The organism is Pseudoalteromonas sp. SMS1, from assembly GCF_021530565.1.
Lineage (GTDB): Bacteria > Pseudomonadota > Gammaproteobacteria > Enterobacterales > Alteromonadaceae > Pseudoalteromonas.
On sequence record NZ_JAKGBI010000026.1, the window covers coordinates 1 to 57671 of the forward strand.

Sequence of the window (57671 nt, forward strand, 5' to 3'; positions counted from 1 at the left end):
ACCTTGCGCAAAAGAAGCGTGCTCACTGTGTTCGCTGTCGCTAACCTTTTGCACGATAGCCGATGATAGTGTGGGGGCGGCCAGCGGTGGCTTTCCCATGTGAAAGTAGGGTGAAGGCGGGGATAAGAAAGTGAATAGTTTCACTTTCTACCGACTGAACGCGAGGCCTCTGGCCGTCGGCCGGACCATCGCCAGGGCCAATAAAAGAAACCCGTTGCAGCAATGCGACGGGTTTTTTGCGTTTAAGATGCTAACACGAGCTTTATGGCGAGGGCAGTGGATCGCATTCACGGTTGTGATTCTTTATGCCTTTTAAATACATTCTCTTAGCTGCGGTTAAACCAGCGCATTTCACCTTGCGTGAAAAGAGCGTGCTCACAGTGCTCGCTGTCGCTAACCTATTGTACTTAATTCATCCCTGAAGCTGGGTTCCATCGCGCATCCATGCGCTCATCTCTTCGAGCTGAGAAGCTGCGCTTCGGTCTCATTTCGTCCATATGAAAGTAGGACATTGCCAAGCGCCAAATAAAAGAAACCCAGCGCAGCAATGCGACGGGGTTTTTGCGTTTAAAGTGCTAAATTGTGCTTTAGGGCGAGGTGCAGTGAATTGCTTTCACGGTTGTCACCCTTTATGCCTTTTAAATTCATTCCCTTGGCTGCGGTTAAATCAGCTCACTTCACCTTACGCGAAAAGAGCGTACTCACTGTATTCGCTGTCGCTAACCTTTTGCACTTAATTCATCCCTGAAGCTGGGTTCCGTCGTGCATCCATTCGTGCGGTGTTTATCGCTATTATTTTATATCTTGGCTGTTTTCAATGTCTCTCGATATCCGAATGCAAGAAAATCCCGCAAAAGATGTCAAAATTTCCAGCTGATGATTTGGCAATCTTGAAATATTGTCATGTATTCATATATTGAAAAAACTAGATTTTTGGCCTTGTTTATTCCTTTTTTCACTATTGCTTAATTTTTCAAAGTATAGATTTCAACAGTACATTCTCTTTGAATTGAAATAACTATATGAAAAGTTTACTTAAAGTGCGTATTTAGAAAAAGTAATTATAATTTTTTCTCAAAATAATGACTCAACTTGAATTAAGTTTGTTTAAGGATTGAAATTAATGAATAAAACTTTCTATTGTAAATTTTTGCTTACAAAAAGAGGTGAATCAAGTTAAATTTAAGTTAAATTTGTTGTGTATTAATTCTACAATTGCGCTACATTTTGATTGGAAATTAACCAAATGACATAATAAAGGAACAAGTATGCGTAAATTAAACACACTCGCTTTTGCGGTATTGGCAGGCATGTCAGGTAGCTGTTTAGCTCAAGCTGAAATGATGTCAGTTGACCAAAGTAAAGCGATTGAAGATCAATACATCGTTGTATTTAAAACACCTGCAGTATTAAATGCTGCAAGTAGCATGGCTGTGTCTAGCTATGCAACTAGCCAAGCGCAAGCACTGACGACTCAGCACAATGTACAAGTTACTAAGAGCTTTAACGGTGTTTTAAATGGTGTGGTTGTAAATGCTTCTAAACAACAAGTAAAAGAATTACTTAACAACCCAAGCATTGACTACATCGAACAAGATCAGATTGTAACTATTACGCCTATGGTAGATGCAAGCGCTGACCAAGGAAATGCAATTTGGGGCTTAGATAGGGTTGATCAAAGAGACCTACCATTAAACAGCAATTATCACTACGACTTTGACGGCTCAGGTGTGACAGCATATGTAATTGATACAGGTGTGCGTATTTCACATGCGGAGTTTGGCGGTCGTGCTAGCCACGGTTATGACTTTGTCGACAATGATGCAGATTCAAGTGACTGTAATGGTCACGGTACTCACGTTGCTGGTACGATTGGCGGTGGTGAATACGGTGTGGCTAAGAACGTAAATGTAGTTGGTGTTCGTGTACTAGGATGTACTGGTTCTGGTTCATACTCGGGTGTTATTTCGGGCATTAACTGGGTGAAAGATAATGCGTCAGGTCCTTCTGTGGCGAACATGAGTTTAGGTGGTGGTGTTTCTCAAGCTGTTGATGATGCTGTAAACACTGCTGTTGCATCGGGTGTAACATTTGTTGTAGCAGCTGGTAACGATAACAGCAATGCATGTAACTACTCACCAGCAAGAGCTGCAGATGCTGTGACAGTTGGTTCAACAACGAGTTCAGATGCACGCTCTAGCTTCTCAAACTATGGTAACTGTCTTGATATTTATGCACCTGGTTCGAGCATCAAATCGGCTTGGTATAATTCTGACTCAGCGACAAATACAATTAGTGGTACTTCAATGGCTGCGCCTCACGTGGCGGGTGTTGTTGCATTGTATCTGGATGAAAACCCTAGTTTGACTCCTAGTCAAATTGACGCTCTATTGAGTTCACGTAGCTCAAAAGATAAAGTCAGTGATGCAAAATCAGGTTCGCCGAATGAACTACTATTCTCACTTGCTGATAGTACGCCTCCACCACCACCACCAACGCTACCTGAGCTAGATGACGGTGTTTCAGTTGGTGCAAGCGGTGCATCTGGTAGCGAAACACACTATCTGTTTAAAGTACCAGCAGGCAAAGATACATTGACTGTCACCCTGTCAGGTGGCACAGGTGATGCCGATCTTTATGTTCAGCAGGGTCAGAAAGCAACTCAAAGCAGCTATACGTGCCGCCCTTATAAGAGTGGTAACGAAGAAGTTTGTACTATCAACAACCCTGCAGCAGGTGATTGGTACATCATGTTACACGGTTACTCTGCATACTCTGGCGCGAGCTTAGTGGCAGCGACTTCAACAGGCGGTGGCGGCTGTGGTGCGAATTGTCTAGAAAACGGTGTACCGGTAACTGGCTTATCTGGCGCATCAGGTAGTGAAGTTGCTTACACAATTGACGTACCAGCAAACTCAACGCTTAGCGTAGAAATCTCAGGCGGTTCAGGTGATGCTGACTTATATGTAAGAAAGGACCAAGCGCCAACAACGACAACATATGACTGTAGACCATACCGTAACGGCAATAGTGAAACATGTACACTGACTAATAATGGCGGAGCAGCAACGTACCACATTATGCTACGCGGTTATAACACTTACTCTGGTGTTACTCTAAAAGGTAGCTACTAAGAGTAAGAAAAAAGGGAGCGTCATGCTCCCTTTTTCATGTCTTAATATACTTTACAAATGAGCCCTTTGAGGTAAAACCCTTCTGGGTAAAAACCGGCAATAGGGTGGTCAGGTGCTTGGTTCAACCTTTCCATGATGACAAGGTCACGCTTAGCGTCTAGCGCAGCATCAGCGACAACTTTTTGGAAGAGGTTTTGATCCATTAGTCCTGAACACGAGAATGTTAACAGTGTTCCGCCTGGCTTAAGTAATTGCATTGCAAGCATATTTATGTCTTTGTAGCCTCGACATGCACCCGTTAGCTGGGCTTTGCTTTCTGCAAATTTTGGCGGGTCCATGACAATAGTATCAAATTGCTTACCCATTTCTCGGTATTCTCTTAGCAATTTAAATACATCCTTTTTGACAAAGTCGACCTTGCTAAGGTCAAGGTTGTTATGCTCAACATTTCTTTTGGCGGTATCGAGGGCTGGCTGAGAAACATCAACATTGATAACTTCATCACATCCCCCCCTGAGTGCATACAAACTAAATGTGCCTGTGTAGCAAAAGCAATTTAATACCGTTTTACCTTTGGAGAACCTTTCCAGTGCCGCACGGCTATCTCGTTGGTCTAAATAAAAACCGGTTTTATGGCCGTTAATAATATCAACTTCCAATTTTAAGCCATTCTCTTCAATTAGAACGGTTTCTTTTGGTGCATCACCATGAAGAGGGCCTGTGATTTTTTCAAGGCCTTCTTTCTTTCTGACATCCACATCAGAACGTTCGTAGACTGCACATTCAGGGAACAACTCTCTCAGTGCAGCAACGATTTCTCCTTTGTGTCTTTCGGCACCTGCACTTAAGAGTTGGCAAACCAAGTAGTTGTCGAATTTATCGATTGTGATGCCCGGTAGCCCATCTGATTCTGCTGCACAGAGCCTGTAACCAGTTAGTCCGCCTTCGTCGATAACATACTCTCTCACTTGTCGTGCACGGCTTAAACGGCGCTTAAAGAAGCTTTGGTCAATTTGCTCTGACTCATCAAAAGTCCAGATCCGTGCTCTGATTTGAGAACTAGGACTATATGCCGCAGTGGCCAAGTATTGTCCATCATGGCTGTATACTTTTACTAAGTCACCAAGTCCAGGTTTACCTTTGATCTTTTTAATCGCTTTGGAGAATATCCAAGGATGTTTTCTTTTAAGAGATTTTTCTCGGCCGGGTTGTAAATACAGCGCACAAGACATATAAATTCCTTACTAAGTAGAATCCTGTCATTTTAGTGAAGGGGGTTCCAACATACAATGTGAAGGATAAGGTTTAGGTAAAAATGATGGTGAATATGAACGATTTTGAGCAAGTATTTAAGGAATTTATGCTTGGGACCCCTTTTGCCGACACGGCACATGATCTTTCTCATGTCCAAAGAGTGGTAAAAACAGCAAAGCAGTTGGCCATAGAAGAAGACGCTGATTTGGAGGTGGTGGTGCCCGCAGCATGGTTACATGATTGTGTTGCCGTTGCGAAGAATCACCCTGATAGAGCAAAAGCATCTAAATTGGCTGCGGACAAGGCTGAGCGATTCCTCATTGAAATTGGTTACCCTCAAGAAAAATTGGAAGGGATACATCATGCAATCGTTGCACACAGCTTTAGCGCCAATGTGCCACCGACAACGTTAGAAGCGCAAATAGTCCAAGATGCAGATCGGATGGATGCATTGGGGGCAATCGGCGTTAGCCGCTGCATGAAGGTGGGTGGCGCAATAGCGAGGCACTTGTACCACACCGCAGACCCTTTTTGTGCTGATAGGGATCCTGATGACAAAAACTATACACTCGATCACTTCTTTATTAAGTTGTTGCACATTGAGTCTCAAATGCACACACTGGCAGCTAAAAAGGAAGCACAACGTCGTACTGAGTTTATGCGCAGGTTTCTCGATGAACTTGCAAGAGAAATCAAAGAATAAAGCCGCTTGCTTAACGTGTCATTCGTTTTACGAACACGACGACAAAAAGTGCTAAAGAGAAGCTACCAATAAAAGCTTCTATCGTCGCAATAAGGCGAGTGATCCCAACAGGGGTTATATCGCCATAGCCCAAAGTTGTAAAAGTAACCACGCTGAAATAAAAGCAATTTAACATGGCGTGAAGGTTATCCTCTAAGGAAGCGGATGTATCAATACGGATAGTTTCATCATTATAATTAATGCCGAGTACAAAGTAGCATAGCGCACACAAAAGGATCATACCCAAACTGAACCTGATGACATTTTCAGGTTTTTCACCATAGCCGCAAAGCATATCAATAAAGCTAGAGACGAGGCGCTTTTTAGAGTATTTAGGGTATTGCGCATGACGCATTCGTAATTCACTGTATGTATACTTACCAGCCATCTCGAATAAGCCCTGTTGCTCAGCTCCTTTTCTGAGCAGTCTATAGATTTCTTCACTTTGCAGGTACAGATCTTGCGCTTCATCGTAGTTCTTTTGTTTGGTCGCTTCTATGGCCTGACTTTCTTGGAGTAATTTGTCGCCTAGGACGAGGTTGTCTATTCTTGTCGCATTAAGTTTAATGCCTAATATATTGGTATTTTCGAGTTTGCAGCAATGTAGGTTTGCGTCCCGTAAATCAGCTTTCATCAAAGAGGCACTTTTAATGGTGCTGTTAAAAAGATGGGCGCCATGCAAATTAGCACGATAAAAATTGCTGTAAGAGAGGTCATAGCCATTATGGTCGTTAAACTTAACTAAGTTTAACCCTTCAAGGTTAGCCCTTTTTAACTCTAACCCTTGTAATAATCCTCCTTTTTTAGCATAACGCTCAAGTTTTTGTGACAATTCTAATCCACTTTTGTCAAACTTGGCATCATGCCAAAAGCAATATCCAGAGCCCATATCGATTTCTTGGCAACTATGGCCATCAGGTGAGATATACTGGCATTTAGGTTTGTTGGTCATGGTCGTTTATTTTTTCTCCTGATAACTATAAAGGTAGCAGCAATTCTCAGAATTAAATGAAAAAGCAGCAAATTTTCTATGGAATTCAATTATCAATTAAAACTAAGCAAGCGCAGAAAGACCGTTGCAATCAAAGTGCGGACTTCTGGGATCTGTGTGTATGCGCCACACAATATTTGTAAAACTTGGCTCTCTAACTGGGTGCATTCAAAACAAAAGTGGATCTTGGAGAAGCAAAAATCATTGCATGAGCAGCCACCTAACACGCTGTGGGCGTCAAATAAAATATTAGTGTATGGACATGAATATGACTTGGTAAATGACGCGTCTAAAAGTGAAATTGATCATGATAATCGACGGGTGTATTTGACTGCTGACTGGCAGGAAAATAGTGCAGCCGCCATTATGGAAGTAAAGCAATTATTCACGGAAAATTTGAATGAGTACTTACTGTCAACTTTGCCTAAATATAAAAATTTAATGCAATCTGATTACACATCGCTAAAAGTCAGGTTTTATAAAAGACGGTGGGGGAGTTTGTCGTCAACAGGTGTTATTGCTTTTAACTGTGCGTTATTGGGTGCACCTAAATGGGTAATTAACTATGTTATTGTCCATGAGCTTGCACATTTTCATGTGATGGCGCACAACCGTGCTTTTTGGGACATTGTTTCACGTTTCGATCAAAACCATGTAAAAGCTAAGCAATATCTTAAAGCGTATGGCCAAACATTATCTGAATGGTAATTAAATTTGAAATATTAAGACAATAAGATAAGAGAGTGGTGGAGGGAGCTGGATTCGAACCAGCGAAGGCTGAGCCGTCAGATTTACAGTCTGATCCCTTTGGCCGCTCGGGAACCCCTCCGAATTGTACTTTGTGTTGATGGTGGAGGGAGCTGGATTCGAACCAGCGAAGGCTGAGCCGTCAGATTTACAGTCTGATCCCTTTGGCCGCTCGGGAACCCCTCCTCAACAACGGCGCTGATAATATCAAAGTTTTTGACGAAGTAAAGAAATGTCCTAAAGTTTTTTCAAAAAATGCCGATAAATTTTCATACTTTGATTTTTTTGGCGAAAATCCATGCAGATAGATGAATTGTTACTCAAGGAAGCGCAACTAGGCGTTGCACTGAATATTAGTGTACATGAATCACGAAGAGGTGATTTTGGATTACTCTTGAGTGCACTTTCACAAGATGCTTTGGATTTTAGTCAATTTGACCTTCCTCGCTCTGCGGTTGATGAAAAAGATAGCTCAGAGGAAGCATTAAAGAAGGAGTTGCAAGTTGGCCCTAAAAAGCCGCTTGCCCCCGCGGAGTTTGACTTTCTTATTGGGCAATATAACCGCCACTTTGTAAAAGATGGCGGCTTAGAAGACATAAAGTTAAATGAGTGTTTAGATCCAGAACCTTTGCATATTCGAGATGATAAAACGCACGTACCGCTGTTTGTTGTGGAAAACTTAGAACCAGCTGTTAGAGCGAGGCTTATCAAACAGAAGCAACCAGAGGTGAAAGGGAAAGAAAATGAAATTGATGCGGCTGGATTTTATGATCAGCTTGCCAGTGGCAAAATGCAATCTCAATTACGAGTATCTGTCTAAGTATGTACTTAACTTTTGAACACGAGTCAGGTTCGTTTGCAATTGGTGGCGATACAACGTAATCGCCACCCTTTAAAGCTTAAAGTGCTTTAACCATGGCACTTTTTAAACTTTTTCCCACTTAGGCATGGGCAAGGATCGTTTCTGCTTACTTTTTTATCATTGCTAGGATACAGCTCACCATCGAGATACACCCACCGCCCTTCCTCTTTTATAAATCGTGAGCGCTCGTGAAGCATGCCCAGTTGTTGGCCTTCTAAATAAGAGGCTTTAAACTCAACATATTGGAAGTTGTCATCGTGATTTGTGTCAATGATTTCCAAATTGACAAACTCAACCTGATTGGCAAAAAGTAGTATGTCTTCTGTGGTGTGCTCATGGCGTTTTTCCTGAGCATAAGTCTGTACAATATAATTACCTTCTTTCATACAGTATGCACTATACCGAGAGCGCATTAGCAGCTCCGCAGTTTCTGGTTGTCGTTGTCCAGATATAAACTTCTGACAACACTGTTCATAGGGTTGAGCTTGGCCACAAAAACACATAGAAAACCTAAATTATTAGTGCGCAACTTTTGACATTGGCATTCTGCACACCTCTTTAAAACAAAACAGGGTTGTGTCAGATTTAGTGAGGCTGCGTCGCTGAATTTGTTGAGCAGATAAAATACCTGGCCAAGTGATTACAGCCGCGAAGTTACCATTATGTAGCGCACGGTCTAGAGTATGCTCTAAGTTTATCAGATCTTTGAGCTTCAAAACTAGCAGCTTATTGATGTCAATGTCACAGTGATCCAGCATTGCCTTATTAACGGTATGGTCTGGCGCAATTAAGAGTGTCCAACCAGCTTTCGAATTGCAAAAGCCCAAAATTTTCATAAGTTCTAAGCTGGTTGTTGTTTCATCATGCGTATTCACAATATTAAAACTCGCATGATTGATTTGGCTATCTGATCTTGCTTTTAATATGGTCGTAGTATGTAACATAGTTATATGTACTGATTGTTTATACAGTATATATACAGTATTTCATACAGGGCTAATGATCAAGGTAACACTTGATGTTTTTTTGCTCTTTTTTTCTTTGTTTTACCCCAGCACCTACTAACTTTATGTTTTGAAATGGTTTAATTGATGGATTTGTTCATATAACGTTGCGGCATAGCATTGAGCATCTAAATAACGTTTTGTAGTTAAATGAGGCCTAACTTCTTTCAGTGTGCTTTCTGCTGCCATATTGCCTTGGCTCTGTGCCAAACTGAGCCATGCAACTCCGTGAAATACACTTTTTGGTACGCCTTGGCCCTTAATAAATAATAGGCCTAAGTAAAACTGGGCTTTGCTGTCACCAGACATAGCCGCCAATCGCATCCATTTGGCTGCTAAAGGATACTGTTTTTCTTTTATATAGTAGAGGCCTTTTTTGTAGGCTTGCTCAGGACCTTGCTCTTGTGGCCAGTGATGTTTTGGGTCGGGCGCTTGCGTTACAAATTCGAGCACATTCAACAGTTGCTGCTCTAAGTCACCACTGTAAGCCTTTGTAGATTGACTGTTTTTCATACTCACTTCACTTATTACAACCTAGCCTACAGTGTAGCTGATTTTTGCCTTATTTGTCCGTTAAAGAAGTCTATTTATGATAAAATCGGCGCCCACGTTTCCATTTAAAATACAAAGACATGCTAGAAAGACTTTTTTCGCTCAAAGCGCTTCAGACGAATGCAAAAACTGAAGTTGTGGCAGGACTGACTACGTTTATCACGATGGTTTACATTGTGTTTGTAAACCCTGCAATGCTTGCGCAAGCAGGTATCGATCATGGTGCAGCGTTTGTTGCTACTTGCTTAGCAGCCGCTATTGGCTGTTTCATCATGGGATTTTGGGCTAACTACCCATTGGCATTAGCACCTGGTATGGGCCTAAATGCATTTTTCACCTATGGTGTTGTGCTCGGTATGGGTCATAGTTGGCAAACTGCGCTTGGGGCTGTTTTTCTATCTGGCTGTTTATTCCTTTTATTAAGTATTTTTAAAATAAGAGAGTGGGTGATACAAGCGATTCCTGTCGTGCTTAAACGGGCTATCGCAACAGGCATAGGTGCATTTCTGGCATTAATTGCACTGAAAAATGCAGAAATTATCGTGTCTAGTCCCGCTACATTTGTACAATTAGGTGATATCACTAGTCCGGGACCTCTTTTGGCTATATTCAGTTTATTCGTGATCACTGCGCTCATGTACCGTGAGTTCAAAAGTGGTGTCTTGATCAGTATCCTATTGGTTACGTTGATTGCTTGGGCCGCCGGTTTAGTTGAGTACACCGGTATTGTGTCAGCGCCGCCCAGTATTGCGCCAACGTTTGGGCAATTGGATATTGCTGGTGCGCTAGAAGTAACAATGTTAAGTGTTGTTTTTGCGTTTTTATTCGTGGATTTATTCGATACTAGTGGCACCTTGGTTGCGGTTACTCAAAAAGCTGGCATTGCTGATGAAAAAGGAAACATGCCGCGTTTGGGCAGAGCGCTTTCTGCAGACAGTACGGCTACGGTGGCAGGCTCATTTTTAGGAACGTCCACCACTACGTCTTATATTGAATCAGTATCTGGGGTTTCCGTGGGGGGCCGCACAGGCTTAACTGCGGTTGTAGTAGGTGTGTGCTTTTTACTGATGATGTTTTTTGCGCCATTAGCACAGATGGTGCCTGCTTACGCAACGGCTGGCGCAATTCTCTATGTCGCAGTGTTAATGCTTCAGAATTTGAAATTGGTGAACTGGGATGATATGACCGATGCAATTCCCGTCAGTGTCGTCTTATTGATGACCCCACTGACATTTTCTATAGCGCACGGCATTGCGCTTGGGTTTATTTCTTATACGGCGGTCAAATTAGCCTGTAACAGAAAAGATGAAATTTCCATGAGTGTTTGGGTACTGACGGTTTTGTTTATTTTGAAATTCGCTTTTAGCTGATCACCATTTCTTTTTGGGTGCGAAAAGGACGTCCAAATCGTCCTTTTCTTTTTCTGCTTTTTTCTTTACTGCTGAGGCATTTGAGGCCTTTAATTCAACGCTAATCTCATTTAGGTAGCCTTCGAGCTGGTTCTTTTTCTCAGTGACATACTCATCGCTATACGTTACTGCCATAATCGTTGCATAGGCTTTTTCAAAATATTGCCTTGCCGAACCAACCATATTGGCAGTTTTAGCTGAGAGTCCACGCTTGATTTGGCTTTCGACGTTAATGCGCAATTGAATTTTTTCTAGTCGTCTGTCTTCTTTTACAAAAACTTGCGTGTCAACTTTCCCTTTACTGTGTTCAGAGCGTAGTAAATGTCTTAGTTTCTTTATGCCTTGAACTAAGGCTATCAACTGTTTATCGTTGTCGGGTAAGGACACTTTATCGCTATCACTGAGATTGGGGACATCATTGCTCATTCTCTCTTGAGATTCATGTAGGCGATTCTTTAATTCCCGTGAGGTAGGAGACAACTCCACCATTGTCGCTAGGGCATCGTGTATACGTTTTTGAATAATTCTTAGCATATCTCCAGTCATAGGAATATTTGAACTATTCAATAACACGTCTTCGGATTCTTCAATGACCCGCTTTTGCTTTGACAACTCTTTGCGTCTTTCAGCTTCTTGTTTCTCTTTATGTTGCTGAATAGCACTGACCCACACCGCAATTACAACCAAAGCAACTATCAATAATATTATGATGGAAACAAACATACCCGAATCTCTACGTAAACTACCCAAGGCGATAATTTTTTATATTACATCAAATAATTGTATATTGGATAGTTTTAATAACAAGGTGTATGTAAATGAATTTGAATACACCATTTTTCAGTATAGACGGATCTAATACAGATTTCTTATATGATTGCTCAATTGTTACAATTACTATCAGCTACCTAATAAATATGCTAGCCTAGGGAAGGATCCGACTCGGCGCTCTGCGTAAACCGTAAACCAAGTCGCTTATTAGATAACAAATAAAAAAATAAACAATGTTATGAAATTACAACAATTGAAATACATCGTTGAAGTACTGAATCATAATTTGAATGTGTCTGCCACCGCTGAGAGCCTTTATACTTCTCAACCAGGCATTTCAAAGCAAGTACGTATGCTAGAAGACGAATTGGGTGTGCAAATTTTTGGTCGTAGTGGTAAACACTTGACGCATGTTACGAGTGCGGGCAATGAGATCATAAACATCGCGCGTGAAATTTTATCGAAGGTGGAAGGCATAAAGGCTGTTGCCAATGAACATACGTTACCTGATCAAGGCAAGTTGAATATTGCAACGACGCATACACAAGCTCGTTACGCGTTGCCGCCGGTCATTCAGGGGTTCATGCAAAAATATCCCGCAGTGTCACTACATATGCACCAAGGTACACCTCAACAGATCTCTGACGCAGCTGCGCGTGGTGATGCGGACTTTGCGATTGCAACAGAAGCGCTGCATTTATATGGCGATTTAATTATGTTGCCATGCTATCACTGGAATCGCAGTATCGTAGTTACAAAAGACCATCCGCTTGCGCAACTTGGTAAAAACATCACTGTTCAAGATGTTGCAAAATACTCTCTTATTACTTACGTATTTGGGTTTACAGGTCGGTCTGAATTAGACAAGGCGTTTAATGCACATGGACTGGAGCCACATATCGTGTTTACGGCAACAGATGCGGATGTGATTAAAACTTATGTTCGTCTGGGGCTGGGTGTCGGTGTTTTGGCGACAATGGCTGTGGATGATATCGCCGATAAAGATTTAGTGTGTATAGACGCTAGTCATTTATTCGAAGCCAGTACGACGAAGATTGGCTTTAGAAAAGGCAGTTTTTTGCGTGGCTATATGTATGATTTTATAGAGCGTTTTGCACCACATTTAACGAAAGATGTTGTTGAGAAAGCAAGCTTAATGCGAAACCAAGATGATGTTGATGCGCTATTTGAGAATGTCACCTTACCAATAAAATAAAGCCGCAAAGTGCGGCTTTATTTTATTGCTGGTATAAAAGTTTGGGGTTAACACTCGATAATGTTAACCGCAAGCCCACCACGTGCAGTCTCTTTGTACTTAGTTTTCATATCATTACCGGTATCTAGCATCGTTTTAATGACTTTGTCTAAAGAAACTTTTTGCTCACCAGTGCCACGCAAAGCTAAACGAGAGGCATTGATTGCTTTGACAGCGCCCATGGCGTTTCTTTCAATACAAGGGACTTGTACGAGGCCGCCGACCGGATCGCAGGTAAGTCCAAGATTGTGTTCCATGCCAATTTCTGCTGCATTTTCTACATGGACAACGTTGCCGCCCATAATCTCTGTAAGCGCGCCCGCAGCCATAGAGCAAGCGACGCCCACTTCACCTTGGCAGCCAACTTCCGCACCAGAAATAGATGCATTTTTCTTATAGAGAATACCAATTGCAGCAGCGGTAAGAAGATAACGTGTGGCTATTTCAACGTCTACCTCTTTGATGAATGTATGATAATACATTAACACGGCTGGCAGAATGCCCGCAGCGCCATTTGTGGGAGCTGTGACTACACGACCACCAGCGGCGTTTTCTTCATTGACTGCAAGCGCAAATAGATCAACCCAGTCCATTGCTCTGAGAGGATCATTACTATTCTCTACATTCAGTTTAAGATAAAGGCTTGGCGCACGGCGTTTAACTTTTAATCCACCTGGCAAAATACCTTCAGTGCGCATACCACGTTCAGTACAAGCTTTCATCACTTCCCAAATATTGAAAAGCTCTTGCTTAATTTCAGCTTCACTGCGCAATGTTTTTTCATTGGCCATCATTAATGCCGACACACTTAAGCCTGTTTCTTTGCAGATACTCAATAATTCTTCGGCCGTGTCGAAAAGGTATGGCGCAGGGTTTTGCTCTCGAACATCTAATGCAGCTTGTTTTTCTGCCTCAAAATCTTCGTCAGTAACGATAAAGCCGCCACCAATCGAATAGTAAATTTGACTGTGAAGCAGCTCATCACCTTTATAAGCTTGGATCTCCATAGCATTGGAGTGTTTTGGCAGCGTTTTTCGGCGATGGAAAACAACGGCACCTTGTTTTGGAAAGTCCGCTTTATGTTGTTGATCTAAGTAGATCACTTGCTCTTGTTCTATTTTTTCTAGTATTTGAGGAACAAGGTCGGCGTCAATGGTTTCTGGATCATATCCGGCGAGACCTAGAATGACAGCCTTACCTGAGCCGTGACCAATACCTGTTTGACCAAGAGAGCCAAATAGCTCTACTTTAACCGCAGTAACGTCGCCAATTAATTTACTGTTCTGTAGATCTTTGACGAACAGACGCGAAGCGCGCATCGGTCCGACCGTATGGGACGAGGAGGGTCCAATACCGATACTGAACATATCAAATGCACTAATCATAAATTTTACTCATCATTGCCTCTGAACGGGCGCACATAATAACGTTAATTATTGCAGAAGTAACCCGTTATCGGATGGAAAATAACGTTTTACTAGATGATTAAATAAGGGTCTTGGTAAATTTCGTTATAATGCTTGCTGTTGCGCCCCACAAAAGCCCATGAGGTGTCATGAACCCTTTGATGCTTATGGCTTTCCCTCGAAAGTTAGTAGGGTAGGTTTGCCATTGATCGGTGTCCATCAAATCTCGTAATGAGAGCGTAAAAACGTTATCAACTTCGTCACTTGTTGACGTCCAAGTCGCACTGTTTTCGACTTTTGCTAAGATGGGGGTAATATGAAATCCGCTCAAGGAGCTATGTGTTTCAAGTTGGCCTAATGGCGTAACAAAGCGCCTTGGCAGGTTTATTTCTTCAAAGGTTTCCCGCAGTGCAGCATCTTGTACAGAGTTGTCTTGGGCTTCTATTTTTCCTCCCGGAAAACAAATTTGACTCGGATGTGCTCTTAAGTTCGCATTGCGCTTACATAGCAGTAAATGTGCCTGCCCATCTAATTCAATCAATGGTACAAGCACCGCGCTTTGCACGCCGACAAACGTTTTGCTGGGAGGTAAAGTCGTCGACAAGGTATATTTGCTGATTATGTGTGCGAGCTTCATTTAAGTATAGGCAGTATTTTGTTTACCTTATGATAAGTTTCTTGATACTCCGCGTCTACTTTTGAATCGGCGACAATACCACCTCCTGCCCAGCAATAAATCGTATTATTCTCACAGACGAGTGTACGTATGGTGATGGATGTATCCATATCGCCACTAGCACTGATGTAACCGATAGAACCACAATAAGCACTGCGACGATGTGGTTCGAGCTCTTCAATGATTTCCATGGCTCTAATTTTAGGGGCGCCAGTAATTGAACCTCCAGGAAAGGCAGCTTCGAGCTGATCGACAGCACTTCGACCGTCCGCCAATTCACTTGTTACTGTACTGACGAGATGATGAACGGCTGGAAAACTCTCTATCTCAAACAATTTGGGTACATTTACTGAGCCAGGCTTGGCCACTTTACTTAAATCATTGCGCAGCAAATCGACAATCATGACATTTTCAGCTCTGTCTTTGCTTGAATTACGTAAAATCTCCGCCTGTGCTTTATCTTTAACGGGATCTGATAAACGAGGTAAAGTCCCTTTTATTGGTTTTGTTTCTACGTGGTTTGATCTAACAGAAATAAATCGTTCTGGAGAAACGGATACAATGGCCTTATCGTCACCAAGATTATAGAAAGCGCTAAAAGGAGCCTTATTGTTGGCCCTGAGTTTAGTATATGCCAGCCATGGTGTACCGGCGTACTGCGCACTAAAACGTTGGGCTAAATTTATTTGGTAACAGTCACCACTTAAAAGGTATTGATGTATCTTGTCAAACTTTGCTGTGTATTGAGGTTGGGTCATGTTTGACCGCCAATCGGTGAGCAACTCAAAAGGGGCAGACTGCGCGACTGGGCCATGTATAATGCTTAAGTACAGGTCAAGTCGATTGACATGAGGTTGCGAAACATAAAACCACTGCTGCTTTTTATTATCGAAGATAAGCGCATCAAGGTACAATCCTGCCGTCATATCCGGCAAAGAGATATCAACACTTGCCTGTTCTGGTAATTTTTCAATATATCGGCCTAAATCATATCCAAAGTATCCTAACCAACCGCCGATAAAAGGCACGCCGTCGATCTGTGTGGTGCACAGGTTAGACAATTTCTTTTTTAGTACGTCAAAGACACTAGATTGCTGCTGTGTACCATCAAGAAATGTTTTTCCATTTTTCGCTTCAAGGATATGTTCTGGATTGAAGCTAATAATGTCGAAATGACTATTTTCGTGTTTTGCATCGCTAGAATCTAGCAATATTGCATACTTTTTTTGTGCAAATTGCGCAAAAACTTCAACTGTAGAGAGTGAAATGTCAACTGCAATACAATTATTCTGTGCATTTATCATTTACTTGACCCTGAAAACTAGCCCGAAACGGGCGAGGAGGTTATCATAATTAGATATGAATCTATAGAGTAGAAAAGCGATAACTATTAACCATAGTAAATGTAGGGGCAAACATGGCAAACTCGGGGCATGCAGTCGGTTTGTTATGTAACTTGGATTTAATGTGGGTAGCCTGCTTTTTTGCTTTTCAAGTACACGTCATTTAGTAACCCTAAATGGCAAATAAAGGAACCGTCATGAGCACTATCCGTCAGCAAGATTTTATTGATAGCATTGAAGATGCATTACAATATATTTCTTTTTATCATCCGCTTGATTTTGTACAAGCTTTAGAAAAAGCTTATAACAACGAACAGAGTAAAGCAGCAAAAGATGCCATTGCGCAGATCTTAATAAACTCTCGTATGTCTGCAGAAGGCAAGCGCCCATTATGTCAAGATACGGGTATCGTTACATGTTTCGTGAAAGTGGGTATGGACGTTAAATGGGATAAGACCGATTTAACTGTTCAACAAATGGTGGACGAAGGCACACGTCGTGCGTACACCAACCCTGATAACCCTTTGAGAGCATCGATTGTTGCAGATCCAGCGGGTAGCCGTAAAAACACCAAAGATAATACACCTTCTGTGGTCCATGTAGACTTAGTGCCTGGTGCAGAGGTCGAAGTGATGATCGCGGCGAAAGGCGGCGGTTCAGAAAATAAAACTAAAATGGCAATGCTAAACCCTTCAGACGACGTTGCTGCTTGGGTCGAAAAAACCTTACCTACAATGGGCGCTGGTTGGTGCCCGCCGGGAATGATAGGCATTGGTATCGGTGGTACAGCTGAGAAAGCAGCTGTACTGGCGAAAGAATCACTGATGGATCCAGTTGATATCCATGACTTACAAGAGCGTGGTGCAGAGACAGCTGAGGAGAAATTACGCTTAGATATTTTTGAAAGGGCTAACAAGCTGGGTATAGGCGCACAAGGTCTTGGCGGTTTAACCACCGTTGTTGACGTTAAGATCAAAACAGCACCAACGCATGCAGCTTCAAAGCCTGTTGTGATGATCCCTAACTGTGCGGCAACACGTCATGTACACTTCACGCTGGATGGTTCTGGTCCTGCCGATCTTAAGGCGCCTAAGCTTGAAGACTGGCCAGAAGTGACTTGGGAAGTAGGTGAAGATACGCGTCGTGTGAATTTGGATACACTAACAAAAGATGATATCCAAGACTGGAAAATGGGTGAAACAGTTTTACTTTCAGGTAAAATTTTAACTGGCCGTGATGCAGCTCATAAGCGCTTACAAGAAATGATAAACTCTGGACAGGGTCTACCTGAAGGGGTCGATTTTACGAATAAGTTTATCTACTACGTCGGCCCGGTAGATGCTGTTGGTGATGAAGTGGTTGGCCCTGCTGGCCCCACCACGTCGACGCGTATGGATAAGTTCACTGATTTGATGCTAGAGAAAACAGGCTTAGTGGGTATGATTGGTAAAGCAGAGCGAGGCCCTGCAACAGTTGAATCTATTAAGCAAAATAAAGCGGTTTATTTGATGGCGGTTGGTGGTGCTGCATATCTCGTTGCTAAGGCTATTAAAAAATCACGCGTCGTGGCATTTGAAGATCTGGGTATGGAAGCTATCTACGAATTTGAAGTAGAAGATATGCCAGTAACCGTTGCAGTAGATAGTGAAGGGGCCAATGCACATACTCAAGGCCCGGCAATTTGGAAAGCTAAAATTGAAGAGCTTGATAGCAAATTAAGCTAATAACACATCATCTTAAAGGCGGTTGTATTACCGCCTTTTTTATCTTGTCGCCTCATCCCTGCAATTTTTTAGTTGTAACAACCCATCATTTTTATATCTCGCCTTCAAGACTTGGTTGTTTATTATTCAATACATTTATAGGGGAATAGAGCAGATTTTGTTAACAAACTTATTTGATTCCTTCCTGTGTAAATTTATACTTACAATGCGTCATTGCTTTACGTTTACGTAAACAGAAGCTTTGAATTTAAGAGGTATTTCTAATTAATCATATTAATTTTTGTGAGATTAATGGTTTGATTTGCCTTAATCTATTTATAAGTTGAATTATTTATGTGTGATGATGAAGTGTTGAGCTTAGATCATCTCATTTGCTGGATTGACCAGAGGGTTAATGATAGAGTCTGGCCAATTTCAGCGCTATCTGACACGTTCAGACAATAATCGGAGAATAATCAAAGTGGCTGTATTTAACCAAGTTGAATTTGATAACCATGAACAAGTTGTGTTTTGCTCAGATGAAAAGTCGGGCCTGAAGGCAATCATTGCTGTACATAGTACGAAACTAGGTCCAGCGGTTGGTGGCTGTCGTTTATGGGATTATGCAGAAGATCAAGACGCGGTATACGATGTATTACGTCTGTCAAAAGGTATGACGTACAAGAATGCAGTAGCACGCTTACCATTTGGTGGTGGTAAATCTGTGATCATTGGTGACGCGAAAAGCATCAAATCTGAAGAATTGTTCAGAGCTTTCGGTAGACACTTAGAAAGACTCGGTGGTAGTTACTATTCAGCAGAAGACGTAAATATCACAACCGGTGACGTCATGGAGATGCACAAGGAAACTAACTACGTGTTAGGTCTTGAAGGTAAGAGCGGCAACCCATCTCCTTTCACCGCTTTAGGCACATTCTTGGGCATTAAAGCAGCCTATCAGCATAAGTTTGGTCATCAGGATTTAACAGGTGTTAAAGTCGCTGTCCAAGGTTTAGGTGCTGTGGCATATGGCTTGTGTAAACATTTACACGAGGCTGGTGCAAAATTATTCGTTACTGATATTAACCAAGCATCCATTGATCGCGTTGTTACGGATTTTGGTGCCGTTGCGGTAGATGTTGACGAAATCTATGACTTAGACGTTGACGTATATGCGCCATGTGCACTTGGTGCGACAGTTAATGATGAAACAATCCCTCGTATAAAAGCCACTATTATTGCTGGATGTGCTAATAATCAGCTTGCAGAGCCTCGTCACGGTGATGTCTTGCGTGAAAAGGGGGTTTTATACGCTCCTGATTACGTCATTAATGCTGGTGGTATCATTAATGTATACTACGAAACTAAGCCAGAAGGGTATAACGAAGCACTCGCTACTCAGCATGTTGAGGGTATCTTCGACACATTAGCTGAAATTTTCAAGCGATCAGATGTAGAACAAAAATCTACGCACGTTATTGCTGATGAATTGGCACAAGAAATCATCGAGAATGGATTATAATCCAATTTCTTTGAAGCTATACTAAAGGGCGAATTCGCCCTTTTTTTATAGTTGTTATAATGAAAAAAATCGCTTTAACTTCTTGGGAGCGCAAAGAGCACTTCGAGTTTTATCAAGACTTTGCAGACCCAAACTTCAATATCACTACCAATTTAAATATCCATTCGCTTTATTTTAGCGCTTCTCAGGCTGATCTGTCCTTCACTTACTGCTATCTTTATTGTTTAGCGAGAGCAATTGAACAGTGTGATTTTATGCGATATCGCATTGTAGATAAGTGCCCCGTTGAAGCAGAATCGGTGACGATTAGCAGCACATTTTTAAAGAGTGACAATACGTTTAGATTTGTTACGTTGAGTGAAAGTAAAAATGTACATGAGTTCATCAAACAATCAGAAAACAATAAAAGCATAGCATTGGAACAGCCTTTAATGGGCGATATGTTTTTAGCAAATAGCCATTCGGTAGAGCAAGTATACGTATCAATCTTGCCTTGGTTTCAATTCAGCAGCTTTAAACATGCTAGTCATGACGGGGACAACTTGGGCATACCAAAAATAATTTTTGGTAAATTAAATGAAGATAAAAATAGTCTGCCCGTATCGATAGAGGTACACCATGGCTTAGTCGATGGGTACCATATTTCATTGTTCCTAGATGAATTTCATCGCCAAATCATTGCGTTATGCAGTTATTTAGAAGAGGAAAAAAATTTTTATCAACAATAATATTGTGTTATATGCAATTTTTTATTGTGAAAATTTCTTGCTAAGAGATTGAAAGTTATAGGCTAATCAGACAATTAAAGTACTATTTAGGTTATTTTTTGGCTGTTTTTTAACTGTAATAAATTGTTAATTAAGTTGCTTTGTGTATGAAAAGTAAGTGATTTAAGTTTTTTTTGGTTGTTTTGTTGTTAATGTGATGTTTTATTTCATTTTATTAGAAAAGCGATTACAAAATTAGTTTTAAACATGAAGTTGACATGGGCAAATGCATTTAGCATTATTGCACGGTTGATACTTCTAAAAAGGTATCCGGGGTACTCTTCACAAGTTAGAGTGCAAAAATTATAAAAGTAACATTACTTAATTGGTTGGGAACTATGTCTGTTAAAATCAGAAAGAGTCTTGTAGCTTCAGCGTTATTTGGCGCAGCAGCATTTGCAAGCAGCAATGTGATGGCAGATCCTTTGAATGACATACAGAAAGTAGGTCAGCAAACTCAAAAGGCTGCTCAAAAGTCTCAAGAAAAAGTTGATAATATTTACGGTCAGTCAATCGAAATGATTGCAGAATACCGCACTACTGTCGATGAAACAGAACTTCTAAAAGTTTACAACGACCACGTTGCACGTTTGGTTGCGGACCAAAATGCAAACATTGAGTCTCTAGAGCGTCAAATCGCGACAGTTGATAAAACTAAGCAAGACGTTGTGCCTTTGATGTATCGCATGATTGATACACTCGAGCAATTCATCAAAGCGGACGTCCCGTTCGATACTGAAAAGCGTTTAGAGCGCGTAGAAAGACTACGTGAAACACTTTCAAATGCTAAAGTAACTACTTCAGAGAAATACCGTCAGGTACTAGAAGCTTATACTGTTGAAACTGCATACGGTACAGCAATGACTGCTTCTCAAGGTTCTCTTGAAATTAACGGTAAAAACATCAACGTTGACTTCGCTCGTCTAGGTCGTATCGCTTATGTTGCTCAATCATTCGATCAAAAGAATGCCTGGGTTTGGGACAACAACGCGAAGCAGTGGCAAGCATTAGGTGAAGAATACCTTAAGCCTATCAAAGACATGATCCGTATTGCACGTGGTCAGGCTGCCCCAGAACTAGTTAAACTTCCTATTTTCGGCGCGGAGTAATAAAACATGAAGAAACTATTTAAAGGTTTTGCAGTTGCTGCAGCATTAACAGTTTCTGCTGGTGCCGCGTTGAATGCACATGCAAACACGGAAGCACTTGACAAGATCCTAGAGCAAGTTAAACAGAATCGTATTTCTGAAGGTAAAATTAACAAAGCTCGTGAGCAAGAGTTCTTGTCTGAGCGTGCTGACAAGCAAGCACTACTAAACAAAGCTAAGCGTGACCTAGCTGCTGAAAAAGCACGTGGTGAGCGTCTTAACAAAGAATTCAAGCAAAACGAAATTACACTTGCTGACAAAGAGACTGAGCTAGTAAATGCGCAAGGTACTCTTGGTGAGATGTTCGGTGTTGTACGTCGTTCATCAGCTGATGCAATCGGTTCAATCGAAGCGTCAATCGTTAGTGCTGAAAAGCCAGGACGTGCTGAAGTTCTTCGTTCACTCGCTGCTGCTAAAGAGCTACCAACGACTCGTGAACTAGAAGAGCTTTGGATTGCATTCCAAACTGAAATGACAGAATCTGCTAAGACTTCTACTTTTGAAGCTGAAGTAGCTGAGCTAAGCGGTGACATCAATGTTAAGCAAGTTACTCGTATTGGTAACTTCAACCTTGTAACTAAAGATGGTTACGTTGTATACGACGCAGAGAACAAGTCAATTGTTCCTCTAGGTAAGCAACCTGCTTCAAACGTTATTGCGACGGTTTCAGACCTTCTTAACACGTCTGCAAGCAACTATGTTCCTTTCGTAGTTGATCCAACACGTGGCGCGATTCTTCGTCTTAACACTCAAAAAGCAAGTGTTGAAGAGCGTTGGCACCAGGGTGACACAGTTGGTTACATCATCACTGCATTGTTAGCACTAGGCGCACTAATCGCATTAGTACGTTTCCTAGACCTAATGGTCGTTGGTGCTAAGATCAAGTCACAAATCAAGAACGCTAACAACCCAAGTGACAACAACCCACTTGGCCGTATCTTGAAAGTGTACCATGACAACAAGAACCAAGACGTTGAGAACCTTGAGCTTAAACTTGACGAAGCAATTCTACGTGAAACGCCTCGTATTGAAGCTGGTATCAACATCATCAAGATTCTTGCAGCTATCGCTCCGTTACTAGGTCTACTAGGTACGGTTGTTGGTATGATCTTGACGTTCGAATCAATTACTCTATTCGGTACTGGTGATCCGAAGATCATGGCAGGTAACATCTCTCTAGCACTTGTTACAACAGCACTTGGTCTAATTGCTGCGCTACCACTAATCCTACTTCACGCGATTGTTGCGGGTCGTAGTAAATCAATCCTACATATTCTTGACGAGCAAAGCGCGGGTATCGTTGCTGCGCACGCGGAGAAGGAGAAAGCATAATGCTAGTCCTGGTGGAGACGTGGGAATCTATCAGGGATTTTGTTGCTACAGGCGGCGACGTATTATTCGTTGTCGCAATGGCACTCTTTCTTATGTGGGTATTAATGATTGAGCGCTATTGGTTCCTATTAGTGGAATTCCCTAGAATGCATAAGGGGATTGTAGCTAGATGGGATGCCCGCCAAGATACTACATCTTGGTACGCACACAGAATCCGTGAAGCATGGGTTTCTGAAGCGTCTGAAAAATTAGATGAGCGTATGTTGATTATCAAAACATTGGTTGCAATGTGTCCATTAATCGGTCTACTAGGTACAGTAACAGGTATGATTTCGGTATTCGAAACCATGGCTACGCAAGGTACAGGTAATCCGCGTTTGATGGCATCAGGCATTTCAATGGCGACGATACCAACAATGGCTGGAATGGTTGCGGCACTATCAGGTGTATTCTTTAGCACTCGTCTTGAGGCGAGAGCAAAAATGGCTAAAGAAAAACTAATCGATAGCTTGCCACATCACTAGAGAGAGATATAAATATGGCACGTAAACAGCGTTTTCGTGAGGAAGAAGAAGCTGCAGTAGATATGACACCGATGCTTGACATCGTATTCATCATGTTGATCTTCTTCATCGTAACTACCTCTTTTGTTAAAGAGGCAGGCATTGAAGTTAAAAAGCCAAAAGCTGCACAGGCTCAAACTAAGAAAAATGCGAACATCTTTATCGCCATCCGTGAAAACGGTGAGATTTGGATGGATAAGCGTCAAGTAGATGTTGAGCGTGTAAGCGCTAACCTTGAGAACCTATTAGCTGAACAACAAACTGAAACAGTCATTATCCAAGCGGATAAAGGTGCTAAGCACGGTGTTGTTGTGAAGGTAATGGACCAAATCAAGGCGACTGATGACGGTCTGAAGATTTCAATAGCTGGAGCTAAGTAATGATTCGAATTCTGTTTTCACTTCTAGCAGGTGGGGCAGTAACTTTCGGCTTGTTCTTCTTTATGTCTTACCTAATCTCCGGTGGAGCTGATAGGGCAGACAACCAAAAGGAAGAGATCATAGTCGAGATTATGTCGAATCCACCTGAATCAGACGTGCAGGAGAGGAAGCGTGTACCGCCTCCACCTCCTCCACCGCCAAAGCAGCCGCCTAAGCCGCAGCCGCCACAGCCAGAGACTTCTAATCCTGCTGCAGGCGCTATCGGTTTCAACATGCCTAGCATCAATATTGGTGGTACGGCAGGTGGTCTGAGTGGCCCGGGTGATTTCGGTCGTGATGGTGAAGCAACACCGATCGTTCGTATTGAACCTAAATACCCACCGCAAGCAGCGCGTGATGGTAAAGAAGGCTGGGTACAGCTTGAATTTACAATCAACGAACTTGGTGGTGTAGAAGATATTAAAGTAATCGCAGCTGAACCGAAGCGTATTTTCAACCGTGAAGCGCAAAGAGCACTTCGTAAATGGAAATACAGACCAAAAATTGTTGACGGCAAGCCTGAAAAGCAATTTGGTATTCAAGTTCAACTTGATTTCAAACTTAACCAAGACTAAGGAGTAAGATATGAAGCAAATGTCAAAAGCAACAGCTCTTGCTCTGATGATGTCTGTCGCTGGCGGTGCTTTGAGCACCGCTGCAGTTGCGGCTCCAGATCCAGCAAAGATCGAAGAGCGTAAAAAAGCGAAGACTAAAGTCATGGGTGAGCGTGTTGGTAAAAAGGTTATCAAAGCATTTGACCTTTACAACGAAGATAAAGTAGACGAAGCAATTGCTTTACTACTTGAGATCGACGCTTCAGATGAGTTTGATAAGGCAACGGTTAATCGCTACTTAGGTAACCTATATGCTCAAAAAGAAGAGTATAAAACGGCTATCAAGTACATTCGCCAAGCGATTGCGCCTGATGTACTAAACTTCAAAGATCAAGCAGATCTAATGAAGTTGCTAGGTGACCTATTAGTAGGTACTGAGCAGTATGAAGGTGCGAAGAAGGCTTATTACGACTGGATGGACTTTACGGGTGAAGAAGACTCAAAAGTTTACGGTCGAATCGCACAAGCTAACTACGAACTTAAAAAGTTTGCTGATGTGATTAAGCCTGCTGACCAAGCTATTGCTTTAAATAAAGAAGAGCCTAACAAGTCATTCTACATGCTTAAAATTGGTTCATACTTTGAACTTAAGCAGTTTAAGAATGCAGTTAGTGTTGCTGAGGAACTTGTTAAAATCTTCCCGGAAGACAAGCAAGTTTGGACTCAACTTGGTTCTTTCTACATGCAAACCGAGCAGTACCGTAAAGGTCAAACTGTGATGGAAATTGCATATGAGAAAGGCTACTTTGAGAAAGAGAACCACTACAAGATTCTTGGTAGTTACTACTCTTTGAATGAAATCCCTTACAAAGCGGCTATTACGTTTGAAAAGGCAATCAAAGATAAGAACATTGAGCGAAATAAGCAAAATGTGACTGCAACGGCAAGTTACTTCCACCAAGCGAAGAACATTGCAAAAGCAGCTCAGTACTACGAAGAAGCAGCTAAATTTGAAGATGACGCAGAGTTGTATAGAAAAGCAGGTAGCTTGTTGTTACAAGACTTGCAATATGCAGCAGCAGTTGTTCGTTTGAATAAAGCGCTTGAGCTTGGTTCTAAGAAAAAGGGTACAATTTACTCTGACTTAGCAGAAGCTTATCTTTATCAAGAAAAGTACAAGCAAGCATATCGCGCGATTGTTAAGGCTCAAGAAGATCCGAAAACACGCAAATTTGCTCGCAGCTGGGCCTCTTTCATCAAAGAGAAAGCACAGCGTAAAGGCATCAGCCTTTAATCTAAAAGCCCCGTAAGGGGCTTTTTTGTTTCTCCATTAAAGCTTGATTTAGCGCACGACTTTTCATTTTATATTGCATAAACTACCTTGAGTCGTTACTACCACTTTCCGAAATGTGTTAGCCACGTATTGTTCAAATAAAACGTCGAATTATTATCTAGCATCGTGATGGGGATATCATGCTCAAAAGATCTGCAGAATTTATTACTCTTTTTATGTTCATTTCTCTAAGCGCATGTTCCGATCATAAGCAAACCATCTCTTTTTCAGAGTTTGAAAAGTCTTCAAAAATACTAAACTGGACTACGCAAGCACAGCTTGATGATGTACATCAAGCAGCCCTTATGATGCCTTTTGATGATATGTACTTAAAATCTCGACATGAGCTGCTCTACTCTGTTGAAACAGAGTCATTAACGAGTACAGAGTTGGCTACGTTAGACTATCTGAAAATTCAGGAGCGCTATCCTGAAAGGTTTTTGGTTTGGCCTGCGCATGTCAATGTATTGGCACGTGCACATGGCGTTGTGCCAGATAAGTTAGTGGATAGTTGGCTAAAACTGGTGACCAAGCGGTTACAGGAAGGCCAAGCAAGTAAAATAGCCTTAAATCGCTTGGAGCGAGAACAGCTTTTAAGCTTTCTGTCTACTACAGATTATGTAAGTGAGGAAAAAGCAGCCCTCACACGTTTTCTAAAAGCGTACAAAGTACGCTCAAATATCGGGTTACATCAACTACCGAATGGAGCTGAATGGTACCAAAGCAAATTGAACTTTTATCTGGGAGAAGTCATTGAGCCAAATGAGTTGCTGACGTTATTGAGAAATAAAACCGAGACGATGCCGGCACAAGTTGTCAATGTAACGGAAGTGTCTACAGATATTACCAGGCCAGTTATATTAGGTCTCGTAGCCAATTATTGTAAGGAGCGTGCTGGGTATAACTGGCGGGATGGTTACGTTGATATCAGGCGAACGTTAGCACAATGCGATCAAGAGATACCTGTTTTTGTACTGCAAAGCTTAGCTTTGATTGCCCAAGTTGATATAGGCATTCATTTGTTTGGTTGGTCTCAACAACAAGCAATGCATAAGCTTCAATCCCGGTTAGCCCTGAATGAAGTTCAAGCCTATGCAATGCTGAAAAACATTGTTTTTCATCCGGCCACAAGTGCGGCCATAATAGGGCATATCAAGGCGCTGGATGCACTTTAGATTGGCAGCTAGCACACCTTTGTGTTGTGGGGTCCTGATTCAATAGTTCCACTTCAATTTCTTTTTCACAATCGCAACAAAAGCCAAATTGGCCAATATCCATTTGGCACATTGCAGCTTCAATTTGAACCAGCCTTATGTAGTTGGGGAATTGGGTAGGGCATATTTTGTCATCTATGCTGTCTATCCAGTCAGCTGGAGACGTTTGCTCCAGCATTTCTGCAAGTTGAGACGTGACAGGATTACTGTTTGTTTTTAAGTCTTCGATGAAACTTGCTCTGATTAGCGCAAGTTCATCGGCTAATTTTGACTGACATTGGTTTAGTAGATTTTCATTCATGGGCCGCTTCTCCTCTGAATGACCATTATCTATTGCAGTCAGTTAGATGTTATGATTTGAATCAAGGGACGGGGTTTTTGCGTATTTCTCCAGCACTTCAACGACCTCTGATTTGGTTTTTAATCGCTTTATTTCCTCGAATAGGTCATCTGCTTCAGTGTATTGTAACTTAAGATATCCAAGCCATTGCTTGGTTCGAGACGAAAAGTATTTTTCGCTCACATTATCATCTTGATGCATTGAAGAGTGCACAATGTGATAGACCACTTCTTGCCAAGTCAATGGCGTATATTCAACACCTTGCATGTGCGCTTTAATTTTAGCTGCGAGGTCAGGCGTGGCCAGAGCCCCTCGTCCTAGCATTAAGTCGGTACATTGGCTTTGCTGTTGGCATCGAACAGCATCTTCGACTTGCCATATTTCCCCATTGGCGACAACTGGAATGGACAGTCGGGTTAGTAAAGGTGGAATTTTCTCCCAATAAGCTGGCGGTCTATATCCGTCTCGTTTGGTTCTGGCATGAATCGCTAAGCTTGAGGCACCGGCACTTTGCACTGCATCGACAATTTCACTGCTGTTGGCATCATCGTCAAACCCAAGCCTGATTTTGGCGCTAACCACGTGATCATCAGGAACTGCGTCTCTAACAGCTTTAATGATCTGATAAATTTGCTCAGGTTCTTTGAGCAACACCGCGCCACCTTTGCTCTTATTTACGGTTTTAGCCGGACACCCAAAATTAAGGTCAACACCATGAGAGCCCAATTTCACGGCTTTTCTAGCATTGGCAGCCAATACATGAGGAACTTGCCCAAGTAGCTGAATTCTTACTGGCGTTCCAGAGCGGGTATATCCACCATTGAGTAGCTCAGGACAATAACGCATGAATACACGTCTTGGTAGGGTTAAATCAACCACTCGAATAAACTCTGTGACACAAAGATCAAAGCCGCCTAAATCGGACAGCAATTCTCGCATTTTAAAATCGACTACGCCCTCCATCGGGGCCAATATTAGCTTCATGAGCACTGCACCAAATCAAAATTCGCGCTATTCTATATGAGAAGGAGATAATTATTAATATAAATCTTGCCTGTACTTCTAAAGAAATAGCCTATGTTGGCGCACTCAAAACTCAAAAATTAAAAAACTTTGAAATAAGTTTTAAGGAAAAAGGGTCTATTAAACGAACCCGAATTAAAGATTGAGAGATAACATTATGAACACAGTAAAGAAAAATTCACTAGCATTGACATTAAGCGCGGCAGTTGTAAGCACCGCTGCTCTGGCATCAACAGAAGCATCTGCAAATCCATTTTCTTATGAAGTAATGACAGCAGGGTACCAGCTCGATGCGGGCGAAGGTAAGTGTGGCGAAGGCAAATGTGGCGGCGATGCAAAAAATAAAGAAGGCAAGTGCGGCGAAGGTAAATGTGGCGGCGCAAAAAGCAAGTCAGAAGGCAAGTGCGGTGAAGGCAAATGTGGTGGCGATGCTAAAAGCAAAGAAGGCAAGTGCGGCGAAGGTAAATGCGGTGGCGCAAAAAGTAAATCAGAAGGCAAGTGCGGTGAAGGTAAATGTGGCGGCGCTAAAAGCAAGTCTGAAGGCAAGTGCGGTGAAGGTAAATGCGGTGGAGCAAAAAGTAAGTCTGAAGGTAAGTGTGGTGAAGGCAAATGTGGTGGTAGCCATTAATTAGCCGCTTATTTAGTTTTACCATTGTAGTAAAGTGTCTTAGCTGTGGGAGTGTTGATGAACGAGGCTATCGGTAGCGTTGGCTTAGGCTTACGAAGAGAAATGTTAGGTGAAGTTTTAACGTCACCATCTAGTCAAATTGATTTTTATGAAGTTGCCCCTGAAAACTGGATGAATCTAGGTGGGCAGTATGGTAATCAGTTTGCTAGGTTAACAGAGCAACATCACTTTGTTTGTCACGGTTTGTCGTTGTCACTGGGTGCGACGTCTTCACTCGATATTGAATTTCTCAAGGCGCTCAAGGTATTTTTTGAGCGCCATAATATTCAATGTTATAGCGAGCACTTGAGTTACTGTTCTGGTAGTGGTCATATGTATGACCTGATGCCGATTCCTTTCACCGAAGACGCTGTTAAGCATACGGCTAAACGCATACGTGAAGTGCAAGAGCGTCTAGAAAGAAGGATTGCCGTTGAAAATGTGTCTTACTATGCGGCGCCGGGACAGGAAATGTCAGAGTTAGAGTTTACGTTGGCGGTGTTACAAGAGGCCGATTGTGACTTATTGCTTGATGTTAATAACATCTATGTGAATTCGATTAATCACGGCTATGATGCAGAAGCATTTCTAACTGCAATGCCAACGGAGCGGATAGCGTATGGTCACGTTGCTGGTCATTATGTTGAAGAGGAAGATTTACTGATAGACACACATGGTGCAGATGTGTGTGATCCGGTTTGGCAGTTACTCGATAAAGCATATAAGCATCATGGTATTTTCCCCACTTTACTCGAGCGCGATTTCAATATTCCACCTATGGCGGTATTACTTGAAGAGGTTGAGCAGATACATACAGCTCAAAGCGCGTGCCATCAGTTGCAAAGAGGGATTGCTTAATGTCTTTCGCTCAAGTTCAAGCTGATTTCGTGGCACATATCAAAGATCCAGAGAATACACCTAGTCCAGAAGGGATTGAAGACAGGCGAATGAAAATATATAGGGAGCTGTTTTTCAATAACATTGAAGGCTTTATTGCGTCAGGTTTCCCAGTACTTAAAAGTTTGTATCATGCTGAAGCATGGGAGAAACTCATTCGTCAGTTTTTTATTGAGCACGACTGTAAAAGCCCATACTTTTTAGAGATCAGTCGAGAGTTTCTTGAATATCTGGCCCATAGTTATACAAAGAAGCCATGCGACCCAAGCTTTATGTTCGAACTTGCACATTATGAATGGGTGGAGCTTGACGTGTCTATCTGTGAACGAGATGAAGGTGAAACGGTTAAACACGCTGCGCTCGTTTTAGATACAGCATTGTTTTTATCATCGACTGCGCGATGCGTTCACTATGAATACCCAGTCCATCAAATTAAGTCAGATTTCCAACCTGACAGTCCTGAGGGCGGACCCTATTGTTTTGTTGTATATCGAAACTTTGAAGATGAAACTCAATTTATGTCCATCAACCCGCTCACAACTATGTTACTGGATGCAATTTCACGTTCGCCTGGCATATGTATCACAGAACTTAGCCATGTTATTTCTGAGCAAGTTCCACAGTTTACCTCGGAACAACTGGCAATTGGTGCCCAGCAAACGCTACAGCAGTTTGTTGAACTTGGTATTATTGTTGATAAATCCACCGCTCGCCCTTTATCTACATTTTAACTTCCACTAAAATTGGGCTCACACGTCGTGCATTAACCTTGCCTCATCCAAAAGGGGTTAGGTTTCAATTTAAGGGGATACCTATGTCAAATAGCGATTGCAAAGATCCATTTAACGCCAAGTATTTTTTCGCATTCTTAGCTTGCTTTGTTGTAATTGGCTGCTTAAATGCGATTTTAGGGTGGCTGACTTTGGGGGCATAACCTGCTTTTTAGCGTTACACTACTTACTTGCAGTATGGATGGGTCACAAACTAAGCAAGCTTGGCCCATTTATTGATTTAGACTTGGTTTTTTCCGCGAAATTCACTCAATCTCGTTTCAACTCGATCCATTCTTGTTATAATCATCTTCTTTCGACTTAAAATCTAAAAACGAACCATTATGACACAAGAAAATATTTCTTTGATCAAAGAGAGCATTGCAACAGTTCCTAATTACCCAAAAGAAGGGATCATGTTTAGAGACGTCACGACTTTGCTTGCAAACCCTGCTGCTTTCAAAGCGACTTTAGACGCTTTTGTTTCTGCGTATAAAGGTCAAGGCTTTGACAAAATTATCGGCACAGAGTCTCGAGGTTTTATTTTCGGTGCGCCGTTGGCGTTAGAATTAGGTATTCCATTTATCCCAGTTCGTAAACCTGGTAAGTTACCTCGTGAAGTTGTGAGCCAGTCTTATCAATTAGAATACGGTGAGGATACGTTAGAGCTTCATAAAGATGCCATTGAACAAGGTGACAAAGTACTATTGGTAGACGACTTATTAGCTACAGGTGGTACAATTGAAGCGACCGCTAAGTTAGTCGAGCGCCTAGGTGGTAAAGCGACTGATGCTGCGTTTGTAATCTCTCTACCTGAGTTAGGTGGTGAGCAGCGTGTAGCCGCATTGGGCATGAATATCTTAAAATTAGTAGAGTTTGACGGCGAGTAGTATTGATGAGCTATCAGGTCTTAGCAAGAAAGTGGCGGCCTCAATCATTTCATGAAATGATGGGCCAAGAGCATGTTAAACAAGCATTGATCAATGCATTAAATGAACAACGTTTACATCATGCGTACTTGTTTACCGGCACGCGTGGAGTCGGCAAGACCACCATTGCTAGGATCTTTGCGAAAAGCTTAAACTGTGAACAAGGGATTTCATCGACTCCTTGTGGTCAGTGCGGCACCTGTGAAGAGATTGAATCTGGTAAATTTATCGATCTCATTGAGATTGATGCTGCGTCTCGGACAAAAGTGGAAGATACCAGAGAGATTTTGGACAATGTACAGTATGCACCAACACGGGGCCGCTATAAAGTTTATCTCATCGATGAAGTGCACATGCTATCCAAGCATAGTTTTAATGCGTTATTAAAAACACTGGAAGAGCCGCCTGAACATGTTAAGTTCTTATTGGCGACAACAGATCCGCAAAAACTACCCATTACTATTTTGTCACGTTGCTTGCAGTTTAACCTCAATGCCATGGCAAAAGGTCAAATTGTAGAGCAGCTCGCTAAAATATTGCCTAGCGAGAATTTTCAGTTTGAACAAGAAGCACTTGATATTATCGCTAAAGCTGCAGATGGCAGTATGCGAGATGCATTAAGTCTCACAGATCAAGCGATTGCACAGACAAATGGCCAACTCAATGTTCAGGCTGTACAGCAAATGCTGGGGCTAATGGACAGTGCTCATGCGATGTTATTGATGAGCGCAATCTTGTGTCAAGATGGCCCCACACTGATGTCAGAAATCGAGAATATCGCGTTCAAAAATGGCAATTTCACGAGCGTGATTGATGACTTGATTTCTCTTGTTCATATTATTCAACTCACTCAACTTGTTCCTCAAGCTGCGCATATTGGGCAGTTTGACAAGGTACAGGTAAAAACACTTGCTGAGCAAATAACACCGCAAACAGCGCAGTTTTATTATCAATTGTTACTTACAGGTAAGAAAGATCTAAGCTGGGCGCCAGATGCTAAGCTAGGCTTTGAAATGGTCATGTTGCGACTTTTGGCTTTCGAAAGCACCGATTTGTCACAGCAGGCTGGCGTCACCACTGGCTCCCCGGGTGCACAAACCTCGAGCAAGTCTAGAGCAGGCGCTTTGCGTGATATATTAAACAATAATCAAAATAAAGCACAGGCTCAGACACAAGCTCAGACACAGGCTCAGACTCAGACTCAGACTCAGACTCAGACTCAGACTCAGACTCAGACTCAGACTCAGACGCAAGTGCCAACGGACCATATGGCCTCAAACGTACCACTAGGTAACCAGCACACTTCGTCGATGCCTTCTCAGGCCAGTTATCAACAAAGCCAAAATGCCTCAGTGCCCAGTCAACCTGTATCTCGTAATGCGGCTATGCCTCATATTGCACAGCAAGCGCCGGCACCGCAATCGCAACCAAGCCAATCTCCTTCAAAGCCTAGTGTTAACCAGCAAGAACAAGCCCCATCCATAGAGCAGCAGTTTAATGACGTTATGGCGCAAGCGACAGCACAAGGGTTTGATGAGCAAAGTACTTACCAGCCAAATGACGAAGCACCTGTCAACCCGAGTATGAACCAAACCGTTCAGCACCCGTCAGATGCTGCGCAGGGATCTCAAGCGTTATACTCGCAAAAGCACGGGGAAGCCCAATCAGCCATCGCTAAAATACTGCAAAATAGGCAGATCTCAGGTGCGGGAAAATTATTAGGGGGCAGTGAAACGCCAAAAAAGCCTGAGCAGGCGGATGTGGCACCATCAGCAAGCGCAGTTGATACGCGAAATATACAGCCTAGATCTAACGCGGATACACCGTCGATAAATGGTTTATCACAGTCGCAACAAAGGCCGGTTACATCCCATGATAACAGAGCCAATGCTGAACTCGCTCCATCTCCGTCAATACCCAAGCCCAGGACTAAAAAACCTGAAATCTCAGAGCGCTTTAAAAAGGATGAGAGTAAACTTGCGCCAGAATTATTAGAGCAACTGACTCCTCAGCAATCTCAACCCAGTGAAGACGACCACAAAATTGAGATTCCAATTCCAGAGAACTTTGTAAGTCCAATCAGTGAGATTAAGTTTGCGCATCAAAAAGACAGTTGGGCGAAGCTGATTGAGGAGATGGAGTTGAGCGGGCGCGTCAGGCAGTTCGCATTACATGCCATGTATCAAAAGCAAGCAAATACCTGTTTACTTACAACTGAATTGAGCCAACAGCATCTTGATTCACCGATGCTTAGAGAAAAGCTGCAAGAATCTTTTACGAAAGTACTTAAAGAGTCTGTTGATTTACAGTTAGAATTTGTAGAGCAAGTGCAATCAACCCCATTTTTAATTCAGCAGGATATTGATCAGCAGCGTTATTTGGAAGCTGTTGAAGCAGTAAATTCGGACCCGGTAATTAAAACAATGGTGGCCGAATTTGATGCATCGGTAAATGAAAAATCGGTAAAGGCATTGTAATTCGTTACAATAGACCTTATCTTTTAGCCAGTTAATTTTTGAAGTAAGAGAGCACACTATGTTTAAAGGTGGAATGGGCAATATCATGAAGCAAGCTCAGCAAATGCAAGAGCGCATGGAAAAAGCCCAAGAGGAAATTAAAAGCTTAGAAGTTACCGGCGAAGCAGGTGCTGGCTTAGTTAAAGTCACTATGCTTGGTAGCCATAACGTTCGTCGAGTTGAGATTGATGAAAGCTTGATGGAAGACGACAAAGACATGATCGAAGATCTATTAGCAGCTGCTGTTAATGATGCTGTTCGTCGCGTAGGTGAAGAGACGCAAAAGCGTATGTCTGAAGTAACCGGTGGTATGCAGATGCCTCCAGGCTTCAAAATGCCGTTCTAAGACGAGTTTGATAAAAAAGCCCGCTGCAAATGGCGGGCTTTTTTATGTCTGTAAGTTAGGTGCCATTTAATATGAAAAGCAGCATGCTGATCCCGCGCAATTTTGTGCTTCTGATATACGCTTCAGTCATGATGATTTTGGTTATGATCTTAGACTTAGCTGGTGTGCCAGTGAAGTCCTTTGGTATCGTCCCGTTAAGTGAAGTGCACTTGATTGGTATTTTTACCGCGCCATTCATACATGACGGATGGTCACATTTGAGTGGAAACTTAATTGGACTCATCATTAGCGGTTATTTAATGAGTCAACAAAGTTGCTTTAAACGAGCAACTGTATTGATAGTGATTCTAACAGGTATGGCAGTGTGGCTGTTTGCTGGTGGTGGCAATCACATTGGGGCATCGGGTGTGGTCATGGGGTACTATGGGTGCTTACTCGGCATCGCTATTTTTAGACGTAATTTAATCGGTGTGGTGAGTTTTACCGCATTGGTCGTACTAACCTACTATGCAAATATTAACTTTTTTGCGACCTTACTAGATTTTTCAGAGCAGACAAGTAGTGAGGGCCATTGGTTTGGTTTCTTTAGCGGACTGTGCGTATCTTACCTGTTTAGAAAAAGCCCCTAATTTGTGAGGAAAGTTTAAAAATAAGCCAATTGGCGGTCCGACTCACCGGAGTCCTTTCAATCATAGATTGAATCACTTATTATCGCTTTTTATCAAGTTATTTAATTTGGCATTGTTGTGCCAAAATTGAGGATATATGCAGTTATCACCTAAATTAGCGGCCTTAGTTGAAGCACTGAGATGTTTACCTGGTATTGGACCTAAGTCTGCACAGCGTATAGCTTTTCATCTACTTGAACGTGACCGAGACGGTGGAGCGCAACTGGGAAACTGTTTGACTCAAGCGATGCAGAGTATCGGGCATTGTGAGTCATGCCGTACTTTTTCTGAAACTCCTATTTGTGATATTTGTCAAAGCATTAAGCGACAAGATAGCGGTTTACTGTGTGTCGTTGAATCCCCAACGGATGTTTTAGCTATTGAACAAACTGGGCAGTACACCGGTTTGTATTTTGTCTTAATGGGGCATTTATCTCCACTTGATGGAATTGGGCCGCAAGAAATAGGGCTCGATATTTTACAAACCAAGCTACAGCAAGGAAACATCCAGGAAGTGATTCTTGCGACTAACCCAACGGTCGAAGGTGAAGCGACGGCACATTATATTGCTGAGCTCTGCAATAACCTGGATGTTAAAGCTTCACGAATTGCTCATGGAATGCCCGTAGGTGGAGAACTAGACCTAGTGGATGGCATGACTCTGATGCACGCATTTTCCGGCAGGAAAGCGCTTTGAAGATAAAAGTGACGCTTTTTGTGGCTGTCATTTCTTTCCCTTTTTATTCTTCTATTTCGGCTGACCATGCGTAATTAAGCATGAAGGCACCACTTTTTTGTTTACAAATTGTAAAGTTAGAGGTTGCAATTCTCATTAGAGGAACATATTATTTTAATGCCGAAATATTTACCGATTGATATTTTGTGTTGTCAGTAAAAAGGTGGATAGCCGCCTTATCTAGGCTTAGGTCTATTACTGCTGCTTTGCTCTCGGTACAACAATAATCACTTGTAATATATTACGTTACTAGATACAAACAAGGTAAATTTTGTGACAATGCTTATCGCTGCTATATTGCTTTATGTGTTGGCTGTTACTATTTGCTTAACAGTGATAGTAAAAGGTCATAACCTAAATAATATAGAGAAAAAGGTTAAAAAATTAATAGCAAGGGAATCTGCTGATAGCGAAGAGGTGATCACCAAAAAAGATTACTATAAGGCGTATGAAATAGTAGATGATTTGGGGACCGTGCTAGAGTGCAACAACGACATGGTTAAGTATGATGGCGTGAAAAGTGTATTTCGACGCGTAGAAGAGTTCAGAAGTCAAAAACAACCAATGAGTCATAGCGTTGTGGAGGACATTGAACAAGATTGCCAAGTCGGGAAAAAGAAAAGAGGTTTGTGGGCAGTCAAGTAGTGTTACCTATGCCTACAAGGAGTGTTTTTGTAAAATTCATGCACTATACCCTCTGCGAAGTTATTGATAATAAATTTAAGGATTAAAAATGAAAGTTGAGAAAAATACCCAAAAGAACATTAAGACAATCAAAGAGAGCGAGTTAGCAAAAGTATTTGGTGGTGGTGACTTTGGTAAACTACCTCCTGCCGCAGCGAGCAACGCATAGTAGGCACAATCGTACATTGCATTTATGAATGAATTTATAGACTTAATCAGCTGGGGGCTCAGAGCTCTCATGCTGACTATTGTCGTTTATTTGCTTTACTATTTTAAACAGTATCGATTCAGTTTACTTTTTGGTCGTAGTGGTAGCCTAAAAACACGGGCAGACCATGAGCTCCATTCATGTTTTTTAGCCGCCTTGGTGACGCTAGTATTTTACATGCTGTTTCAACAGCTACTAGATTACATAGCAACATTGCCAATTGAGAAAATGGCATTGAGGCAAATATATTATTTTATAGCTGCCTGTTCCTCTGCCTCCATTATAATCACGCTCACTCTGCTACATGCGGTGCGGGGATGCACGTTCTCGCCAGTTGCGAGGTATTGTTGTTATTTTCAATTTATCGCTATGGTAATCAAAACCGTTCAATTGATATTGGATGGTTATTTGGATATTGAGGTACTGAGACCTTTTTATCAGGTTTCGATTTTGACCCTCACCATTATGCAGTTTATTTTGGTTGCAAAGTACCCCTTTAAAATCTTCATGATACATAAGTTTGCTAAGGAGAGCTGACGTGCCGTTACTAGTTGTTTTATTATTGATATATTGTTTAGTGATTTGTTTCTTATTAGCAATCGTAATCAATGGTCATGAGTTGACCAATGCCGAAAAGAAATTGCGTTCTTTTTTGGTGAAAGGCAAAGAAGAAACGGAAGTACCTGATGAGTTGTACAACAAGGCCTACGAGATTGTCATGGACTTGGGTGAGGCTTTGGAAAATGAAAACGATATGGTAAAGCATGATGGTGTGCAAATGGCATTTAAACGGGTAGAAGATTTCCGTGATGACTCTAAAGAGTTTAACTATCACTCACAACAACCTTCGGAGTCAAAGCCTTCTCTAAAAGTCGTGAAGTAATTGCCTTGGTGCACGTGTAATGCAAGATGTTATATGTCTTAAAAGTGCATCAGAAACTCGCTTTTAGCACGCTCATCACATTGTATATGTCCTGTTAATGACACCCTACCACTTCCCTCTGATCAATAAAATTTAGGTATGCAGATACCCATAAGCTGATGATGCGCAAATTATGTCGTGTGTATAACAAGGAAATACTGACCCCTATCGCTGACATTATTACTTGCGAGTAACTTTGCGATAGGGAGGCGGCAATAATGGTGTAAAGACGCGACTACATGGGTTTTAAGTGACTAAAATGACTTTAACCCACTTTATTTGCTGGGTTAATTCCGCGCTTGTCTAAAAACGGTTGTAAATCCCTTAATAGAATCTTGCCACAGTTTTCGAAGTTGACCTCTTTTCCTCGTTTAAACCAGCCTAAGTGGCAAATGAACAGTAAGCTCTCCTTTGCTGCCTTGAGAAACTGAGATTCAAAGTCTTTGTCGTACGATTGGGGTACATTTGTGGTCTGGTTGGATTGGGTTGAAGTGGTCGCATTGGGTCTTTCTTGACCTGTAATTAACCAGCATGCATGTGCTTCGGTCAACGGGTGTGAAAAAAACTTTTCAATGACTGATAAAGTAGGCTCCCTCTCTCCCTTTTCATATTTGCGATAGGAGGCGGTAGGAATGTCTAAAATTTCAGAAAAACTAATCTGTGACTCTTCTAAGGAAACCCTTAGTTGTTTCAATCTTGTTGCAAAAGTTGTTGACATATAACCCAATCCGATCAATTATTTACTCAGTTGACCCAGATAGACTACCTTAAATGAATCGAGTTGTCTAATTGGGTTGGGGTTAATTTAATCATTTTTTCTGACCTTAAGTTGTTTTAACTGGGTTAACTAGTTAAATCTTATTGCTTGATGTTAGTGGAATGCTGAAAATAGATATGGATATGTTATGAGTGTAATCTCTAGAAATGAACGTTCGCGTAAAGCGCAAACACAAGATGCTAAACGTTATATTCAAATGACGATAAGGAGGCTGCGTCAAGATATGAATTTAACGCAAGCTCAACTGGGTAAAAGCTTAGTTACCCCAGTTGATCAGGCAACCATTTCAAATTGGGAGTCTGGGAAGACCGAATTATCAGCGTCTCAACTGCTCGATGTCATGATGTTATTCGGCAAGCCAAATTTTCTTATGCTTCTTGAACAAAGCGATGCTTCTGATATCGCCTTTGTGGAACGTAAATCAGCATAACAACCCTGACTCTGTTAGGCGCGCCGCCGTACTGCACTGAATTTTAAAGAGTACAGTACGGGAAGAACTATTTTTTCTTCCTCAGGGTGCTATTCTTGGTTCGTGCAACGTTCTATACAAAAAATTTTATTTTTCCCCTTGAAAATGCTTTTCACATCACAATATACCTAACCATAACGTTACGAACAGAATAACTGCGTCGCTTTTAGCGCGCTATAACGATTAGGGTATATCGAATGTCTGATATTAAAAATAAAGAAAACCATCAGTTTGGAACAGATGTAGGTAAACTGCTCAACCTCATGATTCACTCTTTGTATTCTAACAAAGAGATTTTTCTTCGTGAGCTTGTCTCAAATGCATCTGATGCCGCTGACAAATTACGTTACTTGGCTCTGCAAAATGGTGACCTATATGAGGGTGACGCTGAATTAAAAGTACGTGTTAGCGCTGACAAAGATGCCAAAACGGTCACTATTTCTGACAATGGTATTGGTATGTCTCGTGAGGAAGTAATTAACTCACTAGGAACGATTGCTAAATCTGGTACTGCTGAGTTTTTCCAAAACCTAACGGGTGATCAGGCTAAAGATTCTCAGCTTATCGGTCAGTTTGGTGTTGGTTTCTATTCTGCTTTCATCGTTGCTGATGAGGTGACGGTACGTACAAGAAAAGCGGGTGATACAGCTGCTGTCGAATGGCAATCTAAAGGTGAGGGCGAATACTCGCTTGCAGATATTGAAAAAGCTGAGCGCGGTACAGAGATCGTACTTCACTTGCGTGAAGATGAGGCGGAATTTTTAGATGAATTCCGTCTTCGCTCTATCATTACTAAATACTCAGATCACATTTCTATCCCAGTTGAAATGTTTAAAGCGCCTGTGCCTGAATCAGAAGGCCCTGATGGCGAAAAAATTGAAGCTCAGCCAGGCGAATGGGAAGCGATTAACCGTGCAACGGCTTTGTGGACGCGTGACAAATCGGAAATCTCTGAAGATGAATACAAAGAGTTCTACAAACATGTTGGCCATGATTGGGAAGAGCCACTAACTTGGGCACACAATAAGGTTGAAGGTAAAACGGAATACACCAGCTTATTGTATATCCCTAAAAAAGCGCCCTTCGATATGTGGAATCGCGATCGCCAGACTGGCCTGAAACTGTATGTTCAGCGCGTCTTTATTATGGATGATGCGGAACAATTCATGCCAAGTTATTTGCGCTTTGTTAAGGGGTTATTAGACTCCAATGATCTCCCATTAAACGTATCTCGCGAGATTTTGCAGGACAATAAAATAACCCAAGCTATCCGTAAAGGCTGTACTTCACGCGTCTTGAAGATGTTAGACCGTATGGGCAAGAATAAACCGGAAGAATATCAAGTATTCTGGGATGAGTTTGGCCAAGTGATTAAAGAAGGTCCTGCAGAAGATGCAGCGAATAAAGAAGCCATCGCCAAGCTGTTACGCTTTAGCTCAACAAATACGGATGAAAGCACGCAAAACGTGTCTTTAGCGCAATATGTAGAGCGTATGCAAGAAGGCCAAGATAAGATTTACTATGTTGTCGCTGATAGCTTTGCAACAGCGAAGAGTTCACCGCACTTGGAAATCTTCCGTAAGAAAGGCATTGAAGTTTTACTTATGTCAGATCGTGTTGATGAATGGATGATGGGTCATTTAAATGAGTTTGATGGCAAGCAGTTCCAGTCGATTACGCGCGGCGATTTAGACCTTGGCGATTTAGATGATGAAGAATCGAAAAAAGCGCAAGAAGAGAGCGAAAAAGAAGTTGCAGGGCTAGTCGAGCGTATTACTGAATCGTTAGGTGATAAAGTGAAGGAAGTGCGTTTTACACACCGACTTACTGATTCTCCAGCTTGTGTGGTTGTTGATGATCATGATATGAGCTCACAAATGCAAAAACTGATGGAATCAATCGGTCAATCAGCACCTGAAAGTAAGCCAATTTTTGAGTTAAACCCAGAGCATCAATTAGTGAAGCATTTAAATGATGAGCAGGATGAAGACAAGTTCACTCAATGGTCAGAAGTATTGTTGGACCAAGCATTGTTAGCAGAACGAGGTAGCTTGAAAGACCCTGTGGGCTTCGTTACACGTTTGAATAAGCTGATGCTTGATTTAAGTAAATAATCTGCACCAAGTTGAAAAGCCAGCATATGCTGGCTTTTTTCATTTTAAAGCGCTTTTAATGATTCTATCGCGGTTTGATAGTCCGGCTCAGTTGCTAAATTACTAACAAGTTGTTTATATTGGATTTTATGTGATTTATCTAACACAAAAACGGCGCGACTTAACAGCCCCATATCTTTGATAATTAAACCATATTGTTGCCCAAAATCACGCCATACAGAGTCTGAGAGGGTTTGAACCTTATCAACGCCTTCTTGCTTACAAAATCGCTTTTGAGCAAATGGTAAGTCAGTACTAATGGTGAGCATAACGACGTTAGGGAAATCCGTTGCAACTTTCTCATTAAAATATTTAGTTTGAAGACTACAGATGCCAGTATCTAAGCTAGGCACTACACTGATCAAGACGGCTTTACCTTCATATTGAGACAAGGATACCGGGGTGAAATCTGCATTCACTACTTTAAAGTTAGGGGCTTTATCCCCAACTTTTACACCTGTGCCCAGCAACGTGACAGGTTTCCCACCCGCGGTGACTTTACCTTGATCTACATGGTTTTCAGGTTGCTGAGCAGCAACCGAAAAACAGCTTGAAGCAAATAATATTGTCGCTAAAAAAGAGACTCTACGCATAACGTATTCCTTTTTAAATTTTTCGCATTTCACGACAGTGTATTATACTGATTTTATATAACCAAGCTTTGGCAGTATTTTGGATTGTAAATTGGTCATGCATTGATTAACATATTTATTCATAACGCTGCTGTGTAATAACTATAATTAGAATTCTTGGGTAAAATTCGTCCAAGTAATAGAGAGCTTTTATGTCAACACCCATCCTAATATGCGATGATTCTAAACTTGCACGCAGGCAGTTAGCCCGCTCTTTGCCTGATGACTGGGATATAAAAGTTGAGTTTGCAGAGCATGGATTGGATTGTATAGAAAAAATCAAAGAAATTTCCCCAGAAATTTTGTTTCTTGATCTCAACATGCCGCACTTGGATGGATATGGCGTATTGCAAGCTATCCAAGATCAAGGCTTGAACGTGTTAACTGTAGTCGTGTCCGGGGATATCCAACCGAGTGCTCATCAACGTGTGATGGAGCTGGGAGCGATAGATTTCATACGTAAACCCTGCGACGCACAAAAGCTTGAAGAAATCATTACTCACCATGGTATCAAAGATAAAGCGATACGCGCTAATTTGGTTCATAAGCTTGGCGAGCAATTAGAGCCAGAGATAAGAGATATTTATCAAGAAATCGCTAACGTTGCGATGGGTCAAGCTGGTGATTTACTGGCTAGGTTATTAAACGTGTTCGTTGAACTACCCATTCCCAATGTGAATGTCCTTGAAGTCAATGAACTGCATATGGCATTGCAAGCAATTGACGCGAACGCGACGACCTCAGGGGTTTGCCAAGGGTTTATTGGTGGTGGCGTGTCGGGTGAGGCCTTACTGCTACTCAATGATTCTAGCTTCAAGGAAATAGCGTCCTTAATGAAGTATCAGGGGGAGCTGAACCAAAAAGTTGAGTTAGAGCTCCTGATGGATGTGAGTAACATTTTGATAGGTGCTATTCTCACTGGGTTGTCACGTCAATTAGATATGCCATTTAGTCAGGGGCATCCAGTGGTGTTGGGTCAGCATTGCGAAGTATCAGAGCTCGTGAAAGCAAACAAATCCAGATGGCAAAGAACACTGGCAATTGAAATTAGCTATGGAATAGAACACCATAATATTAACTGCGACTTGATGCTGTTGTTTACAGAGGATTCTTTGAAAACGCTGAAATATAAAGTTGCTTACCTATTAGACGACTAGAATTATGCCTGCTTCTGATTTTGATATGAATGAAATCCATTGGCTGATGGATATGTTTAACACCGTAGATGTTGGTCTGGTTGTACTAGATAGAGACTATAGGGTGTGTATTTGGAATGGTTTTATGGAAAATCATTCTGGTCTGCTGCCCAGTGCTGTGAAGGATAAAGATGTTTTTGATCTGTTTCCTGGCATTGACGAATCGTGGTTTCGAGGAAAAGCAGAGCCCGTCTTTGTGCTAAAAAATCGCTCGTTTACCATCTGGGAACAGCAGCCATATATATTCCGTTTCAAAAACTACCGGCCCATCACTGGTAAAGCGGAGTATATGTATCAGAACGCAACCTTCATTCCGTTGACAACAGTGACTGGGGAAGTCGGTCATATCTGTGTAATTCTGTACGATGTGACTGATGAAGCAATGAATAAGCTTGAGCTCGAAAAAGCAAACAAGACATTAGAAGAAATGAGCCGCACAGATGCACTGACCAAATTGTCAAATAGGGGATTTTGGGAAGAATCTTTAAGAAAAGAGTTTAAAAGACTAAAGCGCAATCATGGCTGTAGCACTTTACTCATGTTTGATATTGATTTTTTTAAGCGTATCAATGATGAGTATGGGCATAGCGGTGGTGATGAAGCAATTAGGCATCTATCTGACTTGTTAAAAAAGACATTGCGAGAAACCGATATTGCGGGTCGTTATGGTGGTGAAGAATTTGCTGTTACTTTGGTCGATACTGACGCTGAAGGTGCCATGATATTCGCTGAAAGGTTACGCTGCATGATTGAAAATTCAGTGATTTATTATGACAAAAAAGAAATTAAATTGACGGTCAGCCTTGGTATTGCCAGTTATGATGAGTCATTTAATAAACACGAACAATGGATAGAAGCGGCGGATGCAGCCCTTTACCACTCGAAAGAAAATGGCAGAAATAAAGTGACTATCTATGACCCTTCTATGTCTCAATGAAGGTGACCCCAAAGGTACCGCGCTTGTTAAAGTTCCCGACCTAACAGACAATATGATTTTTATGGTTTAAATTGAAAGAGCCTGAAGTGAAGTCTTCAGGCTCTTCTCGTTTTATGTTTCTTCTTCAGAAGGAGTTAGTGGACATTGCCCTAATAGAGTAATCGTACCGTCGTCTTCGAGTTGCTCCAATCGCACTTCAAACCCCCAAAGCCTATATAAGTGCTTTAAGACTTCAATCTTTGACTCAGCTAACGGAATTTTATCTTGAGGCACGTATCTCAATGTTAATGAACGGTCACCTCTGACATCCACATTGTACACTTGGATATTGGGCTCATTGTTACTTAGGTTATAGTGTGCTGATAGGCTATTTCTCACCTTTAAATAACCAGTTTCATCATGAATGGCACTGACCTCTAGGTGAGAGGACGATTCTTTATCTAAGATGGTGAAAAGTTTAAAATCTCTGATGATTTTAGGCGACAGAAATTGACTGACAAAGCTCTCATCTTTAAAGTTCTCCATTGCAAAATGCAGGGTATCTAGCCAATCTTTTCCTGCAAATTCGGGAAACCAATATTTATCTTCCTCAGTTGGACTTTCACATATCCGTCTAATGTCTACCATCATATTAAACCCCAGTGCGTAAGGATTAATACCTGAATAAAACTTACTGTTGTAGGGGGGTTGGTAAACGACATTGGTATGACTTTGGAGGAACTCGAGCATAAATGCATCACTGAGTTTACCCTCATCGTATAGATGATTAAGGATGGTGTAGTGCCAAAAAGTTGCCCAGCCTTCGTTCATTACCTGCGTTTGTCGTTGAGGATAAAAATATTGTGATATTTTTCTCACAATACGTATTATCTCTCTCTGCCAGGATTCGAGTAAGGGCGCATTCTTTTCAATGAAGTAAAGTATGTTCTCTTGTGGTTCAGAAGGGAATTTGGGTAGATTTTCTATGTCTTCTTGTTTGTTTGTGGGTATCGTTTTCCATAATTCATTGACTTGTGATTGCAGATAATCCTCTCGCTCTTTTTGTCTTTTCTGCTCTTCGAATAGTGAGATTTGCTGTGGTCTTTTATAGCGGTCCACACCATAGTTCATAAGCGCATGGCAAGAATCCAGTAAGTTCTCAACTTCTTCAATCCCATACTTTTCTTCACATTGTGCGACATAATTTTTTGCAAAGACGAGATAATCGATAATAGAGGATGCGTCGGTCCAGGTTTTAAACAGATAATTGCCTTTGAAAAAAGAGTTATGTCCGTAGCAGGCATGGGCCATAACCAGTGCTTGCATGGGCAGCGTATTCTCTTCCATTAGGTACGCGATACAAGGATCTGAGTTAATGACGATTTCGTATGCCAACCCCATTTGTCCGCGTTTATAATTTTGCTCCGTTTGGATAAACTTTTTGCCATAGGACCAGTGTGCATAGCCGATCGGCATGCCGACACTCGAGTATGCATCCATCATTTGTTCTGCGGTTATTACCTCGATTTGATTTGGATAAGTATCAAGTCGATAGTGTTCGGCAACGCGTGCAATCTCGGCTTGATACATTTCAAGTCGTTCAAATGTCCAGTCAGGACCGTCATTTAAAGGGTTATAGGTCATTTGCGCTTCCCCTCTGATTATGCTGCACCTTGCTGCTTTTGGCGGTTTTTCTTAAACAATTCTCTGAAGATTGGATAAATATCTTCAACCGAGCGTATGTGCTGCATAGCAAAATTACTATAAGCTGCAGATAGGCCTTGATATTCGCGCCATAAACTTTGGTGAGCTCTTGTTGTAATTTCTATGTAGGCGTAATACCTGACCACCTTCAATAGCTTGTTAGCCAATATATCCGTACAGTGTGGTGAATCATCTGCCCAATTGTCACCATCTGATGCTTGAGCAGCGTATATGTTCCAATCACCCTGTGAATAGCGCTCCGCAACGATTTCATCCATTAGCTTTAAGGCGCTAGACACGATGGTCCCACCGGTTTCTTGCGAGTAAAAAAACTCTTGCTCATCGACCTCTTTTGCCTGTGTATGATGGCGGATATACACCACTTCAATATCTTTATAAGTGCGAGTTAAAAATTGATAGAGAAGTATATAAAAGCGTTTGGCCATATCTTTAGTGGCCTGATCCATTGAACCAGAGACATCCATCAAACAAAACATCACCGCTTTGCTGGTGGGATGTGGCCTTTTTTCATAATTTCTAAAGCGTAAATCATAATTATCAATAAAAGGTACGGCCGCGATACGCTTCTTAAGTGTGTCGATCTCTTCCTCAAGTTTTTGTATCTTTTGTTGAGGCGGCACAGGCTCCGCCAGCAGCTCAGCTAACTCCTGTTCAAGCTCTTTGAGTTTGGATCTTTTACCTGCGGTCATTGCTATTCTCCGAGCAATAGACCCTTTCAGCGAGCGTACTATATCCAGATTACTTGGCATACCATCATTACAAAACCCAGCTCGATGGGTTTTCATTTGTACGAGTTTATCGAGCTGACTTTTTTGCAAATTAGGTAATTCAAGGTCCTCGAATAGTAAGTCAAGATATTCATCTTTTGATATCGAAAAGACAAAGTCATCTTGTCCCTCACCTTGATCGCTCGCATTCCCTTCACCTGCCCCACCACCTTGTCCAGAGGGGGGCCTTTGAATTTTATCCCCCGTTGTGAACTGGTCGTTACCGGGATGGATATGATGTCTGTTGCCGCCTTTTCCTTGGTGGAACACAGGTTCACTGATATCTTTTTGTGGAATAGAAATACTCTCTCCACTACTGATATCGGTGACGCTTCTTTTATTTATCGCGTCTGAAACTGCTTCTTTTATTTGTTTTTTGTAGCGCCGAATAAACCTTTGTCTATTCGGCGTACTTTTGTTTTTCCCATTCAATCTTCGATCGATGAAATGTGCCATAGACCATCCTCCAATCGCTAAGATTACTGTGACTTTCTCACTCTCAAATACCACTCAGAAAGTAACCGAACCTGCTTCTGGGTATATCCTTTTTCCATCATTCGATTGACAAAGTCCTCGTGCTTTTTCTGATCTTCTGCTGAAGTTTTGGCATTAAATGAGATTACGGGTAGTAAGTCTTCGGTATTTGAGAACATTTTCTTTTCAATAACTGTTCTCAGCTTCTCATAGCTTGTCCAAACCGGGTTATCACCATTATGGTGGGCGCGTGCCCGCAGAACGAAGTTCACAATTTCATTTCTGAAGTCTTTGGGGTTTGAAATGCCCGCGGGCTTCTCAATTTTCTCAAGTTCTGCATTCAGTGCTGATCTATCGAAAAGCTGGCCTGTGTCAGGGTCTCTATATTCCTGATCTTGAATCCAAAAATCAGCATAGGTTACATAACGGTCAAAAATATTTTGCCCATATTCTGAATAGGACTCTAAATAAGCGGTTTGTAGCTCTTTACCGATAAATTCAACATATTGCGGAATTAAGTAGCCTTTTAAATGACTCAAGTAGCGCTCTTGTACTTCTGCACTAAACTGTTCGCGCTCAATTTGCTGTTCAAGCACATAGAATAAATGCACGGGGTTTGCAGCGACTTCAACGTGGTCAAAGTTAAAAACACGCGACAAAATTTTAAATGCAAAGCGTGTCGACAAACCGTTCATGCCTTCATCTACTCCAGCATAATCTCGGTACTCTTGATAAGATTTTGCTTTGGGATCGGTGTCTTTTAAACTTTCACCATCATACACCCGCATTTTGGAGTAAATACTTGAGTTTTCGGGTTCTTTAATTCTTGATAATGATGAAAACTTAGCCAGCGTTTCCAAAGTGCCTGGTGCGCATTGTGCATTTTTAAGCTCACTATTTTCGAGCAGTTTCTTGTAGATTTTGACTTCTTCAGACACCCGCAAACAATAAGGTACTTTCACAATAAAGACGCGGTCTAAAAATGCTTCATTGTTTTTATTGTTTTTGAATGTTTGCCATTCAGATTCGTTAGAGTGAGCAAGTATGATGCCGTTAAACGGCAAAGCTGAAATGCCTTCGGTGCCATTGTAATTGCCCTCTTGTGTTGCTGTTAGCAGGGGGTGTAGCACTTTGATGGGCGCTTTAAACATTTCAACAAATTCCATTAAACCTTGGTTGGCAAGGCATAAAGCGCCAGAATACGCGTAAGCATCAGGATCATTTTGCGCAAAATGTTCTAGTTTTCTGATATCTACCTTGCCTACTAGTGCTGAAATATCTTGGTTATTTTCATCTCCGGGCTCTGTTTTAGCAATTGCCACTTGGTCAAGAATAGACGGGTAGCGCTTGACAACTTTAAACTTACTGATGTCGCCGTTGTATTCATGGAGGCGTTTTGTCGCCCATGGAGACATCACGGTTTTCAAATAGCGCTTTGAAATACCGAACTCTTTTTCAAGCAATTCGCCATCTTCTTGCGCATTAAAAAGACTGAGGGGGTGATCATTGACGGGCGAGTCTTTAATCGCATATACAGGCACTTGTTGCATCAAGTACTTGAGTTTTTCTGCAATCGATGACTTACCACCACCGACAGGTCCAAGTAAGTAGAGGACTTGTTTACATTCCTCTAGCCCTTGAGCTGCATGCTTCAAGTAAGAAACGATTTGCTCAATGGCATCCTCCATGCCATAAAACTCTTGAAATGCTGGGTAACGTGCGATAACCCGATTCGAAAAGAGCCGGCTTAATCTAGCGTCGGTAGAAGTGTCTATCATCTCTGGCTCGCCGATGGCCATGAGCAATCTTTCAGGCGCACTGGCATAAGCTGCCTTATCCTCTTTACAAATTTCGAGAAACTCAGCGATTGTGAATTCTTCTTCTTTAGCTGCTTCGTATCGGGATTGGTAATGCTCAAATATAGTCATATCAAACTCCAATAACCTGTTTAAAAAAAAGCTGGGGTTAAAATGCAAGGCTTAATTAAAGCTTAGTCGTGTTATTGGATATTTGCTTAAAAAATATGAGAATTTAATGTGATAGCGAATTTTGACGAGGACAAAAAAAGGCGCGATTGCGCCTTATTTATTGCTTAAATTGGTACAGTTATACCGTTGTATTTAAGCTAGATTTTCGTTTGCGAAATCCCAGTTAACTAGTGACCAGAAGCCTTTTAGGTACTCAGGACGAACATTGCGGTAATCGATATAGTAAGCATGTTCCCAAAGGTCTACTGTTAAAATTGGTGTTACACCTTCTTCAGTGAAAGGCGTAGCAGCATTTGATGTGTTAACAATGTCTAAAGAACCATCAGCAAGTTGAACTAACCAAGTCCAGCTTGAACCGAAGTTGTTTACAGCTTTGTCATTAAACGCTTCTTGGAATGCCGCGAATGAGCCCCATTTCGCGTTGATTAATTCTGCAACCTTACCTTGCGCTTCACCACCACCATTTGGTGAAAGGCTATGCCAGTAGAAAGTGTGGTTCCAAATTTGCGCTGCATTATTGAAAATGCCGCCTTCAGAGCTAAGGACCACTTCATCCAATGTTTTGTTAGCGAAGTCTGTGCCTTCTACTAGGCCGTTAAGCTTAACAACATAAGTGTTGTGGTGTTTGCCGTGATGAAATTCTAAAGTTTCTTTAGAAATATGCGGCTCAAGTGCATCAATAGCGTAAGGAAGTGACGGTAGTTCGAAAGCCATTTTAATCTCCATTTTTTGTTGAATTCCCAAAACTGTTAAAAAGTTGCCTTGCTACGGGCACATTTCGGTACGTTTTGGTTGTGTATAGTGATATTATAATTCCTGAGTATTTTACTCAAGTTTTAGCAAACAGCAATGGGCGTAGCTAAGACTTGTAGTCTGAATGATTCATATGCACTATTTTTAATCAGGTCAGAGTGTATGTGAACTGATAATATCGTCATTTGAGGTATATATGGAAACCATTGAAAAGATTAAACAGCAAATTGCAGAAAACCCGATTCTTCTATATATGAAGGGCTCTCCAAAGTTACCAAACTGTGGTTTTTCTTCTCAAGCTTCACAGGCCCTTATGGCATGCGGTGAGCAGTTTGCTTATGTAGATATTCTGTTAAACCCAGATATCCGTGCTGAGCTGCCTCATTATGCTAACTGGCCAACTTTTCCTCAACTTTGGGTTGAAGGGGAACTTATTGGTGGTTGTGATATCATCATAGAAATGTTCCAAAAAGGCGAATTACAGCCACTCATCACAGAAACTGCGGCTAAATACAAAGAAGCAGCAGAATAAACTTACGCACTATTCGTGTGATTTAAACCCGGGCTAATTGCTCGGGTTTTTTTATGCCTTCCGCTTGGTCGCATTGTGACCGATTGCCCGAAATTCAATTTCATCCTTGCGTATTCTTACCATCGCACAAACATAGCTTTTCCCTATATGACTAGAAAAAATGTCAAATATTACCATTGTGAATAGTTATTCATTGTTTTGCATGTTTACGTTTACGTAAACTGTTATGTGTTTTTCGTTTGTTATGAATGATTTAACATTTGATACCGGTGTCATTGTGTTTTAAATGTCATTTTATCCTGTAATATTGCGACTTATTAAATTTTGGTTACAAAATAGGGTCGTTGAAAAATATTCAAGAGAGTGAATATTTATTCTTCTTTTTGTTGACTCAATTTTAATTCAGCGCTAATTTTGAATATCTGCCAGTAAATCGTCGAAGTCATTTTAGCTGGCAGTTGTAGCAAGGGGAGGGGTCTATGTTATATGACTCGGCATTAGAAAAAGATAACTGTGGGTTTGGCCTAATTGCACATGCGCAAGGCCAAGCAAGTCACAAATTAATTCGTACCGCGATCACGGGTCTTGATCGCATGCAGCACAGAGGTGGAATCGCAGCCGATGGGAAAACTGGTGATGGGTGTGGTTTATTACTTCAAAAGCCGGACAGTTTCTTTCGAGCAATCGCAGCAGAAAATGATTGGCATTTAGGTAAAAACTACGCGGTTGGTATGGTGTTTTTGAACTCAGACCCAACACTTGCAAGCATTGCAAAAACGGTTATTAATGAAGAATTAGAAAAAGAAACACTGTCTATTGTGGGGTGGCGAGTCGTGCCGACACAGCCATCAATGCTTGGACCAATAGCCAAAGCGCAATTGCCACAATTTGAGCAGGTTTTTGTCAGCGCACCTGAGGGGTGGCGTCCAAAAGATTTAGAACGTCGTCTGTACATTGCAAGGCGCCGTATCGAAAAACGAATTAAAAACGATGACCAGTTTTATATCTCTAGTCTGTCTGGCTTGGTAACTGTGTATAAAGGTTTAATGATGCCAGCCGATCTGCCGAATTTTTATGAAGATTTGGCAGATTTAAGAATGACCAGTGCGATATGTGTCTTTCATCAAAGATTTTCAACCAATACCCAGCCTAAATGGCCATTAGCCCAACCATTCCGTTATCTCGCTCACAATGGCGAAATAAACACGATTATGGGTAACAGGCAGTGGGCAAGCGCACGCGCCTACAAATTTTCTTCACCGTTATTACCTGACCTTCAAGCAGCGGCCCCGTTTGTAAACGAGTCTGGGTCTGACTCATCCAGCCTTGATAATATTCTTGAGCTGTTTCTCGCTGGTGGGATGGACATTTTTAGAGCGATGCGCATGCTTGTACCACCGGCATGGCAAAAAAATCGTGCTATGGATGATGATCTTCGCGCGTTTTATGACTTCAATTCGATGCATATGGAGCCTTGGGATGGCCCCGCTGGCATTGTAATGTCAGACGGTCGATTTGCTGCGTGTAACTTAGACAGAAATGGCTTAAGACCCGCTCGCTATGTTGTGACGCAGGATGGGTTTATTACTGTCGCGTCTGAAGTCGGGATTTGGGATTATCAAGCCGATGAAGTCATAGAGAAGGGCCGAGTAGGACCCGGTGAACTGCTCGTTGTGGATACATTACACGGTAAGATTTGGCAATCATCAGAAATTGACCAAGATCTTAAAGCAAGGCATCCTTATCGCGCTTGGCTTGAGCAAAATGTTCAGCAGCTGACGCCCTTCGAGGAACTTGATGAAAAAGATGCAGGTCAGCGAGATTTTAACGATGAAGTACTACTGACATATCAAAAGCAATTTGGCTATAGTAACGAAGAAGTCGAACAGGTAATTAGTGTCATGGGGGCGAATGGCCAAGAGGCTACAGGCTCAATGGGAGATGATACACCATTTGCTGTACTCTCACAGGGCGCGCGCGCGCTCTATGATTATTTTAGACAAAAGTTTGCTCAGGTAACTAATCCGCCCATCGATCCGCTGAGAGAAAACCATGTCATGTCTCTCGCCACATGTATTGGCCGTGAACAAAACGTGTTTAATGAAACAACAGGCCATGCTAAACGGCTCCAGTTTAATTCTCCAATCTTAACGTTTTCAGATGTTCAACAGCTCAAGTCTGCAGGTGATGAACACTACAAAGTGGGTGTGGTGAGTTTAAATTATAACCCGTCTGAAGGGTTAGCGCAGGCAATTCGCCGTGTGTGTGATGAAGCGCAAGAGAAAGCGGCTCAAGGCTGCGTAATGATACTTTTAAGTGACAGAGATATTTCTAAAAATCTGCTCCCTATTCCTGCAGCAATGGCTGTTGGTGCCGTGCAACAAAGGTTAGTAAATAATAACTTACGTTGCGATTCAAATATTATTGTTGAAACGGGCAGTGCGCGTGACCCACATCAATTTGCGGTTTTATTAGGCTTTGGCGCAACGGCGATTTATCCCTATTTAGCATATGAGACGTTGGTCTCGCTCGCAGATAAGGGAGTGATCAAAAAGTCCTATCGTGATGTCACGCTAGCATATCGCAATGCGATTAATAAAGGTTTGTACAAGATTATGTCCAAAATGGGGATCAGTACGATTGCATCTTATCGTTGCTCGATGCTCTTTGAGGCAGTCGGACTTGGCGATGACGTGGTTGATTTGTGTTTTAAAGGGGTTGTGAGTCGAATTAAAGGAGCTGGCTTTGACAATTTTGAATCCGAAACCAAGCTTCTTCACAAATTAGCCTATAGTAAGCGCAAACTGCTAAGTCATGGTGGACTGCTAAAATATGTCCATGGTGGCGAATATCACGCCTATAACCCTGATGTCGTTCAGTCTCTTCAGGTGGCCGTAAAATCGGGTAATTACGAGGATTATCTTAAATATGCTGAGATAGTCAATAACCGCCCAGTGACAAACTTAAGAGATTTAATGCAACTTAAGCTGCCTGAGTCAGGTATATCGGTTGATGACGTTGAGCCAGCAACAGAGCTTTACAAACGCTTTGATTCCGCTGCTATGAGTATTGGTGCCTTGTCGCCAGAAGCCCATGAAGCACTGGCAATTGCAATGAACCGTTTGGGTGGATACTCTAATTCAGGAGAGGGAGGCGAGGATAAAGCACGCTTTGGTAACGAGCGTAACTCGCGGATCAAGCAAGTTGCTTCGGGTCGGTTTGGCGTTACACCGCACTACCTGCAAAGCGCTGATGTTATTCAAATTAAAGTCGCACAGGGTGCAAAACCTGGCGAAGGTGGGCAGTTGCCAGGCGAGAAAGTCACGCCTTATATTGCCAAATTACGCTATTCAGTACCCGGTGTGACACTGATTTCACCACCGCCACATCACGATATTTATTCGATTGAGGATCTCGCGCAGTTGATATTCGACCTCAAGCAAGTAAATCCATCTGCGATGATCTCAGTTAAGCTGGTTTCTGAACCAGGTGTTGGGACTATTGCGACAGGTGTTGCAAAAGCCTACGCAGATCTGATCACAATTGCTGGGTACGATGGCGGTACAGGGGCTAGTCCACTCACGTCAGTGAAGTATGCCGGTTGTCCTTGGGAATTAGGTTTGGCGGAAACCCAGCAAGCGCTTGTTGAAAATGGATTGAGGCATCGTATTAGACTGCAAACCGATGGTGGCTTAAAGACCGGGTTGGACATCATCAAAGCAGCCATCTTAGGCGCAGAGAGCTTTGGGTTTGGTACCGGTCCTATGGTGGCATTAGGGTGTAAGTATCTCAGAATTTGTCACCTAAATAATTGTGCGACTGGCGTTGCAACGCAAGACGATACGCTCAGGCAAAAGCATTTTCATGGCTTGCCCGAAATGGCAATGAACTATTTTAAGTTCATTGCGCAAGAAGCAAGAGAAATTATGGCGTCATTAGGGGTGGCCAAACTGACAGATCTAATTGGTCGCACGGAGTTACTAGAAGCCTTGGAAGGAAATAGTGATAAGCAGCGTCAGTTAGACCTAAGTCCCATTTTGGCCAAGCCAAATAACCCAACAAATGAGACGTTGTACTGTAGCGCGGAAAATACCTCTCATTACTGTGGTGAACTAAATGAATCCTTATTGGTAAAAGCGCAGCAGGCGATTGATGAGAAGTCTGGCACTTCGCTAGTGAGCAGGATAAAAAATACGGATCGCTCTGTGGGGGCGATGTTATCTGGCTACATTGCCGGTAAGTACGGCAACCAAGGCATGGCGGCTGACCCAATTTCAATTGAGTTGCATGGTACGGCCGGGCAGTCATTTGGCGTTTGGAACGCCGGCGGGTTAGAGTTAACTTTAGTCGGTGATGCGAACGACTACGTTGGAAAGGGGATGGCCGGTGGAAAACTCGTAATAAGGCCACCGCTTGGGTCGAGCTTTAAATCTCATCAAGCTACGATAGCTGGTAATACATGTCTATATGGTGCAACTGGTGGGAAGTTGTTCGCAGCGGGTAGAGTAGGGGAGCGTTTTGCCGTTCGTAACTCCGGTGTTCAAGCTGTGGTCGAGGGACTTGGAGACAATGGTTGCGAATATATGACTGGTGGTGTGGTGTGTGTTCTTGGACACATCGGAGTTAACTTTGGCGCAGGCATGACTGGTGGCTTTGCCTATGTGCTTGACGAAGAAAATGACATTGGAAAACGTTACAATCCCGAGTTGGTTGAGGTATTGACACTTGACTCATTACCTTCTCATCAAGAGCATTTAAGAGGATTGATAGCAGAACATTTAGAGCTGACAGGTTCCGATCGTGCCGAACAAATTCTGGCGAATTTTGACTTGTACATTCCAATGTTTAGGTTAATTAAACCTAAATCGAGTGATGTAAAGAGCTTACTTGGGCACCGAGCAAGAAGTAGTGCTGAACTTAGAGTGCAGGCGCAGTAAAGGAGGAATCATGAGCGAGAATGTATATCAGTTTATCGATGTTCAACGTGTAGATCCGCGTAAAAAGCCAATATCAACACGAAAGAGCTCTTTTGTTGAAATTTACGAGCCATTTTCTGGGCAACAGGTAGGTTCACAAGCCGATCGATGCTTAGACTGTGGCAACCCATATTGTGAGTGGAAATGCCCCGTTCATAATTATATCCCTCAGTGGCTTAAGCTCATTCGAACAGGGCGCATCATTGAAGCGGCTGAGTTATCGCACAGAACAAATAGTTTACCAGAGGTGTGTGGCAGAGTTTGCCCACAAGACCGATTGTGTGAAGGGGCATGTACTTTAAGTGATGAGTTTGGTGCGGTCACAATCGGTAACATAGAAAAGTACATTACCGACACTGCTTTTGCCCAAGGGTGGAAGCCAGATATGTCCTATGTAACTTGGACGGATAAAAGAGTTGCGATTATTGGCGCTGGGCCTGCTGGGCTAGGCTGTGCAGATATCCTTGTAAGAAATGGTGTTAAAGCCGTTGTGTATGATCGCAACCCAGAAATTGGCGGCCTACTCACCTTTGGCATTCCATCATTCAAACTTGAAAAATCAGTCATGGAAAAGCGCAGAGAAGTGTTCAGTGAAATGGGCGTAGAGTTCAAGTTGAACACAGAAGTAGGTAAAGATATCAGTATGGATGAGCTGCTTGCACAATACGATGCGGTGTTTGTTGGTGTTGGCACATATCAATATATGCGTGGTGGGCTGGAGAACGAAGATGCGAAACAAGTGTATGATGCACTGCCATTCTTGATCGGTAATACTAACCGAGTTATGGGCTATGATGAGTCTCAACAACCTTACATCAGCATGACGGATAAACGCGTGGTTGTATTAGGCGGTGGTGACACCGCAATGGACTGTGTGAGAACCTCTGTGCGCCAAAATGCCAGCTCCGTTGTCTGTGCATATCGCCGGGATGAAGAAAATATGCCAGGTTCCAAGCGCGAAGTGAAAAATGCCAAGGAAGAAGGGGTTATTTTCAAATTTAATGTCCAGCCAAAGGGCATTGTTCTGAATGCGCAGGGCAATGTATGTGGTGTTAAAATGGTCAGAACAGAGCTGGGCGCACCAGATAGTAATGGTCGACGCAGAGCGCAGGAAGTGGAAGGTTCTGAGCATATTATTGAAGCCGATGCGGTTGTATTGGCCTTTGGCTTCAAACCGCACAACCTTGCATGGCTTGCCAATTACGATGTTGAAATTAACCATTGGGGTGGCATTGTCGCCCCAGAGCAAGGGTCATTTACCCACCAAACAAGTAATCCGAAAATATTTGCAGGCGGTGATGCTGTGAGAGGCTCAGATTTGGTCGTTACGGCCATATTTGAGGGTCGAAATGCCGCAGAAGGGATCCTAGATTATATAGATGTTTAGGTGTTTAGAGTAAATCATCACATGATGTGAGAATCTATATTACGTTGCAAACCCCAGTACAGGTAATGTGTTGGGGTTTTTTCTTTGCGGTGGGGCTTCTAAAATTTAAATTGAGGTCGTAGTAAACACAGCCGTTACTGGCTGGTTGGGGCTTGATATATCAAGTTTAAACTAATCACCACCATCAGAGAATTCGAAGCTCGCGTTTCTTGGAGTGAAAAATGAAGAGCGTAGGAGAGGAGGGTGTTCAAATTAGGGTAACAAGCGCCACTGCAGTATGGATCTCAATTGCAGCTTGTAAAGCAGTTTGCTATCGGTTGTGTGCACAACGCAGCGAGCCTGCATTTACAACGTGCGTGTCCTGTTACACCTGTGCTATCGGGAGCCCTGTTGCAATCTTTTAAGTATCAAGCTCGTAACAAGGCCAAATTTTCTTAAGCGGCCCCTTGGACCACCAGTAACTCTTTTGCACTTGCACGAGTTGTCTCACTGACGCTATCTCCGCCCAATAACCGTGCTATTTCGTCGATACGATGATGCTCGTTTAAAGGCACCATAGATGTGTAGGTTTGTGCATTGTCTACTTCTTTTTTGACAAAGAATTGCTGGTGGCCACTGCATGCCACTTGAGGTAAGTGGGTAACACATATTACTTGTGTTGATTTGCCAAGCAATCTCAGCTGTTTTCCTACTTGCGACGCGGTTGGGCCGGAAATGCCGACGTCGACTTCATCGAATATCAGCGTTGGCGTTGTCACTTTGTTGGCAATAATAACCTGAATGGCTAGGCTAATACGTGACAGCTCACCCCCAGATGCCACTTTGGCGAGAGGTTGCATGGGCTGACCGGGGTTGGTTGAGACGAGAAAATCAATATTGTCCATGCCTAATTCATTAGGGCGGCGATCATGCTCTTTGATTAACTCAATCGCAAAGCGGCCGTTCTCCATCGACAGCTCATGCATACTCTGTGTAATCAATTCATTTAACTTTTCTGCGGACTGTACTCTACTTTCACTGAGTTGGCTTGCCGAAATATGATAAGCATGTAGAGCTTCTGCAATTTCATGCTCCAAGTCGTCAATTCGCGCGTTGTCAGAGCAAATATTGTCTAGCGCTTGTTTTAATGCTTGGTGATGTGCAGCTAATTGGTCTGGTTGAATTTGATGTTTTCTGGAAAGCGCCATCGCTTGAGTAAGGCGTTCTTCTATTTCTTGAAGTCTAAGAGGATCTTGTTCGATATTTTCGCCATAGCTGCGGATCTCTCTGCAAGCTTCTTCAAGCTGAACTGCGGCTTCATTGAGCATAGTACTGATGCCTTCGAGTGATTTATCTAAACTGCTTAGCTCGGAAAAAGTTTGTACACTATGCTGTAACTGGCTCAGTACTGTTTGATCATCTTGTTCATACAGGCTCATTAGCTCTCTTTGACAGTTTTCCACCAATGTTTGTGAGTGACTCAAGCGGTTGTGCTCGATCTCTATTTGCTCATATTCCCCTTCTTGTAGCGCAAATTCA

At 42.2% G+C, this 57671-nt stretch carries 51 protein-coding genes and 2 tRNA genes (1 of these 53 running past the window's edge); 33 read left to right on the forward strand and 20 right to left on the reverse strand.

All coding sequences use genetic code 11. The features are described 5' to 3' along the window. Positions 1–1268 precede the first annotated feature (1268 nt). Positions 1269–3134, forward strand: a complete 1866-nt coding sequence (locus tag L1286_RS21410) for a S8 family peptidase (protein ID WP_235409090.1) — start codon at positions 1269–1271, stop codon at positions 3132–3134. A gap of 41 nt (positions 3135–3175) precedes the next feature. Here L1286_RS21410 and L1286_RS21415 read toward each other — a convergent pair whose 3' ends face one another. After that, positions 3176–4366 (reverse strand): class I SAM-dependent methyltransferase, encoded by a 1191-nt coding sequence (locus L1286_RS21415; protein ID WP_235409091.1) that lies wholly within the window; start codon positions 4364–4366, stop codon positions 3176–3178. Positions 4367–4452: 86 nt separating this feature from the next. On the opposite strand from L1286_RS21415, the gene L1286_RS21420 reads away from it, so the two are divergent. Continuing rightward, complete coding sequence (locus L1286_RS21420; RefSeq protein WP_235409148.1) at positions 4453–5091, forward strand: HD domain-containing protein; 639 nt, start codon at positions 4453–4455, stop codon at positions 5089–5091. A 10-nt stretch (positions 5092–5101) separates the two neighbouring features. On the opposite strand, the gene L1286_RS21425 is transcribed toward L1286_RS21420, so the two are convergent. Beyond that, a complete protein-coding gene (locus tag L1286_RS21425) occupies positions 5102–6082 on the reverse strand; it encodes an ion channel (RefSeq protein ID WP_235409092.1) in 981 nt (326 codons plus the stop codon). Positions 6083–6160: 78 nt separating this feature from the next. Here L1286_RS21425 and L1286_RS21430 point away from each other — a divergent pair, with 78 nt between their 5' ends. After that, positions 6161–6829 (forward strand): M48 family metallopeptidase, encoded by a 669-nt coding sequence (locus tag L1286_RS21430; protein ID WP_235409093.1) that lies wholly within the window; start codon positions 6161–6163, stop codon positions 6827–6829. Positions 6830–6865: 36 nt separating this feature from the next. On the opposite strand, the gene L1286_RS21435 is transcribed toward L1286_RS21430, so the two are convergent. Next, a tRNA-Tyr gene (locus L1286_RS21435) sits at positions 6866–6950 on the reverse strand. Positions 6951–6969: 19 nt separating this feature from the next. Next, positions 6970–7054: transfer RNA gene (locus L1286_RS21440), tRNA-Tyr, on the reverse strand. A 112-nt stretch (positions 7055–7166) separates the two neighbouring features. On the opposite strand from L1286_RS21440, the gene L1286_RS21445 reads away from it, so the two are divergent. After that, positions 7167–7688, forward strand: coding sequence for a VC2046/SO_2500 family protein (locus L1286_RS21445; protein ID WP_235409094.1), 522 nt, complete (start codon positions 7167–7169; stop codon positions 7686–7688). Positions 7689–7777: 89 nt separating this feature from the next. Here L1286_RS21445 and L1286_RS21450 read toward each other — a convergent pair whose 3' ends face one another. The 3 genes from L1286_RS21450 to L1286_RS21460 form a co-directional block, all read right to left on the reverse strand. After that, entirely contained in the window at positions 7778–8233 is a 456-nt protein-coding gene (locus tag L1286_RS21450; protein WP_235409095.1) for a YchJ family protein, read from the reverse strand. Positions 8234–8248: 15 nt separating this feature from the next. After that, positions 8249–8674: a SulA-like leucine-rich domain-containing protein gene (locus L1286_RS21455; RefSeq protein WP_235409096.1), complete on the reverse strand. Its 426-nt coding sequence runs from the start codon at positions 8672–8674 to the stop codon at positions 8249–8251. A gap of 123 nt (positions 8675–8797) precedes the next feature. Next, positions 8798–9247, reverse strand: a complete 450-nt coding sequence (locus L1286_RS21460; RefSeq protein ID WP_235409097.1) for a sel1 repeat family protein — start codon at positions 9245–9247, stop codon at positions 8798–8800. A gap of 119 nt (positions 9248–9366) precedes the next feature. Here L1286_RS21460 and L1286_RS21465 point away from each other — a divergent pair, with 119 nt between their 5' ends. Further along, positions 9367–10656 carry an NCS2 family permease gene (locus L1286_RS21465; RefSeq protein ID WP_235409098.1) on the forward strand — a complete coding sequence of 430 codons (1290 nt, stop codon included), beginning with the start codon at positions 9367–9369 and terminating at the stop codon, positions 10654–10656. Here L1286_RS21465 and L1286_RS21470 read toward each other — a convergent pair whose 3' ends face one another. After that, the gene (locus tag L1286_RS21470) at positions 10657–11418 is read right to left on the reverse strand and encodes a hypothetical protein (RefSeq protein WP_235409099.1); all 762 of its coding nucleotides are present in this window, start codon (positions 11416–11418) and stop codon (positions 10657–10659) included. A gap of 286 nt (positions 11419–11704) precedes the next feature. On the opposite strand from L1286_RS21470, the gene cysB reads away from it, so the two are divergent. Further along, complete coding sequence (gene cysB, locus L1286_RS21475) at positions 11705–12682, forward strand: HTH-type transcriptional regulator CysB (RefSeq protein ID WP_063357101.1); 978 nt, start codon at positions 11705–11707, stop codon at positions 12680–12682. A 47-nt stretch (positions 12683–12729) separates the two neighbouring features. Here cysB and L1286_RS21480 read toward each other — a convergent pair whose 3' ends face one another. The 3 genes from L1286_RS21480 to pabB all read right to left on the reverse strand — a co-directional run bounded on the left by L1286_RS21480 (position 12730) and on the right by pabB (position 16107). Next, the gene (locus L1286_RS21480) at positions 12730–14106 is read right to left on the reverse strand and encodes an L-serine ammonia-lyase (protein ID WP_235409100.1); all 1377 of its coding nucleotides are present in this window, start codon (positions 14104–14106) and stop codon (positions 12730–12732) included. 100 nt (positions 14107–14206) lie between these two features. Further along, the gene (locus L1286_RS21485) at positions 14207–14731 is read right to left on the reverse strand and encodes an NUDIX hydrolase (RefSeq protein ID WP_235409101.1); all 525 of its coding nucleotides are present in this window, start codon (positions 14729–14731) and stop codon (positions 14207–14209) included. 29 nt (positions 14732–14760) lie between these two features. After that, positions 14761–16107 (reverse strand): aminodeoxychorismate synthase component I, encoded by a 1347-nt coding sequence (pabB, locus tag L1286_RS21490; RefSeq protein ID WP_235409102.1) that lies wholly within the window; start codon positions 16105–16107, stop codon positions 14761–14763. Positions 16108–16343: 236 nt separating this feature from the next. On the opposite strand from pabB, the gene L1286_RS21495 reads away from it, so the two are divergent. The 10 genes from L1286_RS21495 (at position 16344) to L1286_RS21540 (ending at position 26662) form a co-directional block, all read left to right on the forward strand. Beyond that, positions 16344–17870, forward strand: coding sequence for a fumarate hydratase (locus tag L1286_RS21495; RefSeq protein WP_235409103.1), 1527 nt, complete (start codon positions 16344–16346; stop codon positions 17868–17870). Between the two features lie 460 nt (positions 17871–18330). Continuing rightward, the gene (locus L1286_RS21500; RefSeq protein WP_235409149.1) at positions 18331–19371 is read left to right on the forward strand and encodes a Leu/Phe/Val dehydrogenase; all 1041 of its coding nucleotides are present in this window, start codon (positions 18331–18333) and stop codon (positions 19369–19371) included. 59 nt (positions 19372–19430) lie between these two features. Beyond that, positions 19431–20099 (forward strand): CatA-like O-acetyltransferase, encoded by a 669-nt coding sequence (locus L1286_RS21505; protein ID WP_235409104.1) that lies wholly within the window; start codon positions 19431–19433, stop codon positions 20097–20099. Between the two features lie 377 nt (positions 20100–20476). Beyond that, complete coding sequence (locus tag L1286_RS21510) at positions 20477–21247, forward strand: DUF3450 domain-containing protein (RefSeq protein ID WP_235409105.1); 771 nt, start codon at positions 20477–20479, stop codon at positions 21245–21247. Between the two features lie 6 nt (positions 21248–21253). After that, the gene (locus L1286_RS21515) at positions 21254–22618 is read left to right on the forward strand and encodes a MotA/TolQ/ExbB proton channel family protein (protein ID WP_235409106.1); all 1365 of its coding nucleotides are present in this window, start codon (positions 21254–21256) and stop codon (positions 22616–22618) included. Next, positions 22618–23142, forward strand: coding sequence for a MotA/TolQ/ExbB proton channel family protein (locus tag L1286_RS21520; protein ID WP_039607761.1), 525 nt, complete (start codon positions 22618–22620; stop codon positions 23140–23142). Before L1286_RS21515 ends, L1286_RS21520 begins: the two co-directional genes overlap by 1 nt. Positions 23143–23156: 14 nt before the next feature. Then, positions 23157–23561 (forward strand): ExbD/TolR family protein, encoded by a 405-nt coding sequence (locus L1286_RS21525; RefSeq protein WP_023402250.1) that lies wholly within the window; start codon positions 23157–23159, stop codon positions 23559–23561. Beyond that, positions 23561–24175, forward strand: a complete 615-nt coding sequence (locus L1286_RS21530) for an energy transducer TonB (protein ID WP_235409107.1) — start codon at positions 23561–23563, stop codon at positions 24173–24175. Before L1286_RS21525 ends, L1286_RS21530 begins: the two co-directional genes overlap by 1 nt. Positions 24176–24185: 10 nt before the next feature. After that, the gene (locus L1286_RS21535; RefSeq protein WP_235409108.1) at positions 24186–25448 is read left to right on the forward strand and encodes a hypothetical protein; all 1263 of its coding nucleotides are present in this window, start codon (positions 24186–24188) and stop codon (positions 25446–25448) included. Positions 25449–25627: 179 nt separating this feature from the next. After that, entirely contained in the window at positions 25628–26662 is a 1035-nt protein-coding gene (locus L1286_RS21540; protein WP_235409109.1) for a hypothetical protein, read from the forward strand. Here L1286_RS21540 and L1286_RS21545 read toward each other — a convergent pair. Both L1286_RS21545 and L1286_RS21550 read right to left on the reverse strand, forming a co-directional pair. Beyond that, a complete protein-coding gene (locus L1286_RS21545) occupies positions 26640–27002 on the reverse strand; it encodes a TraR/DksA family transcriptional regulator (RefSeq protein WP_235409110.1) in 363 nt (120 codons plus the stop codon). The two genes, L1286_RS21540 and L1286_RS21545, sit on opposite strands and share 23 nt — an antisense overlap. 42 nt (positions 27003–27044) lie before the next feature. Further along, complete coding sequence (locus L1286_RS21550; protein ID WP_235409111.1) at positions 27045–28025, reverse strand: tRNA-dihydrouridine synthase; 981 nt, start codon at positions 28023–28025, stop codon at positions 27045–27047. A gap of 196 nt (positions 28026–28221) precedes the next feature. On the opposite strand from L1286_RS21550, the gene L1286_RS21555 reads away from it, so the two are divergent. The 10 genes from L1286_RS21555 (at position 28222) to L1286_RS21600 (ending at position 37368) form a co-directional block, all read left to right on the forward strand. Then, on the forward strand, positions 28222–28692 hold the full coding sequence (locus L1286_RS21555) for an HvfA family oxazolone/thioamide-modified RiPP metallophore (protein ID WP_235409112.1): 471 nt from the start codon (positions 28222–28224) through the stop codon (positions 28690–28692). 57 nt (positions 28693–28749) lie between these two features. After that, a complete protein-coding gene (locus tag L1286_RS21560) occupies positions 28750–29589 on the forward strand; it encodes an HvfB family MNIO-type RiPP peptide maturase (protein WP_235409113.1) in 840 nt (279 codons plus the stop codon). After that, entirely contained in the window at positions 29589–30359 is a 771-nt protein-coding gene (locus tag L1286_RS21565; protein ID WP_235409114.1) for an HvfC family RiPP maturation protein, read from the forward strand. Before L1286_RS21560 ends, L1286_RS21565 begins: the two co-directional genes overlap by 1 nt. A 383-nt stretch (positions 30360–30742) precedes the next feature. Further along, positions 30743–31288, forward strand: a complete 546-nt coding sequence (apt, locus tag L1286_RS21570) for an adenine phosphoribosyltransferase (RefSeq protein ID WP_235409115.1) — start codon at positions 30743–30745, stop codon at positions 31286–31288. 5 nt (positions 31289–31293) lie between these two features. Next, complete coding sequence (gene dnaX, locus L1286_RS21575) at positions 31294–33804, forward strand: DNA polymerase III subunit gamma/tau (protein WP_235409116.1); 2511 nt, start codon at positions 31294–31296, stop codon at positions 33802–33804. 58 nt (positions 33805–33862) lie between these two features. Continuing rightward, positions 33863–34189: a YbaB/EbfC family nucleoid-associated protein gene (locus L1286_RS21580; RefSeq protein WP_010368987.1), complete on the forward strand. Its 327-nt coding sequence runs from the start codon at positions 33863–33865 to the stop codon at positions 34187–34189. Between the two features lie 71 nt (positions 34190–34260). After that, entirely contained in the window at positions 34261–34818 is a 558-nt protein-coding gene (locus L1286_RS21585; RefSeq protein WP_235409117.1) for a rhomboid family intramembrane serine protease, read from the forward strand. Between the two features lie 136 nt (positions 34819–34954). Continuing rightward, positions 34955–35554, forward strand: coding sequence for a recombination mediator RecR (recR, locus tag L1286_RS21590; protein WP_235409118.1), 600 nt, complete (start codon positions 34955–34957; stop codon positions 35552–35554). Positions 35555–35866: 312 nt separating this feature from the next. Further along, the gene (locus L1286_RS21595; RefSeq protein ID WP_235409119.1) at positions 35867–36238 is read left to right on the forward strand and encodes a hypothetical protein; all 372 of its coding nucleotides are present in this window, start codon (positions 35867–35869) and stop codon (positions 36236–36238) included. 785 nt (positions 36239–37023) lie between these two features. Next, positions 37024–37368: a hypothetical protein gene (locus L1286_RS21600; protein ID WP_235409120.1), complete on the forward strand. Its 345-nt coding sequence runs from the start codon at positions 37024–37026 to the stop codon at positions 37366–37368. A gap of 304 nt (positions 37369–37672) precedes the next feature. Here the strand turns inward: L1286_RS21600 and L1286_RS21605 are convergent, their stop codons facing one another. Continuing rightward, a complete protein-coding gene (locus L1286_RS21605) occupies positions 37673–38125 on the reverse strand; it encodes a helix-turn-helix domain-containing protein (RefSeq protein WP_235409121.1) in 453 nt (150 codons plus the stop codon). 187 nt (positions 38126–38312) lie between these two features. Here L1286_RS21605 and L1286_RS21610 point away from each other — a divergent pair, with 187 nt between their 5' ends. Both L1286_RS21610 and htpG read left to right on the forward strand, forming a co-directional pair. Continuing rightward, complete coding sequence (locus L1286_RS21610; RefSeq protein ID WP_235409122.1) at positions 38313–38615, forward strand: helix-turn-helix transcriptional regulator; 303 nt, start codon at positions 38313–38315, stop codon at positions 38613–38615. Between the two features lie 236 nt (positions 38616–38851). Then, positions 38852–40768, forward strand: a complete 1917-nt coding sequence (htpG, locus tag L1286_RS21615; RefSeq protein ID WP_235409123.1) for a molecular chaperone HtpG — start codon at positions 38852–38854, stop codon at positions 40766–40768. A gap of 44 nt (positions 40769–40812) precedes the next feature. Here htpG and tpx read toward each other — a convergent pair whose 3' ends face one another. After that, positions 40813–41400: a thiol peroxidase gene (gene tpx, locus L1286_RS21620; protein WP_235409124.1), complete on the reverse strand. Its 588-nt coding sequence runs from the start codon at positions 41398–41400 to the stop codon at positions 40813–40815. A gap of 191 nt (positions 41401–41591) precedes the next feature. Here tpx and L1286_RS21625 point away from each other — a divergent pair, with 191 nt between their 5' ends. Together L1286_RS21625 and L1286_RS21630 are read left to right on the forward strand one after the other, a co-directional pair. Next, positions 41592–42596, forward strand: a complete 1005-nt coding sequence (locus L1286_RS21625; protein ID WP_235409125.1) for a response regulator — start codon at positions 41592–41594, stop codon at positions 42594–42596. Between the two features lie 4 nt (positions 42597–42600). Next, positions 42601–43572 (forward strand): sensor domain-containing diguanylate cyclase, encoded by a 972-nt coding sequence (locus L1286_RS21630; RefSeq protein WP_235409126.1) that lies wholly within the window; start codon positions 42601–42603, stop codon positions 43570–43572. A 111-nt stretch (positions 43573–43683) separates the two neighbouring features. Here the strand turns inward: L1286_RS21630 and L1286_RS21635 are convergent, their stop codons facing one another. From L1286_RS21635 to L1286_RS21650, 4 genes are all read right to left on the reverse strand, one after another. Then, on the reverse strand, positions 43684–45195 hold the full coding sequence (locus L1286_RS21635; RefSeq protein WP_235409127.1) for a SpoVR family protein: 1512 nt from the start codon (positions 45193–45195) through the stop codon (positions 43684–43686). 17 nt (positions 45196–45212) lie between these two features. Further along, positions 45213–46499 (reverse strand): YeaH/YhbH family protein, encoded by a 1287-nt coding sequence (locus L1286_RS21640; protein ID WP_235409128.1) that lies wholly within the window; start codon positions 46497–46499, stop codon positions 45213–45215. A gap of 23 nt (positions 46500–46522) precedes the next feature. Continuing rightward, a complete protein-coding gene (locus tag L1286_RS21645) occupies positions 46523–48445 on the reverse strand; it encodes a PrkA family serine protein kinase (RefSeq protein WP_235409129.1) in 1923 nt (640 codons plus the stop codon). A 192-nt stretch (positions 48446–48637) separates the two neighbouring features. Then, the gene (locus L1286_RS21650) at positions 48638–49219 is read right to left on the reverse strand and encodes a Fe-Mn family superoxide dismutase (protein ID WP_235409130.1); all 582 of its coding nucleotides are present in this window, start codon (positions 49217–49219) and stop codon (positions 48638–48640) included. 235 nt (positions 49220–49454) lie between these two features. Here L1286_RS21650 and L1286_RS21655 point away from each other — a divergent pair, with 235 nt between their 5' ends. The 3 genes from L1286_RS21655 to L1286_RS21665 all read left to right on the forward strand — a co-directional run bounded on the left by L1286_RS21655 (position 49455) and on the right by L1286_RS21665 (position 56153). Beyond that, positions 49455–49790: a Grx4 family monothiol glutaredoxin gene (locus L1286_RS21655; RefSeq protein WP_063359249.1), complete on the forward strand. Its 336-nt coding sequence runs from the start codon at positions 49455–49457 to the stop codon at positions 49788–49790. 479 nt (positions 49791–50269) lie between these two features. Further along, positions 50270–54727, forward strand: coding sequence for a glutamate synthase large subunit (gltB, locus tag L1286_RS21660; protein ID WP_235409131.1), 4458 nt, complete (start codon positions 50270–50272; stop codon positions 54725–54727). Positions 54728–54737: 10 nt separating this feature from the next. Then, positions 54738–56153 carry an FAD-dependent oxidoreductase gene (locus tag L1286_RS21665; RefSeq protein ID WP_235409132.1) on the forward strand — a complete coding sequence of 472 codons (1416 nt, stop codon included), beginning with the start codon at positions 54738–54740 and terminating at the stop codon, positions 56151–56153. 434 nt (positions 56154–56587) lie between these two features. On the opposite strand, the gene recN is transcribed toward L1286_RS21665, so the two are convergent. Continuing rightward, positions 56588–57671, reverse strand: partial view of a DNA repair protein RecN gene (gene recN / locus L1286_RS21670; RefSeq protein ID WP_235409133.1) — the 3' portion only. It continues 596 nt past the right edge of the window; only the last 1084 of its 1680 coding nucleotides appear in the window; its start codon lies off the right edge, out of view; the stop codon is at positions 56588–56590.

Coding starts and splice junctions, on each gene's coding strand:
- L1286_RS21645 (WP_235409129.1), bottom strand. CDS start 48,445: ATGACTATATTTGAGCATTACCAATCCCGATACGAAGCAGCTAAAGAA.
- L1286_RS21625 (WP_235409125.1), top strand. CDS start 41,592: ATGTCAACACCCATCCTAATATGCGATGATTCTAAACTTGCACGCAGG.
- L1286_RS21510 (WP_235409105.1), top strand. CDS start 20,477: ATGTCTGTTAAAATCAGAAAGAGTCTTGTAGCTTCAGCGTTATTTGGC.
- L1286_RS21430 (WP_235409093.1), top strand. CDS start 6,161: ATGGAATTCAATTATCAATTAAAACTAAGCAAGCGCAGAAAGACCGTT.
- L1286_RS21565 (WP_235409114.1), top strand. CDS start 29,589: ATGTCTTTCGCTCAAGTTCAAGCTGATTTCGTGGCACATATCAAAGAT.
- L1286_RS21425 (WP_235409092.1), bottom strand. CDS start 6,082: ATGACCAACAAACCTAAATGCCAGTATATCTCACCTGATGGCCATAGT.
- gltB (WP_235409131.1), top strand. CDS start 50,270: ATGTTATATGACTCGGCATTAGAAAAAGATAACTGTGGGTTTGGCCTA.
- L1286_RS21650 (WP_235409130.1), bottom strand. CDS start 49,219: ATGGCTTTCGAACTACCGTCACTTCCTTACGCTATTGATGCACTTGAG.
- L1286_RS21630 (WP_235409126.1), top strand. CDS start 42,601: ATGCCTGCTTCTGATTTTGATATGAATGAAATCCATTGGCTGATGGAT.
- L1286_RS21505 (WP_235409104.1), top strand. CDS start 19,431: ATGAAAAAAATCGCTTTAACTTCTTGGGAGCGCAAAGAGCACTTCGAG.
- L1286_RS21480 (WP_235409100.1), bottom strand. CDS start 14,106: ATGATTAGTGCATTTGATATGTTCAGTATCGGTATTGGACCCTCCTCG.
- L1286_RS21555 (WP_235409112.1), top strand. CDS start 28,222: ATGAACACAGTAAAGAAAAATTCACTAGCATTGACATTAAGCGCGGCA.
- L1286_RS21445 (WP_235409094.1), top strand. CDS start 7,167: ATGCAGATAGATGAATTGTTACTCAAGGAAGCGCAACTAGGCGTTGCA.
- recR (WP_235409118.1), top strand. CDS start 34,955: ATGCAGTTATCACCTAAATTAGCGGCCTTAGTTGAAGCACTGAGATGT.
- L1286_RS21460 (WP_235409097.1), bottom strand. CDS start 9,247: ATGAAAAACAGTCAATCTACAAAGGCTTACAGTGGTGACTTAGAGCAG.
- L1286_RS21610 (WP_235409122.1), top strand. CDS start 38,313: ATGAGTGTAATCTCTAGAAATGAACGTTCGCGTAAAGCGCAAACACAA.
- dnaX (WP_235409116.1), top strand. CDS start 31,294: ATGAGCTATCAGGTCTTAGCAAGAAAGTGGCGGCCTCAATCATTTCAT.
- L1286_RS21415 (WP_235409091.1), bottom strand. CDS start 4,366: ATGTCTTGTGCGCTGTATTTACAACCCGGCCGAGAAAAATCTCTTAAA.
- cysB (WP_063357101.1), top strand. CDS start 11,705: ATGAAATTACAACAATTGAAATACATCGTTGAAGTACTGAATCATAAT.
- L1286_RS21410 (WP_235409090.1), top strand. CDS start 1,269: ATGCGTAAATTAAACACACTCGCTTTTGCGGTATTGGCAGGCATGTCA.
- L1286_RS21515 (WP_235409106.1), top strand. CDS start 21,254: ATGAAGAAACTATTTAAAGGTTTTGCAGTTGCTGCAGCATTAACAGTT.
- pabB (WP_235409102.1), bottom strand. CDS start 16,107: ATGATAAATGCACAGAATAATTGTATTGCAGTTGACATTTCACTCTCT.
- L1286_RS21605 (WP_235409121.1), bottom strand. CDS start 38,125: ATGTCAACAACTTTTGCAACAAGATTGAAACAACTAAGGGTTTCCTTA.
- L1286_RS21550 (WP_235409111.1), bottom strand. CDS start 28,025: ATGAAGCTAATATTGGCCCCGATGGAGGGCGTAGTCGATTTTAAAATG.
- L1286_RS21640 (WP_235409128.1), bottom strand. CDS start 46,499: ATGGCACATTTCATCGATCGAAGATTGAATGGGAAAAACAAAAGTACG.
- L1286_RS21455 (WP_235409096.1), bottom strand. CDS start 8,674: ATGTTACATACTACGACCATATTAAAAGCAAGATCAGATAGCCAAATC.
- L1286_RS21655 (WP_063359249.1), top strand. CDS start 49,455: ATGGAAACCATTGAAAAGATTAAACAGCAAATTGCAGAAAACCCGATT.
- tpx (WP_235409124.1), bottom strand. CDS start 41,400: ATGCGTAGAGTCTCTTTTTTAGCGACAATATTATTTGCTTCAAGCTGT.
- L1286_RS21420 (WP_235409148.1), top strand. CDS start 4,453: ATGGTGAATATGAACGATTTTGAGCAAGTATTTAAGGAATTTATGCTT.
- L1286_RS21465 (WP_235409098.1), top strand. CDS start 9,367: ATGCTAGAAAGACTTTTTTCGCTCAAAGCGCTTCAGACGAATGCAAAA.
- apt (WP_235409115.1), top strand. CDS start 30,743: ATGACACAAGAAAATATTTCTTTGATCAAAGAGAGCATTGCAACAGTT.
- L1286_RS21540 (WP_235409109.1), top strand. CDS start 25,628: ATGCTCAAAAGATCTGCAGAATTTATTACTCTTTTTATGTTCATTTCT.
- L1286_RS21665 (WP_235409132.1), top strand. CDS start 54,738: ATGAGCGAGAATGTATATCAGTTTATCGATGTTCAACGTGTAGATCCG.
- L1286_RS21450 (WP_235409095.1), bottom strand. CDS start 8,233: ATGTGTTTTTGTGGCCAAGCTCAACCCTATGAACAGTGTTGTCAGAAG.
- L1286_RS21585 (WP_235409117.1), top strand. CDS start 34,261: ATGAAAAGCAGCATGCTGATCCCGCGCAATTTTGTGCTTCTGATATAC.
- htpG (WP_235409123.1), top strand. CDS start 38,852: ATGTCTGATATTAAAAATAAAGAAAACCATCAGTTTGGAACAGATGTA.
- L1286_RS21545 (WP_235409110.1), bottom strand. CDS start 27,002: ATGAATGAAAATCTACTAAACCAATGTCAGTCAAAATTAGCCGATGAA.
- L1286_RS21525 (WP_023402250.1), top strand. CDS start 23,157: ATGGCACGTAAACAGCGTTTTCGTGAGGAAGAAGAAGCTGCAGTAGAT.
- L1286_RS21580 (WP_010368987.1), top strand. CDS start 33,863: ATGTTTAAAGGTGGAATGGGCAATATCATGAAGCAAGCTCAGCAAATG.
- L1286_RS21560 (WP_235409113.1), top strand. CDS start 28,750: ATGAACGAGGCTATCGGTAGCGTTGGCTTAGGCTTACGAAGAGAAATG.
- L1286_RS21470 (WP_235409099.1), bottom strand. CDS start 11,418: ATGTTTGTTTCCATCATAATATTATTGATAGTTGCTTTGGTTGTAATT.
- L1286_RS21530 (WP_235409107.1), top strand. CDS start 23,561: ATGATTCGAATTCTGTTTTCACTTCTAGCAGGTGGGGCAGTAACTTTC.
- L1286_RS21495 (WP_235409103.1), top strand. CDS start 16,344: ATGAGCACTATCCGTCAGCAAGATTTTATTGATAGCATTGAAGATGCA.
- L1286_RS21635 (WP_235409127.1), bottom strand. CDS start 45,195: ATGACCTATAACCCTTTAAATGACGGTCCTGACTGGACATTTGAACGA.
- L1286_RS21535 (WP_235409108.1), top strand. CDS start 24,186: ATGAAGCAAATGTCAAAAGCAACAGCTCTTGCTCTGATGATGTCTGTC.
- L1286_RS21520 (WP_039607761.1), top strand. CDS start 22,618: ATGCTAGTCCTGGTGGAGACGTGGGAATCTATCAGGGATTTTGTTGCT.